The organism is Bacillus sp. JJ722 (assembly GCF_036963345.1).
Lineage (GTDB): Bacteria > Bacillota > Bacilli > Bacillales > DSM-1321 > Bacillus_AD.
Genome location: NZ_JBALMO010000042.1, coordinates 9,653 through 67,323, shown reverse-complemented (window position 1 = coordinate 67,323; position 57,671 = coordinate 9,653). Strand labels below are relative to the sequence as shown.

The 57,671-nt window shown below is 40.0% G+C and carries 62 protein-coding genes, 1 other RNA gene, 4 pseudogenes and 1 riboswitch (1 of these 68 cut by a window edge); of the genes and pseudogenes, 9 read left to right on the top strand and 58 right to left on the bottom strand.

Annotation, left to right across the window (positions count from 1 at the left end; genetic code table 11):
• From V7014_RS07250 to V7014_RS07165, 18 genes and pseudogenes are all read right to left on the bottom strand, one after another.
• A pseudogene (locus V7014_RS07250) lies at positions 1 to 820 on the bottom strand (vitamin B12-dependent ribonucleotide reductase); its annotated part reaches 197 nt to the left of the window's first position; the annotation flags it as partial.
• Positions 821 to 988: 168 nt separating this feature from the next.
• Positions 989 to 2,407, bottom strand: a pseudogene (locus V7014_RS07245) (ribonucleotide reductase N-terminal alpha domain-containing protein); the annotation flags it as partial.
• Entirely contained in the window at positions 2,408 to 2,581 is a 174-nt protein-coding gene (locus V7014_RS07240; RefSeq protein ID WP_335505667.1) for a hypothetical protein, read from the bottom strand.
• Entirely contained in the window at positions 2,578 to 3,087 is a 510-nt protein-coding gene (locus tag V7014_RS07235) for a hypothetical protein (RefSeq protein WP_335505666.1), read from the bottom strand. Before V7014_RS07235 ends, V7014_RS07240 begins: the two co-directional genes overlap by 4 nt.
• Positions 3,088 to 3,351, bottom strand: a complete 264-nt coding sequence (locus V7014_RS07230) for a hypothetical protein (protein WP_335505664.1) — start codon at positions 3,349 to 3,351, stop codon at positions 3,088 to 3,090. It abuts the gene before it with no gap.
• Positions 3,348 to 3,512 carry a hypothetical protein gene (locus V7014_RS07225; RefSeq protein ID WP_335505662.1) on the bottom strand — a complete coding sequence of 55 codons (165 nt, stop codon included), beginning with the start codon at positions 3,510 to 3,512 and terminating at the stop codon, positions 3,348 to 3,350. The genes V7014_RS07230 and V7014_RS07225 overlap by 4 nt, the downstream gene beginning before the upstream one ends.
• A complete protein-coding gene (locus tag V7014_RS07220) occupies positions 3,509 to 4,054 on the bottom strand; it encodes a hypothetical protein (RefSeq protein ID WP_335505660.1) in 546 nt (181 codons plus the stop codon). The genes V7014_RS07225 and V7014_RS07220 overlap by 4 nt, the downstream gene beginning before the upstream one ends.
• A complete protein-coding gene (locus V7014_RS07215; protein ID WP_335505658.1) occupies positions 4,051 to 4,242 on the bottom strand; it encodes a hypothetical protein in 192 nt (63 codons plus the stop codon). The genes V7014_RS07220 and V7014_RS07215 overlap by 4 nt, the downstream gene beginning before the upstream one ends.
• A complete protein-coding gene (locus V7014_RS07210) occupies positions 4,242 to 5,228 on the bottom strand; it encodes a hypothetical protein (RefSeq protein WP_335505656.1) in 987 nt (328 codons plus the stop codon). The genes V7014_RS07215 and V7014_RS07210 overlap by 1 nt, the downstream gene beginning before the upstream one ends.
• Entirely contained in the window at positions 5,228 to 5,506 is a 279-nt protein-coding gene (locus V7014_RS07205) for a hypothetical protein (protein ID WP_335505654.1), read from the bottom strand. The genes V7014_RS07210 and V7014_RS07205 overlap by 1 nt, the downstream gene beginning before the upstream one ends.
• The gene (locus V7014_RS07200; RefSeq protein ID WP_438824888.1) at positions 5,478 to 7,829 is read right to left on the bottom strand and encodes a DNA polymerase; all 2,352 of its coding nucleotides are present in this window, start codon (positions 7,827 to 7,829) and stop codon (positions 5,478 to 5,480) included. The genes V7014_RS07205 and V7014_RS07200 overlap by 29 nt, the downstream gene beginning before the upstream one ends.
• 207 nt (positions 7,830 to 8,036) lie before the next feature.
• Complete coding sequence (locus tag V7014_RS07195; RefSeq protein ID WP_335505650.1) at positions 8,037 to 9,761, bottom strand: hypothetical protein; 1,725 nt, start codon at positions 9,759 to 9,761, stop codon at positions 8,037 to 8,039.
• Between the two features lie 35 nt (positions 9,762 to 9,796).
• Entirely contained in the window at positions 9,797 to 10,165 is a 369-nt protein-coding gene (locus V7014_RS07190; RefSeq protein ID WP_335505649.1) for a hypothetical protein, read from the bottom strand.
• Complete coding sequence (locus tag V7014_RS07185) at positions 10,165 to 10,320, bottom strand: hypothetical protein (protein WP_335505647.1); 156 nt, start codon at positions 10,318 to 10,320, stop codon at positions 10,165 to 10,167. The genes V7014_RS07190 and V7014_RS07185 overlap by 1 nt, the downstream gene beginning before the upstream one ends.
• A 12-nt stretch (positions 10,321 to 10,332) precedes the next feature.
• Entirely contained in the window at positions 10,333 to 11,094 is a 762-nt protein-coding gene (locus tag V7014_RS07180) for a hypothetical protein (RefSeq protein ID WP_335505645.1), read from the bottom strand.
• A gap of 743 nt (positions 11,095 to 11,837) precedes the next feature.
• The gene (locus tag V7014_RS07175) at positions 11,838 to 12,374 is read right to left on the bottom strand and encodes a hypothetical protein (RefSeq protein WP_335505644.1); all 537 of its coding nucleotides are present in this window, start codon (positions 12,372 to 12,374) and stop codon (positions 11,838 to 11,840) included.
• A gap of 279 nt (positions 12,375 to 12,653) precedes the next feature.
• Positions 12,654 to 13,280 carry a sigma-70 family RNA polymerase sigma factor gene (locus tag V7014_RS07170; RefSeq protein ID WP_335505642.1) on the bottom strand — a complete coding sequence of 209 codons (627 nt, stop codon included), beginning with the start codon at positions 13,278 to 13,280 and terminating at the stop codon, positions 12,654 to 12,656.
• Positions 13,281 to 13,559: 279 nt separating this feature from the next.
• Positions 13,560 to 14,774, bottom strand: a complete 1,215-nt coding sequence (locus V7014_RS07165; RefSeq protein WP_335505640.1) for an AimR family lysis-lysogeny pheromone receptor — start codon at positions 14,772 to 14,774, stop codon at positions 13,560 to 13,562.
• Positions 14,775 to 14,903: 129 nt separating this feature from the next.
• Between V7014_RS07165 and V7014_RS07160 the strand changes: the two genes are divergently transcribed.
• Together V7014_RS07160 and V7014_RS07155 are read left to right on the top strand one after the other, a co-directional pair.
• Positions 14,904 to 15,104 (top strand): helix-turn-helix domain-containing protein, encoded by a 201-nt coding sequence (locus V7014_RS07160; protein ID WP_335505638.1) that lies wholly within the window; start codon positions 14,904 to 14,906, stop codon positions 15,102 to 15,104.
• A gap of 56 nt (positions 15,105 to 15,160) precedes the next feature.
• Positions 15,161 to 15,337: pseudogene (locus V7014_RS07155) on the top strand (helix-turn-helix domain-containing protein); the annotation flags it as partial.
• Positions 15,338 to 15,377: 40 nt separating this feature from the next.
• Here V7014_RS07155 and V7014_RS07150 read toward each other — a convergent pair.
• The 18 genes from V7014_RS07150 to V7014_RS07065 all read right to left on the bottom strand — a co-directional run bounded on the left by V7014_RS07150 (position 15,378) and on the right by V7014_RS07065 (position 26,042).
• Positions 15,378 to 16,352 carry a toprim domain-containing protein gene (locus tag V7014_RS07150; protein WP_335505734.1) on the bottom strand — a complete coding sequence of 325 codons (975 nt, stop codon included), beginning with the start codon at positions 16,350 to 16,352 and terminating at the stop codon, positions 15,378 to 15,380.
• A gap of 190 nt (positions 16,353 to 16,542) precedes the next feature.
• Positions 16,543 to 17,889, bottom strand: a complete 1,347-nt coding sequence (locus tag V7014_RS07145; RefSeq protein ID WP_335505636.1) for a DnaB-like helicase C-terminal domain-containing protein — start codon at positions 17,887 to 17,889, stop codon at positions 16,543 to 16,545.
• Positions 17,890 to 17,892: 3 nt separating this feature from the next.
• Positions 17,893 to 18,117: a hypothetical protein gene (locus V7014_RS07140; RefSeq protein WP_335505634.1), complete on the bottom strand. Its 225-nt coding sequence runs from the start codon at positions 18,115 to 18,117 to the stop codon at positions 17,893 to 17,895.
• A 47-nt stretch (positions 18,118 to 18,164) separates the two neighbouring features.
• The gene (locus V7014_RS07135; protein WP_335505632.1) at positions 18,165 to 18,347 is read right to left on the bottom strand and encodes a hypothetical protein; all 183 of its coding nucleotides are present in this window, start codon (positions 18,345 to 18,347) and stop codon (positions 18,165 to 18,167) included.
• On the bottom strand, positions 18,348 to 18,731 hold the full coding sequence (locus tag V7014_RS07130; RefSeq protein WP_335505630.1) for a YopX family protein: 384 nt from the start codon (positions 18,729 to 18,731) through the stop codon (positions 18,348 to 18,350). It abuts the gene before it with no gap.
• On the bottom strand, positions 18,732 to 19,481 hold the full coding sequence (locus V7014_RS07125) for a DNA replication protein (RefSeq protein ID WP_438824887.1): 750 nt from the start codon (positions 19,479 to 19,481) through the stop codon (positions 18,732 to 18,734).
• Positions 19,459 to 19,629, bottom strand: coding sequence for a hypothetical protein (locus tag V7014_RS07120; protein WP_335505628.1), 171 nt, complete (start codon positions 19,627 to 19,629; stop codon positions 19,459 to 19,461). Before V7014_RS07120 ends, V7014_RS07125 begins: the two co-directional genes overlap by 23 nt.
• 115 nt (positions 19,630 to 19,744) lie before the next feature.
• A complete protein-coding gene (locus tag V7014_RS07115) occupies positions 19,745 to 20,950 on the bottom strand; it encodes a hypothetical protein (protein ID WP_335505626.1) in 1,206 nt (401 codons plus the stop codon).
• A gap of 178 nt (positions 20,951 to 21,128) precedes the next feature.
• On the bottom strand, positions 21,129 to 21,533 hold the full coding sequence (locus tag V7014_RS07110; RefSeq protein WP_335505624.1) for a hypothetical protein: 405 nt from the start codon (positions 21,531 to 21,533) through the stop codon (positions 21,129 to 21,131).
• A gap of 74 nt (positions 21,534 to 21,607) precedes the next feature.
• Positions 21,608 to 21,952: a hypothetical protein gene (locus tag V7014_RS07105; protein ID WP_335505622.1), complete on the bottom strand. Its 345-nt coding sequence runs from the start codon at positions 21,950 to 21,952 to the stop codon at positions 21,608 to 21,610.
• On the bottom strand, positions 21,949 to 22,290 hold the full coding sequence (locus V7014_RS07100) for a hypothetical protein (RefSeq protein ID WP_335505621.1): 342 nt from the start codon (positions 22,288 to 22,290) through the stop codon (positions 21,949 to 21,951). The genes V7014_RS07105 and V7014_RS07100 overlap by 4 nt, the downstream gene beginning before the upstream one ends.
• Entirely contained in the window at positions 22,274 to 23,059 is a 786-nt protein-coding gene (locus V7014_RS07095) for a hypothetical protein (protein WP_335505619.1), read from the bottom strand. Before V7014_RS07095 ends, V7014_RS07100 begins: the two co-directional genes overlap by 17 nt.
• A 33-nt stretch (positions 23,060 to 23,092) precedes the next feature.
• On the bottom strand, positions 23,093 to 23,422 hold the full coding sequence (locus V7014_RS07090) for a hypothetical protein (protein ID WP_335505617.1): 330 nt from the start codon (positions 23,420 to 23,422) through the stop codon (positions 23,093 to 23,095).
• A gap of 80 nt (positions 23,423 to 23,502) precedes the next feature.
• Complete coding sequence (locus V7014_RS07085) at positions 23,503 to 23,883, bottom strand: DUF1642 domain-containing protein (protein WP_335505615.1); 381 nt, start codon at positions 23,881 to 23,883, stop codon at positions 23,503 to 23,505.
• Positions 23,883 to 24,242 (bottom strand): hypothetical protein, encoded by a 360-nt coding sequence (locus V7014_RS07080; protein WP_335505613.1) that lies wholly within the window; start codon positions 24,240 to 24,242, stop codon positions 23,883 to 23,885. The genes V7014_RS07085 and V7014_RS07080 overlap by 1 nt, the downstream gene beginning before the upstream one ends.
• 11 nt (positions 24,243 to 24,253) lie before the next feature.
• Positions 24,254 to 24,427: a hypothetical protein gene (locus V7014_RS07075; RefSeq protein ID WP_335505611.1), complete on the bottom strand. Its 174-nt coding sequence runs from the start codon at positions 24,425 to 24,427 to the stop codon at positions 24,254 to 24,256.
• Positions 24,428 to 24,627: 200 nt separating this feature from the next.
• A complete protein-coding gene (locus V7014_RS07070) occupies positions 24,628 to 24,930 on the bottom strand; it encodes a helix-turn-helix domain-containing protein (protein WP_335505609.1) in 303 nt (100 codons plus the stop codon).
• 89 nt (positions 24,931 to 25,019) lie between these two features.
• Entirely contained in the window at positions 25,020 to 26,042 is a 1,023-nt protein-coding gene (locus tag V7014_RS07065; RefSeq protein ID WP_335505607.1) for a helix-turn-helix domain-containing protein, read from the bottom strand.
• A gap of 218 nt (positions 26,043 to 26,260) precedes the next feature.
• Between V7014_RS07065 and V7014_RS07060 the strand changes: the two genes are divergently transcribed.
• From V7014_RS07060 to V7014_RS07045, 4 genes are all read left to right on the top strand, one after another.
• Complete coding sequence (locus V7014_RS07060; RefSeq protein WP_335505605.1) at positions 26,261 to 27,403, top strand: tyrosine-type recombinase/integrase; 1,143 nt, start codon at positions 26,261 to 26,263, stop codon at positions 27,401 to 27,403.
• A 22-nt stretch (positions 27,404 to 27,425) separates the two neighbouring features.
• A riboswitch (purine riboswitch) is annotated at positions 27,426 to 27,523 on the bottom strand.
• Positions 27,524 to 28,155: 632 nt separating this feature from the next.
• Entirely contained in the window at positions 28,156 to 28,305 is a 150-nt protein-coding gene (locus V7014_RS07055; RefSeq protein ID WP_335505603.1) for a cytochrome c oxidase subunit 2A, read from the top strand.
• Positions 28,306 to 28,326: 21 nt separating this feature from the next.
• A complete protein-coding gene (locus V7014_RS07050; RefSeq protein WP_335505601.1) occupies positions 28,327 to 28,803 on the top strand; it encodes a cytochrome c oxidase subunit II in 477 nt (158 codons plus the stop codon).
• Positions 28,803 to 30,455, top strand: a complete 1,653-nt coding sequence (locus tag V7014_RS07045) for a b(o/a)3-type cytochrome-c oxidase subunit 1 (RefSeq protein ID WP_335505599.1) — start codon at positions 28,803 to 28,805, stop codon at positions 30,453 to 30,455. Before V7014_RS07050 ends, V7014_RS07045 begins: the two co-directional genes overlap by 1 nt.
• 336 nt (positions 30,456 to 30,791) lie before the next feature.
• Here V7014_RS07045 and V7014_RS07040 read toward each other — a convergent pair whose 3' ends face one another.
• The 10 genes and pseudogenes from V7014_RS07040 to V7014_RS27205 form a co-directional block, all read right to left on the bottom strand.
• A complete protein-coding gene (locus V7014_RS07040) occupies positions 30,792 to 32,315 on the bottom strand; it encodes a carboxypeptidase M32 (RefSeq protein WP_335505597.1) in 1,524 nt (507 codons plus the stop codon).
• A gap of 150 nt (positions 32,316 to 32,465) precedes the next feature.
• Positions 32,466 to 33,557: a Ger(x)C family spore germination protein gene (locus V7014_RS07035; protein ID WP_335505595.1), complete on the bottom strand. Its 1,092-nt coding sequence runs from the start codon at positions 33,555 to 33,557 to the stop codon at positions 32,466 to 32,468.
• 125 nt (positions 33,558 to 33,682) lie between these two features.
• A complete protein-coding gene (locus tag V7014_RS07030; protein WP_335505593.1) occupies positions 33,683 to 35,095 on the bottom strand; it encodes a spore germination protein in 1,413 nt (470 codons plus the stop codon).
• 326 nt (positions 35,096 to 35,421) lie between these two features.
• Entirely contained in the window at positions 35,422 to 37,377 is a 1,956-nt protein-coding gene (locus tag V7014_RS07025) for an ATP-dependent DNA helicase (protein ID WP_438824886.1), read from the bottom strand.
• Positions 37,378 to 37,429: 52 nt separating this feature from the next.
• Positions 37,430 to 37,603, bottom strand: coding sequence for a hypothetical protein (locus tag V7014_RS07020; RefSeq protein ID WP_335505591.1), 174 nt, complete (start codon positions 37,601 to 37,603; stop codon positions 37,430 to 37,432).
• Positions 37,604 to 37,681: 78 nt separating this feature from the next.
• Entirely contained in the window at positions 37,682 to 38,824 is a 1,143-nt protein-coding gene (locus tag V7014_RS07015) for a THUMP domain-containing class I SAM-dependent RNA methyltransferase (protein WP_335505589.1), read from the bottom strand.
• Positions 38,825 to 39,011: 187 nt separating this feature from the next.
• Positions 39,012 to 39,400: RNase P RNA component class B (gene rnpB, locus V7014_RS07010), an RNA gene on the bottom strand.
• 113 nt (positions 39,401 to 39,513) lie between these two features.
• Positions 39,514 to 39,825, bottom strand: coding sequence for a cell division regulator GpsB (gpsB, locus tag V7014_RS07005; RefSeq protein ID WP_335505587.1), 312 nt, complete (start codon positions 39,823 to 39,825; stop codon positions 39,514 to 39,516).
• 137 nt (positions 39,826 to 39,962) lie between these two features.
• A pseudogene (locus V7014_RS07000) lies at positions 39,963 to 40,515 on the bottom strand (DUF1273 domain-containing protein).
• Positions 40,516 to 40,614: 99 nt separating this feature from the next.
• A complete protein-coding gene (locus V7014_RS27205) occupies positions 40,615 to 41,103 on the bottom strand; it encodes a CotD family spore coat protein (protein WP_438824885.1) in 489 nt (162 codons plus the stop codon).
• 601 nt (positions 41,104 to 41,704) lie between these two features.
• Between V7014_RS27205 and V7014_RS06990 the strand changes: the two genes are divergently transcribed.
• Positions 41,705 to 42,190: an Hsp20/alpha crystallin family protein gene (locus tag V7014_RS06990; RefSeq protein ID WP_335505583.1), complete on the top strand. Its 486-nt coding sequence runs from the start codon at positions 41,705 to 41,707 to the stop codon at positions 42,188 to 42,190.
• Positions 42,191 to 42,297: 107 nt separating this feature from the next.
• Here V7014_RS06990 and V7014_RS06985 read toward each other — a convergent pair whose 3' ends face one another.
• The 4 genes from V7014_RS06985 to V7014_RS06970 form a co-directional block, all read right to left on the bottom strand.
• On the bottom strand, positions 42,298 to 42,858 hold the full coding sequence (locus tag V7014_RS06985; protein WP_335505581.1) for a YppG family protein: 561 nt from the start codon (positions 42,856 to 42,858) through the stop codon (positions 42,298 to 42,300).
• A gap of 118 nt (positions 42,859 to 42,976) precedes the next feature.
• Complete coding sequence (locus tag V7014_RS06980; RefSeq protein ID WP_335505579.1) at positions 42,977 to 43,333, bottom strand: DUF1798 family protein; 357 nt, start codon at positions 43,331 to 43,333, stop codon at positions 42,977 to 42,979.
• 93 nt (positions 43,334 to 43,426) lie between these two features.
• The gene (locus V7014_RS06975; RefSeq protein ID WP_335505577.1) at positions 43,427 to 43,684 is read right to left on the bottom strand and encodes a hypothetical protein; all 258 of its coding nucleotides are present in this window, start codon (positions 43,682 to 43,684) and stop codon (positions 43,427 to 43,429) included.
• A gap of 402 nt (positions 43,685 to 44,086) precedes the next feature.
• Positions 44,087 to 45,070: a DUF2515 family protein gene (locus V7014_RS06970; RefSeq protein WP_335505576.1), complete on the bottom strand. Its 984-nt coding sequence runs from the start codon at positions 45,068 to 45,070 to the stop codon at positions 44,087 to 44,089.
• Between the two features lie 132 nt (positions 45,071 to 45,202).
• On the opposite strand from V7014_RS06970, the gene recU reads away from it, so the two are divergent.
• On the top strand, positions 45,203 to 45,817 hold the full coding sequence (gene recU / locus V7014_RS06965; RefSeq protein ID WP_335505574.1) for a Holliday junction resolvase RecU: 615 nt from the start codon (positions 45,203 to 45,205) through the stop codon (positions 45,815 to 45,817).
• A 32-nt stretch (positions 45,818 to 45,849) separates the two neighbouring features.
• The gene (locus V7014_RS06960; protein WP_335505571.1) at positions 45,850 to 48,633 is read left to right on the top strand and encodes a transglycosylase domain-containing protein; all 2,784 of its coding nucleotides are present in this window, start codon (positions 45,850 to 45,852) and stop codon (positions 48,631 to 48,633) included.
• Positions 48,634 to 48,723: 90 nt separating this feature from the next.
• On the opposite strand, the gene V7014_RS06955 is transcribed toward V7014_RS06960, so the two are convergent.
• The 8 genes from V7014_RS06955 to dinG form a co-directional block, all read right to left on the bottom strand.
• Positions 48,724 to 49,275: a YpoC family protein gene (locus V7014_RS06955; RefSeq protein ID WP_335505569.1), complete on the bottom strand. Its 552-nt coding sequence runs from the start codon at positions 49,273 to 49,275 to the stop codon at positions 48,724 to 48,726.
• On the bottom strand, positions 49,272 to 49,937 hold the full coding sequence (gene nth / locus V7014_RS06950) for an endonuclease III (RefSeq protein ID WP_335505567.1): 666 nt from the start codon (positions 49,935 to 49,937) through the stop codon (positions 49,272 to 49,274). Before nth ends, V7014_RS06955 begins: the two co-directional genes overlap by 4 nt.
• 180 nt (positions 49,938 to 50,117) lie before the next feature.
• Positions 50,118 to 50,813, bottom strand: a complete 696-nt coding sequence (locus V7014_RS06945; protein ID WP_335505564.1) for a DnaD domain-containing protein — start codon at positions 50,811 to 50,813, stop codon at positions 50,118 to 50,120.
• 418 nt (positions 50,814 to 51,231) lie between these two features.
• Positions 51,232 to 52,524: an asparagine--tRNA ligase gene (gene asnS, locus V7014_RS06940; RefSeq protein WP_335505562.1), complete on the bottom strand. Its 1,293-nt coding sequence runs from the start codon at positions 52,522 to 52,524 to the stop codon at positions 51,232 to 51,234.
• Positions 52,525 to 52,712: 188 nt separating this feature from the next.
• Entirely contained in the window at positions 52,713 to 53,897 is a 1,185-nt protein-coding gene (locus V7014_RS06935; RefSeq protein WP_335505560.1) for a pyridoxal phosphate-dependent aminotransferase, read from the bottom strand.
• 17 nt (positions 53,898 to 53,914) lie between these two features.
• The gene (locus V7014_RS06930) at positions 53,915 to 54,400 is read right to left on the bottom strand and encodes a cell wall elongation regulator TseB-like domain-containing protein (RefSeq protein WP_335505558.1); all 486 of its coding nucleotides are present in this window, start codon (positions 54,398 to 54,400) and stop codon (positions 53,915 to 53,917) included.
• A gap of 14 nt (positions 54,401 to 54,414) precedes the next feature.
• Positions 54,415 to 54,585: a YpmA family protein gene (locus tag V7014_RS06925; protein ID WP_335505556.1), complete on the bottom strand. Its 171-nt coding sequence runs from the start codon at positions 54,583 to 54,585 to the stop codon at positions 54,415 to 54,417.
• A 203-nt stretch (positions 54,586 to 54,788) separates the two neighbouring features.
• On the bottom strand, positions 54,789 to 57,584 hold the full coding sequence (gene dinG, locus V7014_RS06920) for an ATP-dependent DNA helicase DinG (protein ID WP_335505554.1): 2,796 nt from the start codon (positions 57,582 to 57,584) through the stop codon (positions 54,789 to 54,791).
• Between the last annotated feature and the right edge of the window lie 87 nt (positions 57,585 to 57,671).

Genomic DNA, 57,671 nt, shown 5'->3' with positions numbered 1-57,671 from the left:
TACCGCCCTTTGCTCCACCCTTATACAAACGCTCGTATAGCGCTTCAACCTGCTCGACTGTAAATCCCTTCGGCGCGTTAACCGTCTTACTAATCGAGCTGTCAATCCAACGTTGTATTACGCACTGTACGTCCGCGTGCTGTTCCGGCGTTAATTCCATCGAGCTGACGAAATGAGGTGGTAAATTATCAATGTCCACGCCAAGCTCATCGACAATCGACGCATTAACTTCGATCATTTTGCCGAGACGTCCGCTTCGGTAATACTTGAAGGCGAAATACGGCTCTAAGCCCGTCGATACTCCGACCAATGTGCCGGTGCTTCCTGTAGGTGCGACCGTTAGTAAGTGTGAGTTACGAATTCCATGTTTCAAGATGTCCTTTCGAATATCCGTTGGCATATTTAGCATAAATCCACTATGAATAAATTTGTGTGCGTCATTTCCGTCCTTTAGAAAAGGAAAACTTCCTTTCTCTTTCGCTAGTTCGATAGATTGGCGATACGCTTCTGTCGCGATAGTTTCGAATACCTTATCGATTAGTTCGTTGCCTTCCGCCGAGCCGTAAATCTTTTCGCAATAGATTAGTAGATCGTGCAGCCCCATTACGCCGAGCCCTAGCCTACGCTCGCCTTTCGCTTGTCGTGTATTCTCTTCGAGGAAATAAGGCGTTGCATCAATTACGTTGTCCATCATGCGGACGCCTATCTGCACAGTTCGTTTTAAGCGCTCGAAGTCTACTACTTTCGCCTGCGTATCGACCATGTTCGCGAGATTAATAGCTGCGAGATTGCAGACGCTGTATGGTGCGAGTGGTTGCTCCGTTTACTCGCTCTCGTATTTCTACGAGGATTGGACTGTCGCATCTCTTTCGAGCCGAATCGCTCAGTCTCTCACGCTGGCATTACCCTTGCGCCCTGTTGCCTTCGCCTTTACGCGTTAAGGTTCCAAGTCAATTAGATTCGGTTTTTAACGTGAGGCAAGCCATTTACCACACGGATTAGTAGCGACGACTTGCTGACCGTAAGCCTTAGCGTTCGTCATATCGTTAGCGTTGTCGATAAAGAAGATGCCGGGCTCGGCGCTATATGTCGCGCAAATATTAATCAATTTCCACAGTTCTTTCGCCTTAATCGTACGGTATGTTTTAACCGCGAAACCCAACTTTTCCCATTCGCGAACATCGCCTTTTTCGTGCCAATGATCGTCGTATAGCGCCATGTCATATTCGCTATAATTTTCGACGTCAGGGAAACGTAGCGCATAGTCCGCATCAGCTTCAACAGCTTCCATGAAATCTTTCGTTATCGCGACAGAGATGTTAGCGCCGGAAAGAAATTCGGGATTGTGTACGGAATACGTGCCGCCGTCTTTCAGCTTTTGTTTCGCGTACTCATAAGATTTGATGTCTCGGCTTGTTACCGTATTACCTAATGTACCAACTTCATAATCGTAAAAACTGATTATATCCTCGAATACGGCGCTCTCATCCTCGCTCAACGGCGTAAATTTCAGCTTGGCTTGCGCAAGGCTTCGAATCTGCTCATCGTTAGTTGTCGCGATAAGATGGCGTAAGATATTCGGATTCTGCATTTTCGAAATGATGAACTCGATAATGTCCGGATGCCAATCGGCGAGCATAATCATCTGTGCTCCCCTGCGCGAACCCCCCTGAGAAACTAGGTGCGTAAGTTCCGATAAATCATGCAACCACGAGATAGAGCCACTCGACTTACCGTTTACTCCGCGCGCTAGTGCGTGCCTTGGTCGGAGCGTTGAACCGTTCGTCCCTACGCCTCCTCCTCGCGACATAATTTCCATAACTTTATTGCGATGCTCTCCTATACCGCCGCGCGAATCGTGCGGAAATGGCATTACGTAACAATTGTAGAAAGTCACGTTTGTTTCCGAACCTGCTCCGTAAAGTACCCGTCCTGCTGGAACGAAATCCATTGACGCAAGAGCTTCGTAAAACTCATCGAATACTTGACGTCGCTTGCCTTCGTCTGCTTCAACAGCTGCGAGCCCTTTCGCATTACGTAGCGCAATTTGTTCGTAGAAAATTTCGAGGGGCTTGTCGATAAGGTCTAGTGCGACATAATTTATTGAGCCATCGTCATTCCGTAGTATCTCGCCCTCTTCGTCGTAGAGCGATACTATTCCGTCCTCCTCAAACGTTCCGATATAACATACTTCGCGCTTAGGAAACTGCGGATCGGGTTTTACCGTCGCGATTACTAAATCGTCAGCTTCTAACGTTCTCTTTTCCGTGTCCTTGAACGCGTAACGGTCGAGCATGACTAAACGAGCCACGCCCTCCATTCGCTTATTCATATCCGCAGTAATCGGAAATACTTGCGGAAATTGCGCAATGTCTTCGTTTAACCGCTCTATATTAATTTGCGTCATTCAATCGTCTCCTTTCGCTATCTTACGCAAATATCGAATATCGTTCAAAATGGCGAGCCGTTCCGCCTGTAGTTCCTTTTCGCGCTGCTGATACTTGATAATGTCGCGCTCAACCTCGAGCAAATCCCGTTGGCGGTCGGCTAGTAGCTTGCGCGCTGTGTCGGCGGGCGTCATTCTAAATCAACCGTATATTCTGTCGTAACTGTATTTTTAGGCACGTAGAACTCGTACGATTCTTCGCCGGAATACTCTCCGTACATAAATCTCGCGAAGGCAGAATCATAGCGATGTTTATACTCTTTAACGTACGGTTGCGCAATTTCCAACTCTTGCATCCGCGAATCCTCGACCGGCGCTTTCTCTATACTTTTAAATCCCTTTTTATCTTCCGTAACAAAATAATAGTATTGTTCTTCGTCAACGGTACCGAAACCCAACGAGAAATTTCCGCCAATATCTGAATTATCTTTTATCGCGTATATTGAAGTTTTTGTTGGGTCGGCCTGTGATGTGTCCGCTACTAATGCTGGTAAAAATACGAAAAAGGTAGAAAATGTTGCGATCATAATACTTATAGCAAAACAGGCTAGAAACTCCGAAAATGTCTCTGCGTATATTTCCTTTATCCAGTAAATCAGAGCCAAAACAAAAACTATTCCTGCAACGATAAACGTACCCATCTACTTCGCCTCCTTCTTAACGTCTACACGCGTCTTAAAGAACCCGCCAATGATTCCGATAGTTCCCGTAATCTGTGGCAGTGAGCCTTCCGCGAAACGATCCGTTCCAAACAGCAAATTAAGTCCGTCCGTTACGTAACTTCCCGCGACCAATTCGAGCACCCATCCGATGAACATTCCGGAAAGTAAGCCGACAAGTGGGTACGCGAACAATAGTGCGATAAAGCCCGTTAATATGCCGATGCCTGCGAATAATTGTTTCATTTAACCACCTCCTTAATCGTCACGAATTTATTATTAAATCGTTCGTAACCAACTCCGTAATACTCTTCGTAAGTCTGCGGAGAATTTCCGTTATAGTGGGACACAAATACCGTCTTATTTTCGCGTGCTTCCGTTCTGCGTTCTTTTCTCGATTTCATCATTCCGATTCCTCCTTAATAATTCCCGCGTTAATTAAATACGCCAGTCCCACCGCACAAGCGTCGCTTTCGTCATCGACCGTAAAATCGCCCTCGTAGCCCGTCCACTTTCGCACGGCTTCCGCCACTTCGTCCTTGTCCGCGATACCCTTGCCGACAACCAACAACTTCACTTGCGACTGTGGCACGCCCAACAACGTTTTCTTGCGTCCGTTCTTTTGCGTGTACGTAAACTTGTCGAACTTGAAGCCGAACTTTTCGACCGCACGCTCGCAACCACTCCACGCAGCCATGACCGGATAATTTTGCGCGCTGGACTGTCCGTGGAAATCTTCGCGAGTTATTATATCGAAGCCCTTTTTCGCGTGCTTGGCGATGAACAGCGTCGCCCACGATTCGATGATTTCGGCGCGTAAGCCGTGAGTTTGCGTTTTGGCGTCGGTAGTTACGTATGACATATCGAGGATGGACGGTTTGCCGCGTGCAACTTCGATGATTGCGACGCCCGGCTGTGTCATGCTCGTGTCGAATGCTAGGATTCTCATATTAGTAAACCTCGAAGTCTTTCAGATAGCCTATCGCGCTCTCCTTTCAACTCTAATATTAACGGCTCAAGTCTTGTCGAATGTATACGCGTATCAAAATCGTCATATAAACGTTCAGACGCAATAGTTAATGCTTCTATCTGCTTGTTTAAAAAGTCTACTTTATCCGCTGCCTCCAATGCGTTCATCAAACCGCCTCCTCCGTCATCTTTTCGCGAACCTCTCTTATAAACTCGTAAGCTTCGAAATAGCCATCCTTTTTCCATTGTGGCAAGCCCGACCGCATCGCTTGTTGTGCTGTACGTTTGACTTGCGCAAACTCATCGTCAGACAGGCTTTCGGCGCACGCCGTCTTGAAACCGTTGAATGTCCAACGCGACAAATCGAGCGACGGCGGCTCATTTGCGTTAATCGCCTTTGTTATTTCCGCAAAATTGTCGAGCAATTCCTCACGATCAGCGTCCGTTATTTCGAAGCCGAACGCGCGAATGTCCGGTGTCGCTTCGTATTCCTCGTCCGTCATGACCCACGCCTTTTTCGCCGCGTTAACGTAAAGAATAATGTAGTAATCGACGTCGTACATAATCGAGTAGGCTACGCATTGTTTGCGATGACCTTCCTCCGCTTCCTTGAACGAGTAAAGCGACGTCTTAGCCGGCGTGCTCTGCTTCGATTTGATTTCGAGCCCGACGCGTAAGATTTCGCCGTCAGCCGTTATATATTCCAATATGCCGTCGCAAGTCCCGTACAAGTAAAACCGCTGCCCGTTGTGCATAATTTCGTGATTCTTTTTCGCGAAGTCTTCGAAAACAGGCGTGCCGTCATCGTTTCGCTCGAATCGGAAAGGGCAGCCGTCCAAGTTGCGTTCCATTGCGAGCACGGTTCGTTGGATAACGTCGCCAATCGCCGTCCCTATTTCCTGCCAGCGCCCTTGATGCGGTTGCTTAGCGAATACGTCCTTCTTGGCGCGCTTAGCTTTCATGTATAGTTCGCGAGGACAGGCTTTCGAGCTACTCGGCGAAAAGTACGGGCGCTTGGGCCATACTTGCGGAGGGTTCGCGTACCATTTGTGTATCATCGTGTCAAGTTCGTTGTCCCAACATTCGGGCTGCGAGTACCATCGGTCGAGTTCTTGCGTGAATTGTTGCGCTATTGCTTCGATGTTTACCGTCATTAAATCGCCACCCAACTTGTAACAGTAATTTCGCGTTTCTCTACTTCGTCAATATCCGCGTCACCGTAATCGTTATAGTGCCAATCAGTAAATGGCGATCCTGAGCGAGTTACATACGAGCGATAATGCTTCTTTCCGTCTGTAAAAATTAATCCAGCGCTTTGGTATTTTCCATCCTGCTCAAAATCGCCCTCTTCGACCGTAGTTAATTTAACACCTTCAACTTCGATTTCCTCTTCAAAATACAATTCAATTACTTGTTTTTGAGTTAACTTCATTCCGCTTCCTCCCCTGCCAGTTCGCCTCTACGAATCTGACTCTTTTTTCATAGTCGCCCACCCTCTCAATGACAGTCGGACCTTCGATAAATTCGTCTACCGACATCCCGTCGCCCCATCTTCTCATTACTTCGATGTCCGTACCGTTAGGAACTACGACGCCCCAACGATATGAATTGACCATAATATCGCGAATGTCTTTGGCTTCTTCTCGCGTAAAGTCCTCAGGCACTTCGAAGAGTAATTCGTCATGAACCGATCCCCACAACGACCAGCCTTCCTTTTTCGCGCAATATTCCGCTGCTTTAATCATGGTGACTTTCGTCTGTATTGACGACGAACCTTGTACGCGAGCATTCGTCGCCTGCCTTAGCGCACGGTTTATCTTCGAATTATGCTTACGCGATTCCTCGTACTTCGGATCGTTCCATTTTCCGTAAGGTATCTGCTTTCGCTTTAGTTTCGCGTCAGGCAAACGACGCTTTCTCGCCTGCTTATCCGCCCATACGTAGCCGGACTTCTGAACGAATTGCTCATTTTGCGCTAACCATGCGGACAACTTCGGCATACTTCCGAAAATATCTTTCTTGAACTGAGTTGCTTCCGGCTTCTTAACGCCGAGCATTTCTGCCAACGAAAAGTCAGACATTCCGTATAGTGTCGCCAACCATACGACCTTCATTTGCTTACGTTCCTTCGTATCGCTACCGTCCGGATTCTTGTGAACATCGTCGTATGGACGTTTATAGAAGGTCGCCGCCATTGACGCATACGGATCACGACCCATTAGAAAAGCTTCGATTAGAACGGGCTCTTCGGACAGATACGCAACACATCGAATCTCCTGCGCCTTAAAATCCGCACCAACTAGGACTTTACCCGGCGGCGCTACGAACATTGGTCGAGCTTCCTGCGGTTGATTTTGCGCGTTAAAGCCTTGACCGCTCGTATCTTCCTCGTCCTTGCCGGAGCTAAATCGCCCAGTAACGGTGCCCATCGGATTAAATCGCGAATGCCATCGTTTGGTTGTCGGATTTTGCTTCGTCGGTAGCGCGTCAATATAGGTACCGCTTAGTTTCGTTATGTTTTTATATTCCAAGTATTTCGCGATAACCTCGTGCTCGCCCTTGAGGGGCTTAAGCGTCCGTTTGTCCATACTAGCCAAGCTAACACCAATTGCCTGCGAAAGTGCGGGCTTCATTTGTTGCGGAGAATTGAGATTGATAGGTTCGTCGGAATCCTGAAACGGAGCCAATGTCGTAACAACATCCGCCTTCAACTCCTCCGCGCGTCTGTTCAACTTCTCTCCATACTCTTTTGCGAAATCCAAATCAAGTATATAGCCGTTTGCTTCCATATCTACAATTACGCTGAGCAACGGGACTTCGACCGTTTGGAAGTATTCGAAAATCGTCGGCATCTTCTGCATATGGCGTAGCTGAAACTGGTATAATTGCCAAGTCAAATCCGTATCTTTGGACGCGTATACAAGCGCAATATCGAGTGGAATCTCCTTAAATTGCGCATTCTTTCCGAAAAGCTCGTCGAACGTGTCCGACTCAACTCCTAGATACTTTGGCGCAAGAGTTTTCAGTTTATAGTTGCCCGCCTTCTCGCCTTCCCTTTTCTCCGCCTCATTTTCGTTTAATAAATGCATCGCAATTTGGGTATCCCATGCCGTTCCGATTAGGTCTACGCCATGCCTTCTGAACATCGCAATATCGAATATCGCGTTATGAAAAACCTTGCCGATGCTTTCGTCAATTAATATCGGACGGAGCCCTTCAAGCGCATATTCTCGCGATAATTGCTCACCAACTTCGTGCGCTACCGGTATATAGACGTGCTTATCCGCGTTAGGAAGAGTAAGCGAGACGCCCACGATTACATCGCTATAGACGTCTACGCCTGTAGTTTCCGTATCGACTGCGATAATAGGTTCGTTAGCTAGTTGCGCTAATAGTTCGCCGAATTGCCGTTCGGTCGTTATTAGCTCGTAGTTGTCAGGCGTATTCGCGACAAGCTCCGCCAGCTTTTCCTCGCGTTGCTGTTCCGCTAGCTCACGCCACAAACGCATTGCTTCCGCCTTGCTAAACCCTTTCGCGGCAGACTCGGGGGCTCTGCCTATCAGCCCCGAATCCATTGCCACTTTAACTTCGCGCAGCCGCGCTTGATCCGACTCGCTATTCTTCATCGCCAAGATGCGCGTCCAAGCGTCCGCCATCGTTTCCGTCGCCTTTGTCTTGCGCTCGGCCGCCTTTTTTAAGCGTTCGTCGTTCGCTGGCTTTGGCGCCAAGTTTAGTCGTAATTCCAAGCCACTCACTCCTTTCGTGCCTTTCCTCGCTACAAATCCACGCGCTGTACGTTAAGCTTGCGATACTCTTCCGCCGACACTTCGCTCGCTTGCGCCCACCAATCGTAATAGCAACTCAGCCCGCAGAAGTGTTGGTCGCGATGCTCGTCGTAAAGGGCGGACTTGCCTTCGTGCAGCTCGGCTTGACAGGTGGAGTTAGCGCAGATTGCCGAAACTTTACTTGTCAAAGCGCGCCTCGACTGGCGTGATTAGTTCTACGTCACTTGTATGGTCTCTTACAATCCCGTTTGCCTTTACGCCAAATTCTCGTTTAATAGGAAAATGTTCTCCGCTAACCAATTCTCCGACAGTCCCCACTTCGTGACCGCCGTAGCTAGCATTCACGCGCACAATATCGCCCTTCTTGAACTCGTTAGGCTTGCGTCCAATTTTCGCCCATTTCGCTTCGAGTTCGGCTTCTTCTGCGCTGATTTTTTCGATATTCTTCGCCGCGATATAACCGCTTCCGCCGATTGTGATACGGTCAACACCAAAATCGAAAACGCTAGAAGCAGCGTTCGGCTTAATCTTATTTATCTTTACGATATGACCGACCCTGTGCTCGTGATTTTCGTAAATAACGAGCGCATAATCGCCAACCTCGAACGATGCTTTGTGTGCTTCCGCTTTAGCTTGCGCCACTTCTACGTCGGTTGCGCGAACTAAGTCACTTTCTACGAATCCCCTATTTTTGCTTGTTAGCACATCTTCCGCTTCATATTTTTGTCTTAGGTCGCTAACCTTTTTGACTTTTACTATAGTACCGATTTTCATTCTGTGGCTATTATATTCACGCGAATAGTTATCACCGACTACCTTCGCATAATCTCCGACTTTTAACGGCTCCGGAGCTGGATTCGCTTCCTCTTCGCACAGGGTATAAACTTCGAAACTATCGTCGTTAGTATCATATCCGTCACCATCTTCGTCAATAATTTGAGGATCGCCGTAGCTGTCAAATTCCATAATTTTGTAGTATTTGTCCGCGATAATATAGTCGCCTTTGGATTTCGCAAATATAACGAAATCGCCAACCTTGCCCGCGTCAATAGCAATTCTGCGATACGCTGGCTTCGCTTCGCTGACCGGCGCGTAAACTTTGACGCTTTGTTCCGTGCGTCCTACATCTTCGCGATACACTAGTATATTATCGTAATCGTTATCTTCGAAATATAAATTTTCACCAACTGGTCCGTACGTTTTGCCGTTTGTGACATAAGGACGATTACTTTCCGTAAACACAACGACGTCGCCCGCCTGTGCTTTGCGCGAAACTAGCGTGTACTTGGCGCCTTTGTGCGTGATTGTTTCCGTCGGCTCTACAATCAGCTCAACTTCGATATCTCGAATTGGACGATCGTTTTCCTCAACGAAAAATCTCACATCATGGTCAGGGTCGACTGACTTAATCGTTAACGTGTCGCCATTAGCATATTTACCTCGTGTTCCATAAGCGCGGACAACTTTTACTTTATCGCCTTCCTTCGGACGTCTTACTCTGTCGTAAGGAGTAGATTTGAGTTCTCCGGTAACAGGCGTGCTCACCTTTTCCGCGATTGCTTCGACCTTTGCTTCGAGTTCATCAACACGTGATTCTAGTGACGGATTAGCTGGCGTGCTGACTTTGCGGAATAACACCATAGACTTTGCACTGCTTGACGCGTCACAAACTTCGCCCGCAATGAAAATTAATGTGCTATCTTTGTGGAATAGAGGATGCTCTTCTTGATTTACGCGATAAAAAGCTCCGACCTTCTGGCTTCCCCAAGCCTTAACTACTTGGGCAATATCATTTTTCTGCGCCTTCCCACCAACCTTCGCATATTCCGCGCCATCATACGAAACCTTCGTAATTTCGCCGTTTACCATATCGATTGTTTTAACACCGTTTAATTTAGCCATTAACTCATCGCTCCATTTCGATTAATTTATTAAATTTAAGCCGTTAACTCAATCCATCGCTTGCTTGCGCTTGCTTCCGTTGCCCAATACTCGCCTTTTCCTTCACACTCGAACATAAACGCCCTATTTCCGTCCACTGCTACAATGAAATCACATTCGCTGGGACTATAAGGTTGACCGTTACCTTTTCGCGCAAACACTACAAGCGCATCGTTGCGATCAGGTCGGATATGAAGCGTCTTAACTTGTATGCGATATATTTCGCTATTAGCAGGGTCTCGCGCTAGTAGGTCGTAAACCTCTTTTACAATCGGAAACGAAACTTCGTAGTTAAGTCCTTCCATTAGCGCTTTAGCAGCCGTAAGTTCAGATACGGCGCCAGTTATCTGCGTATAATGACCCATTATTTCGCCTCCAATCCAGCGTTTAGAATGAATACCACCGAATTTAGCATCGCCAAACCAATAAGGACGCTAGACGGCTCGTAGTCTGTTAGTATGAATAGCGCGAGTAATATCGCCCATACAGCGCTAGTTGCGAAATATACTACCTTCTTCATCAAAACACCTCCTTAAAAGTTTTTCGTCGGGTCGTCCGCCTGTTCGCCCTCACTCGCGCCAATGCTCAGCCCAATCAGCGAAATATCGAAGCCAGCCGCGACCAAGTTTTCGATTTGCTGCTTTTCGTCAGCTTCGAACAACAAGCCGTCGTACAGTTTCATATCGAACTCCTTGCCGTCAAACTTCGCAAAGTTTTCGCGTTCCTTGGCATCTAAGTCCTCGTCCATATCGATGATTGGCGATAAGCTGACAACCGTCGATGTTCCGCTACCTTCTTTCGAGAGTTCAAACGCCAGCCTGCCGAGCTTCTTCTCCTGCTTCTTAATAACCGCGTGCACGCCCTGCGCCTGCTTCTTCGAAAGGTCGACGATGATCGGCTCGCCCGTCGTTAAGTCGATAAACCCTAGCGCAAATCTTTCCTTTGCGCGATATTTCGATGCTTCCGTCTTGTAGTCCTCGGCTTGCGCGACATTGCCCGCATCTTCCGCTTTCTTTTTCAAGTCCGCGTAATAGTTGCTTGCCAAATCCCATGGCGTAAAGTTTGACTCTGCGAACCCTTTCGCATTACGTACGCTTGGATTCTGCGCGACAAACGAATTGACTTTCTTAAAAATGCCGTAGCTGTAAAATCGGATTAAGTCCGCTACGCCTAGTACGCGCACCTTGTACGTTGTGCCCGTTTTGAACGAAGCGAATTCCGTATTGTTGCCGCCTCCCTCGTTCGTCTGGTTTAGCGCGTCAAGTGCGTCTGCTCCCGCTGCGTATTGTGCCATTTACACATCGCTCCTTTTCGTTTCTTTAGTTCGTGCGTCGGAATATTTCCCCACGCCCGCTAGCGATTACCAAGCCTATGTTAGTCCGCGACCTCTTTCGAGTACAGACGATATAAACTTCGCTTGATAACCGCTAGCCGACGCAGGTCGACGCTAACGTTGCGCAATCCCTTCGCTTTCACTGTCCGCAAATTGGTAGCAGTCAGTTAATCGCGAAAGGGCGTTAGTCGCCGCCGATTGTCAGCTTTTCTAAAACCGGTCTTCCAAACCCTTCGCTCAGTCCGGTTGTTTGTGGCACGTTGCGGTCGCGCCGACAGCGTTTTTGGCGGTACGGGATTAACCGCAAAGTCTTCCGTACGGGTTTTTATTTTAGGCAACGGGCAGGCATTTCGCTCAGACACCGTTTGTGAACACGCCCGTCGTAAAACTCGAAATAGCTAGCCGAAACGTTGACAGCGTTTAATTCAGCGTATCAACGCGACACGTCTTGGTTGCGTACTGCACACCTACCTAACGACTGCCTTCGAGTTCTCCGGCGGACGGGCGAATTGTCCCGCTACCTTTTCGCCATCTTATCGCGCAAAAGTCCGTAGGAAACCGAGGCTAGCGCGAGCAGTCCGAACGATACTACAATCCATCCGCAAATTGTTGATAGCGTCATTGTTGCTCCGCCCCTTTCACTTGCCCGTAGAACGCGACATACTGTGCGATGATTTTGCGGCGCTTGATTTCCGCCAAGTCTACTACTTTTGACATTCGGCAGCACCTCCGCAAGTTTCCGCGATTAAGTAGCCTGTTGATTGCATTTTCATCGCATTATAGTCATCTTTCTTTCGCTCTATTTCGCGTCGATATGATTGCAACTCGTCATTATACGTGTCTAGCTTTTCTATAAGCTTCTTTTTAACAACGGGCGACTTCGCTTTCAGTAGATTAAGTTGGACCGTAGCCCTCTCCAAGTCTATCTCCGCGATTTTCAAGGCTGATTCTTTCTCTAATTTCGCTAACTCTCGTCCAGATTTCGCAAGTTCCTTACGAACTAAATCCGAAATTTTATTGCCGAAAGGCAAATCGACCGCTTTTATAATTGTAATAATCTCGTCATCTTGAACGATAATTCGCTTACCTTTATGGTCATATACTTCTTGCTTACCATGTGTACCTATTAATCTCGCGTTAACCATAAGCTGATTAAACCACGATTCAGCTTGTTCGGAATAAATTCCGAACCTTAATAATGCGCGATCAACTGCATGAGGTCTTGGTTTGTAGTGCTTCATCCGAGTCGCACCGCCTTAATCGGATAATGTTGCGCTGGCGCTCCGTTTTCCAGACGAATCGGATCGTGTGTAATACGTGCAAGTTTTCGTTCCAATGACGTTTGAACTCCGTAATTTGTGGAAAGTATATTTCGCATGATAAACAACTCCTCTAAACTTGATATTTTGTCGAAATTTGCGTATTATATTGAAGTACTATTATAGTAATCAATACGCAACTTGCGTATACTATAAGTAGGGACGTAAGACTCAATGCTTAAGAGCCTTACGCGCCCTAAATTAAAGCGCAACTAAATAGTCGTGATAATCACCGTACTGTTTAGTATTAAATTTCGCTCCCAGGCGATTTAATGCGCGCGTAACTTTCGAATGGTGATACCCTAGTTCCTTTGCGATTGCCGTCGCGGTAGGTTTCGGATGTGAAAGGAACGCTTCAACGATTCGTTTTGTTGTAGAATCCGCACCGTTCAGAAGAGAGTCGATCAATGCCAGTTGATCGGCTTTTTTCTTTGCGATGATTGTTGCTTCGAGATTAAAGTCGGAAGCTATTTCGAACTGTGAGGTGCCAGCCTCGTCGTCCGTTTTTGCCTCGTAAACTTCTAATTGTTTTCGTCTCGATATTTTCCGAAGTAAAGACTTATATCGATTCGTAAGCTTAACTTGTAGTAATTTTACGAAGTCGCCGCCGTCCTTTTCTACGTCATCTAGCGTGTTTAGAAGCATTTCGTCGAATAGTTCGAATATGTCGTGCAATCCTGCCATACTTGTCGTTGTGCCCCAACGCATTAGGCGCGATTTGAATTGCTGCAATGTAGCCTTGTACATTTTTTCGAAATTCCATTCTGACTTATCTTCTAAAAACAAATCTACGAGTTTATTAATATTTTCTTTTTCAACCAAATTCACTTGTTATCTCCTCCTATACTTTGTATGTCGCACGAGTTTTTATTTTCGCGCACATATTTAAAAAATTTATTTTTCATATGGTAAATATATCATATAGGCATGGAAATATTATGAAAGTAAACGTATTCTTCATTTGTACTTTTTGTTTACTTTTATAAACATAAAAAAAGCGACCCAGTAATTGAGTCGCGAACCCTAAAACGTATTTAAAATCAACCGCCAGGCTTTATGCCATAAGTGATAGTATTGCCTCCCTGTTTTGTATCCTCTGCCTTAACATCAGGCACAAATGCCGTTCCAGTTAATAAAGCTACTGTCAAAGTCGTCAAGATAATTTTCTTCATCCACAACATCTCCCTTTTTCGAAATTTTTAATTTTAATAGCCGTTGCACCACAAAAGAATTCTCTCCGCGTTTCGCAAGTTCATTGACCGCTAGACTTGAGAAGAGTAAGTTAAAACTATTCAAAAAATTCTCAAAACAATCATATATGGCTTCTACCGATCCGTTGTCTATAGCGCTAAATAGTTGCGCAAAATCCTCATCCCCTCCCTGTAGCAGTTCTTCCTCTACTTTTTTAAGGGTCGCGACTTTCCTATATCCTTCGTATGTTAGTAAGTTTGGGTTGGCATCAGGATCCAACTTTATGTTTAAATATAGTTTCGCGAAATCCAAATTTAGCCTAGCTTCTCTCTCTATTTCGGCATCGACCGTTTTGGCTATGTCGTAGCTTTCTTGAAGATGCATTAAGCATTCCTGACTATCTTCGAGTAAGTACGTCATCCCTATTATGTATGTCGCATCAGAAATAGTTTTCGCGCAAATATTCGTATTTTTTACTAAAGACGCGTATTTTCGAGCTTCTTTTAGATTGTTTAGGTGAAGGTGTACAGGCATCATTACCTCAAAATATCTGTAATAAAGACAATCTCTGAGAAACGATTCCTTTTTATCTAAAATATAAATATTCTGGTAAATGTTGTTAGATTCCTCTAACATATGTAAAAACTCTTTTTTAAAGTAAAGACTGTAGCATTTTAAAATATTTACTAAAACCTTTAAGGGCTTGTCCTTTAGACTTTTAAAGTTATTGACTTCGTTGTATATATCTTTTCCTGAAATTTCGTTTTTCATATATTTTAGAATCAAGGTGTAAACCTTAACATATTCACCAATAATTCCCGTTTCTTTTGAATTTTTTGCTATAATATTACTGAGGAGTGAAATATTTCTAGTTATTGCTGCATATTCAAATGAGTGCTTAATATTAGTTACTGATATTAAACTTAAGCACCATTGAGAGATTTTTTCATGAGGGTTGTTAGGTGCAATAATATGTGCGATCTTTAATAATATTTTAAAGGACAATGAACCTCTTTCTTTGCAGTTATTCAAATCTTGTCTATTGCACCCCACTAATTTCGCGACAGATGAATAAGTATAAAGTTCGCTATCTTCAATATATTGGTAGATTTCGTTAAAAACTATTTCCATAATGTCACCTCATAGTAAATTTTTACTACATTTTTTTCATAAAATTGGTATAATTAAAGTGTATAACTTATGTGTAGTTTTGTAAACATCTAAGTGTACATTTCTACACTTTTACAAGGAGAGAAAATTATGATCGATTTTTCGCCACTTCATGAAACGTTAAAAAGAAAGGATATGAAAATATCCGATTTAAGAGGTATAATTGGTAGTTCAAAAACAGTCACAAGAATTAATCAAAATAAATCTGTTAGACTAGATACCGTAGATAAACTTTGTGTATATTTAGATGTCCCTATTCAAGATGTTGTTAGAATAACTAAGGAAAGATGATTTAATAGGAGGCGGTCAACACGCTAAAAGTCGGGAGGTGCCTACTTCACGACTTACTTTCGGAACAGCATATGACGTTATCTGAACTATCAATTAAAGTCGGAATGTCTAAGCAGCAACTATCCGACTACGCCAATAACAGATTTAAGATGTCGCTAGTAAACGCTAAACGCATCGCACTCGCTCTAAACTGTCACATAGACGATCTGTACGAATGGCTTCCGAATAAGTAAAGTAGGCGAAAACAAAAAGGTAAGTAACGTTTTTCACGACTTACCTCCGACTAAGAGTACGTAGATTCACGTACTCCGAATTACAAATCGCCTCGTGTAAGGTCTGCCTCCCGCCTCTCACCAACGCTTCATTCGCGTCTTTAACCGCCGCTGGTACATACGCCTGCCTAACGCGCACGTACCCGACCATAGCCCGCTCAACCTCCGCCCTTAACTTCTCGCCCGCCGCATCGTTATCCGTCGCGATAATTAGCTCCTCGATCGGACTCCGCACCAACAAATCCCTTTTCGCGCTATTGAACGCAACGCCGCCGTTCGCCACCGCCGCATAGCCTGCAACCCGCCAGCTCATCGCATCTATTTCCGCCTCGCACAGCACGACCGTCCGCGCCCGCTCCCGATAGATCGCGTCCAGCCCCCAGAGCAAGTCCCGCAAACTAGCGCCGCCCCGTTCGTACCAAAATTGCTTACCTCGCTTTGACCGATACTTTATCGCGAGCAACTTACCGTCAGCCCCACGCCACGGAATTACAATATGGTTGCCGCCATCGAGAACGCCCATTTGCCGCTGAACGTCCGCTGTAATTCCGCGTTGCAGTAAATATTCGGAGGGCTCGGTGCTATACTTCGCCAGTATCGAATCTTTCAGCGCCTGCCTTTTTCGCGAAAGCTTTAGCTTAGGTGCGCGCAACTTGAGGACGCCGCCGGTACTAATTACGCCATATGTCGCGAGTAAATAATCTTCAGCTTCTTCGTAGCTTTCATTGCGCAGATATGCCAGTAACTGCGCGAAATTGCCTTTCGACCAAGCTTCATCATAGGCGCCACTATCATGCCAGACGCCCGCATTATGGTCGTCGGTTGCTTCGAGCCGAACGAAAAAGCTCGGCGTGCGGTCGTCGCGAAAGGGGCTTGCTGCGAGCAACTTGTCGGAAGTCCAGCGCGCTCGGTGCCAATCGAAGTCGCGCAGCTCCGCTTCAACATCGACATCTATCGTTTGGTCGCGAATTGTCATAACGCCCACTGGAACACCTCCCTCACTCGCAAATTTCAACTTCCAGAATGTAACCTCGGGTCGTTAGTGTGTCTAGAAACCTCTCCGCACTCTTTTTGCAACTAAACGCTTTAGTAATTTTCGAAGTACCATACTGGACACTTACTTCTTTGAATACTAAGTACACCTTATCGTACATACGCCCGCCTCCTTAAAAGTTAAATTGCTTCGCAACAGCTTCTCCACTTCCCATCTCGCGAACAATGCCGACTTGCGGCACATATAGTATTTCCGCTGACTGCCCTTCGCCGCCGTCGCGCCCTTTATTCAGTCCGATAAGCCCGCGCTTCTGCTTATAATCCGTGTCTACCGCGATAAGCAAATACGCATCCTGCAATAGTTGTTTTGTTTTCGCGACATCTTTACGTTGAGGCAATTCTAGTTCACGTTCGCCCTCTTCATCCTCCGACGTATTAGTTTCATCCGCCTGCGTAATCGCGAAAATAACCGTTTGTGTACGCCCCGCCAACTTACGAAGTTTCTGCGAAGTATTTGCCGCATCGCCGCCAGTCGTTTTTGACGTATTCTTTTCGTAATCGATATAGTAAAATGGATCGACCACAACTACGTCTGCCTTTGTCGTGAGAATATCGGCTTCGAGCGCCTTTAGGCTTCGGTTGTTAAAATCGTCATCATCTACGCCACGGACGATAATATTGCCGGCAATCGTTTCGTTAAGCTCTTGCACAAACGCGCGAAAGGATCTTTCGAACTCTTCCGATAGTTTTCCGTAACGTAGCTCGGTCGAATCGAAGCCCGCCGCCATATCTATGCCTTCCATGTTCGCGACTGTAATACCTTGGCGCGCCGATAGACTTACGTAGATTCGTACTAGTACCTCGAACCATCCCATCTCCATCGCCCATATGAGAACGTTTGCGCCTTGGCACGCAGCTTCGAGCGCTTCTTCTAGCGTAAAGACTGACTTACCGCGACCAGACTTTCCGTAGACTGTATAAACGTTTGAAGATACGTAGCCGCCGACCGCCTTATTAATGAACGGAAACTTCGACTTCCATATGCGGAAAGATTCGCCGGACTTACGGCGCTCATATTCGTCCAGGAACTTTTCACCTTCCGCCTTAACATCCGTCCCCACACGAGAACGAGTGTTCGTACTTATTTTAATCTTTTCTAGCTCCGAAATCAAGTCGAGGGTTAACATATTTCCGTCATCAGATTCGTTAAATTTTCTTGTAAATTCTCCCGTAATGTGCTTCATCAATTCTACTTTCGCCGAATAGCTCTTTACTTTTCGCGCCAGGAACTCGTAGCTGTCCGCGACCTGTGGCATATACGTAAAGCCTTCGCACTCTGCCGTCACTGTTGCGTAGCTTGGCGCCTGCCCCCGATTCTGTTCCGCGTAATCGACGATAAATTTATACGTCTCGCGTTCACCGTCGGTCGTGAAATGGTTTTCGTCGATGCTGAATCGCTTAAAGGCAGCCGGATCGTTGGCGTCAATTACCTTCGATAGTAGTAGTTGTCCGTATTCCATGCGCTAGACCTCCTCCGCCAATCTCTTCAATTCCGCCTCAACTTTCGTTATCTGTTCGCGATAAGTAGCATCGCCTGTTTTATCGAACATCTTACGATTCCAGTTCGCAATATCTAGCAAGTTGTCGATTTTAGCTTCGCGCTCACGTCGCTCCTTGTCGCGTTTGATGCGTAGCTCGTTCGCTGTCGGTTGCTTTGGCGCGCTTCCTCCGAAGAACATTTCGAACATTTACTTCGCCTCCCTTTTTGTGTCTCATGTAATTTTCGTTAGGTTTTTTATATAAGACGTATCACAGAATCAATAATTCTCAACATTGTTTCTCTGTCTTTCTCAGGAATATCCAAGTTCAAGAAAATATGACTATGCAGCTTTGTAATAGCTTCATTTTGCTTTTTCGCAACAGATTTTAACCAATCCATTTCATCTTTTACTTGTACATTATGGTTGATTTTGCCCACCTATATCACCTCCACCAATAGTTCAGGATTTTCGTAGATGCTGCCTATGACTTCAATCTCATAAGCGAACATATGAAGTCCATCACCAAAATCAGTTGCTGCCCATCCAGCAAATGCATCATGCCAATATACTTTTCTAATTTCTCCATCAGGCCTTCTAACTAAATCCCCTTCATAAATCTCCTTACCGTTCTTATCTTTCAAGCCTGTGTATTGTACTGGAATTAAGTCTTCTCTTTTTTCGAATTCGTAAAAAGATTCACCGTCATACATTCCGACAACTTTTATTTGAGTGATTGAGCCATCAATTTCTAAAACGCAATCATCTCCTGTGTGCCACTCGGACTTTTCTTTGCCCCAAAGCCTAACTTTAATCTCTCTCATCTATCGTCGCCCCCTTTTCGATTGTCCAACGAAACTTAATTCCGCACATTGATCGCGCATCCTATCGTACAGCCTAGCGTCAAACACGCTCTCCATTTCAGCTAACGGCAAATTCGAAGTATATATCGTAGCCAAACCGTTCGCGCACCGGTGGTTAATTATCGCGTGCAAATCACCACGAAATGCCTCGGTTGCCGTCCGCACGCCTATATCATCGAGCACCGCGAAAGGAGCCGTCCTAGCCAGCGATTCCCTGCGATAATACTCCCGGCTGGCGCGCTCGCCTATGTCGCGTGGTATATTGCTGCGATTAAATTCGTTAAATAACGTCTGCCAGTTATTTACGTCCAAAAAGTAAGCCGGCATCTGCAACGGTTGCTGTCCGCGCTTCAACGCGCCTACGTAATGTTGCGCGATATATTCGTTTAGCAATGCCGCCGCAGTTGTCGTTTTGCCCGTGCCAGGCGACTCGCTATAAAGGTAAAGCGATTTGATTCGTTCGCCCCCTTCGTCAAACTGTCGCGAAAATGTCTTAATATAAGCGTCGACCATCTTGTAAACTTCCGCCTGTCCTTCGCGCGCTGGCGAATTGGCTACGCTAACTAGCCGATAGTCTGCCGGCAAGCCTGCCGCCTTGATACGTCCGCCGACGCCTATGAAATACTCGCACACTTGCGTACAGGACGTCGTGCCTGCGAAGTTGCATCGCGAAGCTAGTATGCAGTTTTTAGCGTGATTGTTGTTCGTCAATCTCCCATCGCCCCTTTCGTTCAGCTTCCGTCGTGCCACAGCACCTAAACATCGCCGCGTGCTCGCCCAACATTTTAGCCGCAAGCTCGGCGGGCGTATAGCGTTTGCCCGCGTTGCTGCTTGCGCGAATTGCTTCTAGTAACCTCATTTACGTTGTCTCCTTCCGTACCACCACATACTTACGCGCATTACTATGAAAGCGAAGGCCATGCCGAATAGCATTCCGAAAAGTAGCGTCAAAGTAAGAATCTGTCCTTCGGTCATCATTTAGTCACCTTTTCGCGTGAATCGTCGATGATAGGTAGTTTGATTGGGTCGTTTTTCAAAACCGCGTGTGCTGTACCGCCTACTGATGATTTATCTATTTCATCGTAAACTATTGTCAAATTGTCTTTGGTTTCTTTAACTGAATCAACGCGATAATTAATTTTACGATACCATCCGTCACTCTTCGGAAAAGTTATAACATCCCCTACGCGAACCTCCGTCGGATCCGGCGCGTTAAGATATTCGCTCGGCAACGGTAAGCCTAACGCTCGTCTAAGTGCGATTGCCTTTCCGATATGCGCGTTAAAGCAGTCGTTTGGCGCACACTTGGCGATGGATTTTGCGCGAATCTTTCCGCTATCACATCCTTTCAACAATGCGACAACTGTTCGCTTTTCAGGATTAACGATAAAGTCAGCGTCACACAACCACGGCATTGTCAAATTAGGGTCGGGTACTTTATAGTAGAACCCTGCGAAAGTGTTTGCTTTCAAGCCGTCAATGTCACGCTTTGCCTTCTCGACAATTTCATCGCGTTGCTGTTGTGGTGACAGAACTTTCGGCGCTGTTACATCCGATTTACCTACGCCAGCAAACTCCTTCAATAACTGAAAATCTACGTTCATACTTAACGAGCCAGCTTCGCATTTATATCCGCAACTTTCCAATTGCTCAACGATTTCCTTTAACGATTTCACTTTACTCATTTCCTCGCCTCCGTTTTCGTTAATTACTTCGTATTCTCTATCGTAAATTACAGCTTCAACCCCGTATATGTTCGCGCGAATACCGCCTTTATCGTAAAGCTTACTAACCACTCCCTCATCGCCGTTTTTATATTTACTACCCGAAAGAATCGCCTTCGTAATCAAAATACGCTCGCCCACTTTTGCAGGTCTTTTCTCTGTCTTGTATCTACGTTCGATTATTTCAAGTCCTCGCTCAGCGATTAGTAGGCGTTCACCACTAGCCGATTCAACCACATAAACAAGGTTATTAAATCTTCCGTGTTTCCCTCTCGCTAACACCTTTACTATTTCTCCTCTTAGACGACTACTAAGTTCATCTTTGTATTCACCGATAGCATCGCAATAACCAGCAGCCCTTGCGAATTCTGTGTACGTAGAATATGTCGCTCCCGGATGAATTAATTTCGCCGTAATCCCTTTTCCTACTAAATTTTCAACGTTAATCTTCGTCATCATTTCTCTCCCCTTTTCAATCGTTTTATTTCGACAAGCGCGTCGGCGTGCCTTCGCTTTACTTCGTCTAGTTTGTCACGCAACCTGTTCGTTGTGTCGATACGTTCCAAATGCGCCTTCTCTATCGCGAGTAATTGCCGATACCTTTCCGCGCTAATTGTGACTTGCGCGCCACCCTCTACAACCATTCCGCAATCTCCTCGATGTCCTGCGTTGGCACGGCTTGCGCCCGATTAGCTCGCGCCACTTCCGCCTGAGCCTTCGCAAAGTTACGATCCATGTACGAATACATGAACGTCCATGTCGGATAAGGAAACTCGGCTTTCGGCGTGTACTCGCGCCAACATAGCTCGATGAACTTTCGCAGCACCGCGTTGCCATACGTGCCTTGCGCTTGCTTGAGCATTCCACGTTCGCGCGCCCATCGCTGGTTTTTCGCTCCTTTTCCACCCGGCTGATATTCGACGCCGTACTTTTCGCGAGTTGTGTCCGTGATAAATGCGGTAAATGAAGCCACGTTCCAGCGCTCGATTGGTAGGTTACGCCAGTCTGACGATTTGATTTTCGTGCTGATTTTAGCCATCGAGATTCACTCCTTCAAGCGCACGGATTGCCCATGATTTAACGCTAACTACTACGTGCTCAGCGTCATATGCGTTAGACATATCTACGTTCGCAATCAACTAGTTTAATAGCGTTTCGTAACCGCTCAACCTCCGCCAACAGCTTCGGCACATCGCCGCGAGCATGGGCGATGAACTCTGCGTTTGCATTCTCTTCGTTAAAGGATAGTGCTACTTCTTCGTCTCCAACGGATGTTGTACCTTCGTTACATTTCGCGATATACCAGCCGTCATTATGATTCGCCTGTACTCCGCCATTATTTGTTGCACCTAACTTAGTAAATACGTCCGTACCGTTACAGACTTCCCACGGACCTTTCGTAGCCTTCTCCGCTCGCTTGCGGATCGCTTCGAGTTCTGCTTGCGTTAATTTACTCATTCGCACTCACCGTCCCATTCGTTGAATTTCGCGACTCCTTGCGCTTTTCGCTTTTCGTGCAATAGTTTTGCTGCGTTCTTAGATTCATAAGCGTAAACTGTGTTCTTAGCAATACGTACGAAATCGTAGTCCCACTTTTCTAGGTCGTAATAACCTCCTTCGAACATTCCACCAAATATGTGTTTAAATTTTTCGCGTCCAAACCAGCCTTTCGTGCGGACGTATACCTCACTGCGAGTAAATCCGAACTCATCTTCGTATACATTGACTAAATATTCGTTCCCGTTCGAGCTAACTACCGGAAACTTTTCGAGATACAATTCAGCCATCCGCGCCAACCTCCTGTACGAAGCATCCGCATCCGCCGATGTCAGTCATATCAATACTTTCCTTCGCTTCGATATCCTCTCTTAACTGGCGAAGTGTATAAGGGAAAGTAACTTTATTTTTGGTCTTCTTCATCATTGCGATGTCTTTACCAAGGAACTTCCTCATTTCCTCTTCTTTGGATTCGTAATAGGCGAACCTCTCTGGCATCTGTTTCAGTAGGTTAGCGAAATGTCCTTGTCCTGCTCGGCAACAGAATCCTCCGCAGTTGTTATGAGCAAACCCCATCTTATAAATTCTTGGTGTATCAAAGCCTAATGATTCTAATTCTTGGAGCATCTCCTCTTTGGTGACATATGGTTCTTCGCACATCGGAAACTCTACTTGGTACGGATGCCAATTCTTCCGAGGTGCTTTAGTACGATGTCCTTCTGTCCAGTCGATACCGAGATACAAAATGCATTCTTCTGGTTTGAAGTTTTCCTTAATCCACCTATCAGCAACGTCTTGTTTTAATTTATGAGAGCAAGGTGCTATCCTACTGTTACCAAGAAACCTTACATCTTTGTAGACTTCAAATGGTGTTCTACCATCTGCAATCTTTACATACTGGACACCCAATTCCTTAACGGTTTCATCTATGAATCTATATAAATCTTCATCTTCTATTAAAGTGTCAGTGAATAAGAGAATCACGTTCTCTTTTCCGTATTTTGTAATAACTCTCTTAGCTGTCGCCCAGCTACCAATTCCACCACTATAAAAGACAATATGCTTCATTAAATTCCTCCCATATTAATTTAATTAACGCTTCTAGCCTCGCCCCTTACAATTACCCTCGACGCCCAATCGCGCCTCTATTTCCTCGCGAAAAGAACGTATTTCCGCAAGCAATTCCGCCAATGTTCCAGCGTTGCTGTCCCGCACCTGTTGCTCGCCTATCGCCTTAATCGCTTGTGGCACGTTCGCATGGTAGCTTGCGTCGCGCCATTCTTCGCGAAGCTTGGCGACTTCGCCCGCCGCCTTGCGTTTAGCCCAGCCGGGCGCTTTCGTAGGGTCGACGTTGTGCTTGCGTTGGACAATTACGTTTAGGCTGTCGCTGACGATTTTGTAGTCCGAGTTAATTTCGATATTTAATGGCATGATCTTACCGCTCCTTTTCCGTTGATTTAGACGCGATAAGTGCGCCTGAGTATAATTGATCTAGCGCTAGGTTTGCGCCGTTATTTCGCGTTGATTCCTTCGATTTTTATGCCGAGGGTGTTGAGCGTACATTTGATACCGAGGTATTTACCTGACTCAAACTCACGCTGTAGCGCCCTACCTAAACCGTCCGCGCGAGATGCGTTAATAAGACACTCTTCGTAAAACTCGCGCAACCTATCTTCGGGATTTTGTTCGACTTCATATCCGTTGATTAATGCGGACATTAGGTCGTCTGACGATCCACCACCATTTTCGAAAGCCCATCGTTTTATCGTCAAATAAGTTTCGGTAAACACTGCACCGTGTGCTTGACGTATAATTTCGAAATTACTACACCCACCTTCGCGCAAACGTTCGATAGCTTCCGCAACCTCTTTCGGTAAAATAACTTTTGACATTACGCGTTCACTCCTTCGATTTTAATGTCGAGTAGATTAAGCGTTTCTTTTATTGCGTCAACAGCTCCGGTGTTATATTTCCAATCTCCGTAATACCTCGGGTCTTCCTTTTTCGCGATAAGAAACTTATAATAATAGGACACTTTCTCTTCCGGAGTCTTTTCGATTTCGTAGCCGTTGATTAGGGCGGAAGCCAGCGTAATCATGTCGAGTGTATTTAGTGGTTCCAATCCGCCTAACCAATCGCTAGGCATTGCATGAACGGACAATAATCGCTCCTTATTTCCGCACCAATTATCCAGTGCCGATTCGAGTGCCTGCGCCACGTCGGCGGGCAGAGTTACTTTTTGATTCGTCATATTTATTCCTCCTAGTCTTCGCAAAGGATCGTTAAGACCTTGCGTAAGTCAGATTTTTCAACTTCGAAAAGAGCGCCGTTATGATTAATTTCGATATAACCATTGCGCCAAATATTCTGAAACGTTACAGTGTCGTTACAGTAGTCAGTGTGGGCGCTAGTCTTAACTTCGATTTTTATATCCATTACTTATTCCTCCTTTTATCGCGATAAATAGATATTCGCTAGATATATTATTAATAAGATAGTTCGCGCCAAGTGAGTTTACGAACGAAGGCGCAAATGTTTTTGGTTCTTCTTACGTATGGTTCTCGTTAATACTGGTTCTTCTTAGTGTCAAAGGTCACGGTGTCAGTATTTACGGAGTCAATAAATGTTTACACGGACTACTCCTTGTTAAAGATGGCGAGCTGACTTACGGGCAATACTGTATATCTAGTATTCTCCCAACGTCCATGTTCGTCACGATCCTTAACGGCATGGATTACCGGCTGACCCTGCCACCTGAAAGCGAGAAGGTCTGCGATATACTTATTAGCTGTCTGCCTACTAACGCCAAGCCCTCGCGCAATCTGCGCCTGTGTAGGGTAACACTCGCCTTTCTCGTTCATAAACGAAGCTATAATGCAAAGTGTCGACCAATTTTTCGCACCAAGCTCCGCAATAAGACCATCCCGCGCTGCACTCACGTACATCTTAACGAATATGCGCGTTTCGGATTTGCCTGAAGTTACGGAGAACTCCGATTGTGTTTCGACTGATAGAAGTTTATTTTCTGTCACGTTACTAAATCGCCTCCTTTTTCGCGAGATTCTAACGTAGTGTACGTCGATGTGTAACTAGGTAACGGAAATTGTATACCAGTTGCTTCGCGCCATATTTCGATTGAGTGCCGCTGATCCGCTTTGATTTCGTCAACAGTTCGTGGGTTTTCGTGACACCAATAGACGAATTGGCGGTATTCTTGCGGAGTAAGGGCGTTTGCCGACGCTAGTTTCTTCACGGTTAAATCGAATTGCATCCTCTCGAAGCAAGAAACCTGCCCGTCGTTACTGCACCACTCAAACGGGTTACTGCCCTTCTTCGATGAGTTTTTTGATCTACTTAATAGAATTAAGTTAGCGAAGTACGTACCTCCGTGACCTGTTGTTATGGGTATAAAGTGATCAATGCTCAAATTTTCGAAATTTCTAGTTATGGCACATCGACTTAAATGCTCTTCCCTTAATCTCTCCCAAGCTTTCTTATCAAAATCATATGGCAAAGGCATGTGAAGCTCTCTTCTTTTTGTATTAATCATAAACATGTATTCAGGATTGTTTCCCTGCCAGTCTTTGCAGTAACCTAATTGACACGAAGGGCACTCACTTCTTAATCCCCAAACACGATCATCCCTTTCATACCAATTATTTAAATGCTCTATATTTTTACACTGGGGACATTTCATTAAAACATTACACATAACTTCAGAAAATCCCTTAATGATAAAATAATTTTTTAGTGAAATATAGGTCTCTCTTACATACTTTCCTACATCAATCCACATGCCGTATTCTTCTCTATCAATCAAAATTTCTCCATCAAATGCTCCATATAATATACTTTCTAATTTATCTTCCATTAAAAGAGAATCAAGCTTACTGCTACTTACTTTCGAGATACCACCTTCATCGAAAGGCACATAAATTTCTATTTTCCCCCTATCGCGAAGTCGTGTGATAGTCGTGTGGTGTACGCCTAATATAGTTGCGACCTTATACATAGAATTTCCTTCATCTAACAGATTTTGTATTATCGACATTGTCTCCCTACTCACTGCCATGTTTACATCCTCACCTCTCTTTACTTGACACGGCTATAATACCGTTTTCATTTCCTTACTCTATATGTCGCACGAAGAACCGTAACCGCGCATTATTTAGCGATAAATAATTATTTGAAGTAATTTACATTGTACTCATATACATATTTTAGGTTATATTAAACTAGTAGTTACTATTAATAGGGAGGTTTTAAGTTTTGGCGAAAGGTAGTATTAGGAGACGAGGCACACGGTATCAAATAACCGTAGACGTAGGAATTGACGAATTTACAGGCAAACGGAAACGCCATTACGAGTCGTTTGACAGCGAAAAAGAGGCGATGATCGCACTCGAAGATATAAAGCGAAAGGTGGACGCAGGCACCTACTTAAAAGAGACTGACGACACTTTCGAAGAGTTTATGCGTAACTGGTTTTCATCGAATAAACGAATGTTACGTCAAAACACGTTATATACGTACGAACGATATTTAAATATTCTTTATCCGTATTTGCCTGTAATAAACGCGAAGGAAGTTACGAAGGCTCATGCGGAAAGTATTTTGGAAAAGTTATCGGAGAAATATAAGTCTAGTACAGTCGCTGTATTTAGACGTCTAATGTCGACAGCGTTTAACTATTATATTCGAAAAGAAGTTGTCGCCAAAAATCCATTCCACGGTATAAGAGTTAAACGAGAAACGCGTAACTACACGATATGGAAACCGGAACAGGTGGCGACATTTTTGGAGCATATGAGAACTAGGGGAGCGAATAGACACGGCAACAGAGCGTACTACATGGCGTTTCAAATTGCATTGCGAACAGGCATGCGTAAGTCGGAAATACTTGGGCTTCGTTGGCAGAACGTCAGCCTTGACGACGGGATGATATTTGTTCGCGAAACGTTACATCAAACCAATAGTAACGGAGAAAAATTCGTAGCTCCTACAAAATCAAAAGCAGGCATGCGAAGTGTCGCGATAGATAAAACGCTTGTCGAGGAGCTACGAAATTATCGCGAATACCAATTAGATCAGGCACGCGAAAAAGACGCTGAACAATTAATTCAAGCGCCTAACGATTATGTAATTACTACGGTTGATTTTAATACTATGCATCCGCGAAACTTAACGTCAATATTATTTAAAGCAATAAAAGAAACCGGACTCCCCCGCTTAAGATTCCACGATTTGCGCCACACTCATGCGAGTCTTCTACTTGCGAATGGCATTAGCGCGAAAGTTATACAAGAACGATTAGGTCACGCACGAATAGAGACAACGATTAATACGTACTCGCATCTATTTCCTAGTATGCAGGTTGAAGCTGCTAGAAAAATCGATGAGCTATTCGAATGAGCAATCGTCGGCAGTTCCGTAGGCAGACCGCAAGGCATTGCGTGTAAAGCTAACGGTAACTTGGTAGAAACTCGCGAGCCATATCCTCGCTATTATATGAGATACTTCTTTATTATTGATAATCGATATTATATCGACACAATACGACTTTGTAAAGGGCTTATATCCGAATTATTGAGTATAAATCTTTCTTTTTTGTTCGTATATTAGCAGTCATTGGCATTTTACGTTAGCAAAAAAGTAGGCATAATGCGGATTTGTACGCAAGTATGCTCGATTTTGGCATCATTGTCATCAGTTAAAATTCTACTATTCGCTTAATTCTAATATTCTTTTTAATTCCATCCTCAAAAACGAACACGCGCCAGCCCGTCACAACATACGTTCATAAATTTGTAAATAAAACCATTATATAACTGCTTATATTTACTAAATATGAAATATTTTTGTAACGGAATGTTCAAACTCCTAATTTCTAATTACTTAATATATCGATATAACATATTTATAAGCGCTATCACATATAAATCAACCCTTTTTAGACAGTTATATTCTTCACACTTCTTTCACATTTTTTTCTAAATAAAACCATGGAAATTACTTAAAAAATCAATTTACTAACATTTATATAGTGAGAAAGTGAGCATTGAACAATTTGTGAAATTGGAATTTTATTCTAGAAATATCGAAATTGTTTTGTATGATGAAATTGTACTCATCTAATTTCTATTTTTTAGAAAGGAGTGAAATATATGGAACAAACTCAATTAAAGAAAAAGAATCAACCTCATTCAGAAGAGCATTCATCATTAAAAGGGGCTCTTGCTTCTGTTTTTATAGTTGGCTTTATCATTATTATTACATGGGTCGGTGTATATTTTTTATTTTTAGATCGGCTATAGAATTGAAGGAGGCAAGATGCCATGAACATGCATAAATATGAAAAAATATGGCTCATTTTCGGTGTCACTGCACTATTAGTTTTCCTTTCTGTCTTAGGCGTCAGCGCTTTCTATATGGGAAATCAACCACCTAGTTGCTTAGTAACAATTGACCCTGAGAAAGTTGATACAACGAAACCTTTTAACAAACCTGGTTTGAATAAGGTAGAAGGAAAAGATTGGGATTATGAATTAGTCTTTGTAGCATCAGCATTTTCATATAATCCTACTAAAGTAGAAATACCAAAAGGTGCTAAAGTAAAAGTAATCGCTACAACAAAGGATGTCATCCACGGATTCGAAGTGGCTGGAACAAACATTAACATGATGCTAGAGCCTGGCTATGTTAGTGAACATATTGCAACATTTAACAAAACAGGGGAGTTTTTAGTACTTTGTAATGAGTATTGTGGTACAGGTCACCACATGATGAATTCAAGAATCGAGGTGGTTGAGTGATGGCAAGCGCTTCAACTTTTAAAGTAGATGTCCGTGATGCAAAGCTTGCAATGGCCCATTTTTATGTAGCATTTACTGCTCTAGCTCTAGGTGGTTTAGCCGGATTATTACAAGTTTTAGTACGTACTGGTAAAGTCCAGCTACCTTTCGGTATTGAATATTACCAAGTATTAACTGTTCACGGTGTTCTTCTTGGACTTATTCTTACAACCTTCTTCATTCTTGGTTTCCAATTTGCATCTGTTAGTCGTACAACTGGGGCATTATCAAATGGAGCACGTAGATTCGGCTGGGTAGGATTTTTGTTAATGACAATCGGTACAGCAATGGCTGCTACAATGGTTTTATTAAATGAAGCAACCGTCCTCTTTACATTCTATGCACCGCTTCAAGCCCATCCAATTTTTTATATAGGATTAACACTTGTAGTTGTAGGAAGTTGGTTCGCTTGTGGATCGATGATTTCAAACTACATTAGATATAGAAAGCAAAATCCAGGAAAAATTAGCCCGTTACTCACTTTTATGGTTGTGGTAAACTCTGTGCTTTGGATTGTCGCAACACTTGGTGTTGCAACAACCGTATTATTCCAGATGCTACCATGGTCATTAGGACTCGTAGATACTATTGATGTATTAATTAGTCGTACATTATTCTGGTATTTTGGGCATCCGCTTGTTTATTTCTGGCTATTGCCTGCATATATGTGCTGGTATGTTGTTATTCCTAAAATTCTTGGAACAAAAATTTTCTCTGATTCATTAGCTCGTATGTCATTTATCTTATTCTTAATTTTTTCCGTACCAGTTGGTTTCCATCATCAATTGACAGAGCCTGGTATTGATCCAGCATGGAAATTCTTACAAGTAATACTAACATTTCTAGTAGTTATTCCATCCTTAATGACTGCATTCTCCATGTTTGGAACATTTGAAACATATGGACGCTCTCAAGGTTCTAGAGGCTTATTTGGTTGGATTAAAAAATTACCTTGGGGCGATGCTCGCTTTGTAGTTCCATTTATCGGTATGGTCGCATTCATCCCTGCCGGTGCAGGTGGGATGGTCAACGCATCAAATCAGTTAAACCAAGTTGTTCATAATACAATTTGGGTCACAGGGCATTTTCACTTAACATTAGCTACTTCAGTCGTACTCACTTTCTTTGGGATTTCTTATTGGCTTATCCCTCACTTAACAGGTCGTGTCCTAACGAAAAAGATGAACAAATTAGCCATCGTTCAAGCGATCATTTGGGCAGTAGGAATGGGCTTTATGTCTGGTGCGATGCACGCTGCTGGTCTTCTTGGAGCACCAAGACGTTCTTCTTATTCGACTTATGGAGATTCTTCGCAAGCACTTGATTGGATTCCATATCAAGTCGTTCAAGCGATTGGTGGTACTATTCTTTCCATCGGAATTATTTTAGTACTTATTATATTTATCAATTTAGCATTCTTTGCACCTAAAGGAGAGCAAGAATTCCCCGTTGGCGAATCTGATGAAAACGCGTCTTCTACTCCAGTTGCCTTCGAAAACTGGAAGCTATGGATTGGTATTACATTTGTTATAATTTTATTTGCTTACACAATACCTTTTGTCGACATGATTCAAAATGCACCAGTGGGCTCTAAAGGATATAAATTTTGGTAGATAAGAAAAGCGCAAGCGCCCGTTTATCGACGACCAGCATAAGACGAGCTGGCTAGAAGGTTGGCTTTTTACCTTCTGGACGGTTTGGCTTATGACTCGAGTCGATGGCGTTCTGAACTAGACAACACGAAGAACTGCTAAGCGATTCGATTGTCCAGCTTCAACGGCCGTTTCAGCATTTCTTGGTTAACTTATCGTAGGGAGATTGGCGAAATCCACTAGGAGCTGGGCGATGGAGCTAGACACCGCGCAAAATTAGCTACTTTCTTCTCACATAAAAAAGGAACTTCATTCAATTGGAAGTTCCTTTTTTTCAATCAAGCTCCTATTAATAACTTAAGACTCTAATTTATAGATATCATGATATTTGTTTTTTAAATAGTCAATTAAGTATTGGACATTCAATCCTTCACCCGTAATATCATGTACTAGTTGTAGCGGATCTTTCAATTTTCCATACTGATGAATCTTTTCATTTAGCCATGATTTGATTAGTGTAATATCACCATTTTCTAGAATCTCATCAAAATTCGGTATGTCTTGAAGCATCGTATGTTTAAACTGTGAAGCATACATATAACCTAATGCATAAGAAGGGAAATAACCAAAGCTTCCTCCAGCCCAGTGTACATCTTGGAGAACACCCTCGCCATCATTGCTTGGTTCAATTCCTAAGTATTCTTTATACTTTTCATTCCAAATTTGCGGCAATTGTGCAACCTCTATTTCATTATTAAATAGCGCTTTCTCTATTTCGTAACGAACCATAATATGAAGTGGATATGTTAACTCATCCGCTTCAATTCGAATAAGAGATGGTTTAGAGGCATTTATGGCACGATAGTAATCTTCTAACGAAACATCTTTAAACTGAGATGGTGAGAATTGCTGTAATTTAGGGTAATTATGCTTCCAAAAGCCATAATTTTTACCGATTAAACTTTCAAAGAATAACGACTGTGATTCATGTATACCCATTGATGTACCTGATGCAAGGATTGTTCCATCTAAATCTTTTGAAATGTTCTGTTCGTAAATGGCATGTCCACATTCATGAATGGTTCCAAAAATGGCTTGTTGAAAATCATTTTCTTGATATTTCGTTGTAATTCGAACGTCTCCAGAGTTCATTGTAATCTCAAATGGATGAACTGTTTCATCTAAACGGCCCGCTTCGAAATCATATTGCAATTCCTTTAAAATTTCTAAACTAAAGTTCTTCTGGTCTTCTTTAGAAAAGAATTCAAATAAGAAATCTACATTTGGTTTATGGTCGCTCGCTGCAATTTTCTGAACAAGAGGAACAATTTCATTTCGTAATTTACCAAACACCTCATCCAAAATTTCAACTGTCATACCCGGTTCGTATAAATTTAATAAGGTATCATACTTATTCTTTTCATATCCCCAATATTCAATAAATTTACGGTTGTATTCTACAATCTTTTCTAAATATGGTTGAAATAACGCAAAATCAGCTTTTTCCTTCGCTTCTTCCCATACATTTTCCGCTTTTGTCACTAATATATTGTATTGAGTATATTCATCTTGAGGAATTTTCTTGTTACGGTTATATTCCTTTTCACATTCTTGTACTAATTTCTTTACTTTAGGTGATAACTTTGCAAATTCCTCAGGTTTTGAGAGTTCTTCTATGTAAGCTTGCATTTCATTGCTAGTTGATAAAATAAATACTTCCTCTGATAACATGCCAATAACTTCTGAACGTTGTCCTACACCTTTTTTCGGAGCTCCAGTACGTAAATCCCAGTAAATTACGTTTAGCGCTTCTTCATAGGCTACTATTTTCTTGACAAGCTTTAAGAATTGATTTTCTGTTGTCATAACTTCTTTCGTCATCTTCATTCCTCCTCTATTATTTTCATTCTATCATATTGAATTGCTAATCAGAAATCAGCAAATTTACTTTTACAACGTTATATTTCACAAAAAATAGCTACCCATAATTCAGATAGCTAATAAATTATTGTACTTTCTTTAATGTGTTTTTTAACGTAAAGCTCCTGTATCAGGTATTTGCATTTCTAGATTGAAAGTGATTTTAGCAGAACTAAATATTTTATCCCAGTTTTTTTTATTTTCTTTCCAAAATTCAGGATGCTGAATGCGTACCATTTCTCCTAATGTAGATATATTTGTTTTATACTCTTTTTGCATTTTATTAATAAGCTTCTCAACATCTTTTTTAACTTCCTTCTCTGCCAACTTCTCAATGGAATTAATGTATTTTTTATCCCCTTTCTTTTTTGGATCCCATCCTTCTGAAAATCTTCCAGTGTATTTTTCATCAATATGTATTGATAATTGCCCTTTATTTATAGTGGTTTCAACATTTCTTGACAATTCCTTCAAAATCTCCACACCAAGAGTCTGTTTATTTTTACGAATTTCAATAATGCCACCTTTGACTTCACCATCAATCCAGTTTAATGCTTGTATTTCTGACGTATTAATGTTGTCAATTACTTTACCCTTTTTCATTACAGCTGCTCCATCAAGTACTAATCTGTTTTCTTTCAAATTAACTAGTTGGATAGCAAAATTCCTATCAGATTCTAGATGGTTAAAAACCGTACCTAAAGTGACGGAAGGTAAAAGCTTGTCGGTTCGAAAATTATTCTTTTGTAATTCAAACAAATCATTTGACGGAACTGAACTGCCTTTTGAATAATCCAATATTTGAATGGTCGGCAATTTCGTAATAAAAATTAGACAGCTTCTTCTTGTATCATTATCGCGCAAAAACTGACTCAAGAATACAATGATTTGATCCTTCTTTACTACCTCTTCGTTAAGAAGGACAATTCTTTGATGATTAGAATTAACTGGCTTAATTGACAATGCCACATCTCTTAACGCGTTGTGTACGGTCTTCGAAGTAACAGTTGTATTCAAGTATGTTAGTGATAAATTCTCTGTTTTTGATGGTATTAATGTTTGAGCTGTGAATTCTATTTCATTTTTCTTTTTACTCAAATCTATACCAACACCAGTTAAAACAGATATTTCTTCAATATTTCGGCTATCCCAACAACCTGAAAGAAATATGGTTGAAACGATACAAAGCATAATTCTTTTCATATCTTTTCCTTTCTCCTTATGATTCAAAATCCCTTTTACTTCAAAAGAATTTAAAAACTTAATTGTTGGGAATACGTTGTTTTGTATGCCCTGTATTGAAAAAGATTGGAACGATTAAAAAAGATTTAATTTCTACGAGGAAATCTTATAAGTGCATCTTTCCATGTCTTCTTCTCTATAAACATGGATGGTTCAAAATAGGACTCATTAAAGCTTTTCAATTTAGCTAAATGAATAGTTAAAATGATGAAGTATAGAGTTGTACCGAATACACCAAATACTGACGCAAACAACATAGCACCAAATCTTAAAAACCGAATAGAAAAAACTGAATTATATTGTGGAAGTGTAAAAGAAGTAATAGTTGTAAGAGCTACGATAATTACCATTATTGAACTTACAATATTTGCTTCAACAGCTGCCTGACCAATAACTACCCCTCCTACCAATCCAACTATTTGACCGATTGGACTCGGTAATCTAATCCCAGTTTCACGCAATAATTCAATTGTAATTTCCATTATGAGTGCTTCAAAAATAGGTGGAAAAGGAATGTTTTCTCTAGTCCCCATAATGGTAATAGCCAATTCTGTTGGTAATAATCCTGGATTAAATGAGACGAGAGATATATAGGTAGCTGTTAAGAAAATCGTCATAAACATTGCGAAATAACGGAGAAATCGAATAAATGTACCAGATATCCATCGATTGTAATAATCGTCTGCCGCTTCCATTAAAGTAATCAATGATGTCGGTGCAATAATCGCGAAAGGTGATCCATCTAATAGTAAAACTACTTTTCCACTAGTTAACGATGCCAGTACCCGGTCAACTCTTTCAGTATTTTGGGTTTGAGGAAAGACAGAATATATTTGATCCTGAATAAGATCTTCAACCATCCCTGAATCTTGAAAATCCTTTGTTAGAATTTTATTTATTCTTTTATTGACTTCTTGTATCAATGATTCTTGAGCGACATCTTTAATATATAGAATGGCTAATCTTTTTTTTTCAATTGTCCCCGTATTTTTAAACTTAACGATTAGATTTGGATGATTAGATAGTTGGCGAATTAATCCAATATTATCTTCTAGCGATTCTATAAAACCAATTTTAGGCCCACGAATAACCTGTTCTGTTGTTGGTTCGGAAAAGGTTCTTAATTTCTTTTCTGCTAATTTTAAAACATAAGCTCTTGCAAAACCATCCACCAATAAAATAAGATTCCCTCTAAATAGTTGATTAATAATTTCTGAATAACTATATACATTTTGATCAGAATATGGACTAATTTTAGATATTATTATTTCTTCTAAAGAGTGCTCTTCTTTAGTGCCGTCGCTTGCAGAAACTAAATTGAGAATAATATTACTAAAGGCCTGAAAATTTACTCTCTCCTGCAAATAAACAGCAAAGCAAGAACAATTGAACTTTGGAATTTGAATCTCTTTAAAAATTACATCTTCTTGATCAGCTAATTTATGTTTCAGATAGGCAATTGATTGATGCACATCTCTCTTCAAATCATAATTTGGCATACTGACTCCTCAAGTTTAAATAATTATTATTCTTAGTGTCCACTCTTCTCTTTCCAAATATGTATGTACAAAAAAAGATGTTGTCCATTAAGGTAATGGAGCTTTAGATTTTTACATTTATGTGAAAGTCATTGTTCCCATTTATAGAGAAACACATGCGTTTCATCTCTTTCAAAAGCGCCAATTATAGGCATTTTCAACATATTCAGCAAGCATAACAAATTTCTCGCAACCTATAACGAAGGGCTAAAAAGCGTAAAAAGGCGTCTTAAAAGTGATTTATAATCACTTTTAAGACAGCCTCTTTCCCATTATTCTTTATGAACTTAAGCCTTAACTACAGGAGTTACTGGTAATACATCTTGAATTGCTTCAACCACTTTAGCGTCCAATTGCTTGTCTATAAAAATTTGAACTTGACCGCTATCATTACTTGTACGAATAAGACGACCAATACCTTGGCGTAAACGTAATATCATATATGGTAAATCTACCTCTGAAAAAGGATTTTTCACCGCTTGTCTTTTCGCTTGGAATACAGGATCATTTGGAGGGAATGGTAAACCATAAATAATAACATTATTTAATGATTGTCCCGGAATATCTAATCCTTCCCACATATGATATGAACAAAGTACCGATGTTTCATCACTTTGGAATCTTTTCACCGTTTTACTCATTTCCTCGTCACCTTCAAAATACACTGGGAAATCAAGTTCTGCTTGCTCCATATGCGTACGGAATGCTTTCATTTCCTCTATTGACGGAAAAAGTACTAATGTGCTTCCGTTGTTCTTCTTAAAACTAGTAACCACGGCATCATTCTTTTGTCGTAATTCTTCCTCAGCATATGCAGACAAACTAATCTTCATTACTTCATCGTAATCGAAAGGAGATGCTACGGTAAAGCTAGTATAGTTTTCAATTCCTAAACTATTTGCTATATAATCAAAAGAACCGTTTTCAGAAAGCGTTGCAGAAGAAAAGATATATGGCATTTCTTTTGCGAATACTTCTTTTGATAATATATCACTAACTAGTCGCGGCATTATGACTAAACAACAGTTCGTATCATCTTTCTCTAGCCATACGACTGCATTATTCCCTTTAGAGAACAATGATAGAGAGTATGAAATTTGCTCTAAATATTCTTCACTACCTTTTAAGCTATATTCATCTATTGTATGCAACTCCGCCTCAAATACTAGCGCTTCTAAAATATTTTCAACCTGCTCACGAAGCTTCATTGCCTTGCTTTGAATACTTGCAACAGATTGTAATTCGTATCTGTGTGATCCTGGAATATGCTTGCTATTCTCATGTAATGCATCGAAGAATGTTTCGTTGTAATAGATAGTATCTTCAATCGTTTCAAGTGTTTCTTCACGCATATCGTTTGCCAACAGTGACGTTAATACATCACTAATCATATTCTCGGCAATTTTATATGTTAAGCCTTTTTGAGCTGAAAACTCTAACAGATGACCTTCATCAAATACCACTGCACTGTACTCTGGTAATAGTGGCAGTTGTCCTTCTCGTTTACGAGATTCTTTCGTCCAAATATGCTCCATAAAGAAATCATGTGAGCAAACAATAAGATCGATAGCTTTACGATATTGATCTCTTGATAATGTTTGGCCACATCGATGGCGTTTCTCACAAGAGAAGCAATTTTGCAATGAATCCCAACCAACTTTATCCCATTCTTCATCTGTTAAATAAGAGTATTCTTTACGATCTCCATAAGCTTCAAACTTTGTTAACGACGAATGATCATGCACAAAATCTGGTAAATCCTCATGAAGTTGATCGATATTCTCACTATCTTCTTTCATATAAGCTTGATCGAGTTTGTTTAAGCATACATATTGATCTCTTGATTTTGCCAAGCGCACATCAATATCTAAACCTAGTGCTTCGGAGATTTTAGCAATATCGCCTTCTTCCTTAACTAGTTGCTCAATCAATGTTTCATCCGCACATGAAATGATAGCTGGCTGGTTGCGATAACGTGCATAGCAAATAGCATAAAGTAAATAAACAATCGTCTTTCCCGTTCCAACACCCGCTTCTGCAAAGATTGTTTGTTTTTCTTTAAATGCTTTTTCTAATTGATAGGCCATGAAGATTTGTTCATCACGCTCTTCAAAACCTTTCTCTGGTAAAATGTCATAAAAAACGTCACCGATCCACTCGGATAATTTATCATAAAATCCTTCATCTTTTGATATCGTAAACGGAAGTGTTTTCAGCATAAATCTTTCCTTTCCTGCTCTCATATATACATTCACAAAAGAAAAATTGGCATGTACTTGCCAATTTCACTTTTTGTTATTCATACGATTTTTTCTGGAGATAGTATGACAATGCATATGATAAATTCGTATGCGCTTGTGTCAACTGCTCCATTCCTTTATTGTTCAGCTGCTCTTCTTGTTCTAACTGTTCATAAGAATGTAATAACGCCTTTTGAATTAATTGAAATTCACTCAACATATTATCCATACATAACTCCCCTTGCTTAACAATATAAATACATCCTATGCAAAACTAGGAAAAATTATGTAGTTAACTTTAAGTTGTTTAGCGCTTTGGTCTTTTTCCCCAATATTGATAGAAATCTGTGCGGATAAATCCGTTAAACAGTTTACGTTTCTTCGTAGCTGGCTTTCCATATAGTTTTTCAAAGCCTTCATATGAAGTTAGCATGTAGACAGACCAAGTTTCATATTGACTAAAAACACGCCCCATATCTCGATACATCTTCTCTATAGTTGGCTGATCTGAAAGTCGTTCACCATATGGGGGATTACCTACGATTACTCCACTTTGCTCGTACTTCTCGTTAATTGTCACATCACTTACTTGCATTTGTTTAAATTGAATCAATTCACCAAATCCGGCTTCTAGCGCATTTTTCTTAGCGATTTCAATCATTTTATGATCAATATCGTATCCTGAAATATTAAGTGGTTGATCATAATTCGCTTTCGCTTCAGCTTCTTCTCTCACTTTATCCCAGACGGAAGTTGGAATCCAAGGCCATTGTTCTGAAACAAACTCTCGATTGAAGCCAGGTGCAATGTTTTGTCCAATCATTGCCGCTTCAATTGGAATTGTTCCAGAGCCACAGAAAGGATCGATAAATGGACGGTCAGGACTCCATTTCGTCAATAGTACAAGTGCTGCGGCCATTGTTTCTTTAAGGGGTGCCCCACCTTGTCCAACACGATACCCTCTCTTATGAAGACCAACTCCAGATGTATCTAACGTAAGTGTTGCTACATCTTTCAATAAAGAGATTTCCAGCTTAAATAAAGGTCCATCTTCCTTAAATCTTGCTACTCTTTTATATGCTACTTTTAATCGCTCTACAATTGCTTTTTTGACAATGGCTTGACAATCTGACACACTGAAAAGTTTAGATTTCACCGATTTCCCTGAAACAGGGAATTCTCCATCCTCTGTAATATACTTTTCCCAAGGTAGTGCCTTTGTTTTCTGGAATAACTCCTCAAAGCTAAACGCTTTAAAACTACCTATTTCAATCTTGATACGATCAGCCGTTCTAAGCCACATATTAGCACGAGCAATAGCAGTTTCGTCTCCTTTAAAAACTACCTTTCCGTTATCGACTTTACATTCATATCCTAAATCTCTTACTTCTTGTGCTACAAGAGCCTCTAGACCCATTGCCGCTGTTGCAATTATTGTATATTTTGCCATTACATCACCTTTAACTTATTTTAACAGTACGTTTCTTTTTAAGTAGAAACTTACTTTATTATTATTCCATTAGTCATTATCATCATTTCACTTTATATTATGCACTATCCATTATAACAACAAAGACTCTCCTCTTAAAGGAGAGTCTACTAATTGAAAATGTAAATTTACATTATTTTTGATAACGTTCTGTAAGCCATGTTTTGTTCCTTCGTACTTCAAACGATAATCACTTATCTCGTACTAAAGGTGGCAATCATCTATCTACAGGATTAACCTGTCCTTTACCTCGTTCATTTCCAAGGTTTAAGGTGCCCCTACCTAAATTTGGGTTTCTCGCTCGTGGGGTTTACCCGTTCCACCCTCTTCATTTCTGAAAAGGCTTCGTCACTGTGGCACTTTTATAGGGTTGTACCATATCCTTAAATAGGACTTAGGTAGTTTCCCGGCCGTCAACCATCAAGGCTGCCCTAGCTTATTTTTTCACTAGGCACGAACACTACAAGCATCTCAGCTTGTGCGAGCATGGACTTTCCTCTACAATTCAATGAAGAATTGCAGCGATTACCCGAACGTCATCAAAAGATAACATCACTTATTATATTGTGTCTTTAACATTTTTTCAATGGTCTTTTACAATTTTTTATTTTTCTACACAAAAACTTGTTGGTAACCACACCAAATAAAAGTTATTCGTAAAGTTTATTACCAAATACGTGCTTTTCTAGATTAGAAAGTCTTTTTAGAATATCAAAGTTTGTCGTTCCCGGAGCAGCTTGCTGGTAAGTAGCTGTAGGCCGACTTTGATTATCTTCAGACTTCTTGCGCAACTTTAAATTTTCTTGTCTTAGTTCTTCAATTTCTTGATGAAATGTTTCATAATCACGAATCACTAAGTCTAGGAATTGATCCACGTCTTCTGGTCTATAACCACGCATTCCTGTTTTAAATTCTTTTTCTAATATATCTTTTGCTGTCAATTTAATTTTATCAGATAGCATCAGGATTCACCTCAATACATACGCCATTCATTAGCTTTTCTATTATTTTTTCAAAAGAAGTAAACTTTGTCAATTTATCTTACGAAATTATATAAAATAATTCAATATTATTTGGTAAATCATGTATTAATTTCTTATTAATTATTCCATTGATGTCGCTTCTATATATTGTTGAAGCTCATAAAAATCCATCTGTATGATGTGATAATCATGCGTTTCTTGATAGTGTTTAGCTTCTTTATAAAAGTACTTGATACTTCCTTCTTGTTCTTCATCATATACGATAAGCAACCCATCAGATTTATCAAATAAAAATCGATCCCTATTCTTAAATTGCATCGGACTTATATATTTTTGCTTTGAAATGCTTTCAACAAAATCTGCTTGGGATAGTATGTAATGATAATACTCTTGATTTTTTTCATTCCAATTGCTTTCTTGTTCCAAAAAAGGAGTTGTTACAGCTAGATGTAAATCTGGATATTCTTTTTGAATATTTAACACGGCTTCTCCAGCCCAAAGTTCAACGCCGAGTTGCCCAGTAATAATAACCCATTCAAGTCCTTCATCAACAAGTTGAATGAGCCTCTTTTCAATAGCTTTCTTTATTAAATTGGCTTCATTTGAATTATTATTAAATATACCCAATTCAAAGCTTTTATATCCTGTAACAAATAACACTTTTAACATACTTGCTCCTTTTTCAATAATAATATAGATATTAGCAATTGTCCAAAAGTGTAACATAAAGTAGTAATGAAAGAAAGGGCTGATAATCAGCCCTTTATTCTAACAGCAGAATGGTCTTGGAGGTGGACAACAAACCGGTTGAACAGGAGGCATGCCTCCACAAATTACTTGTTGATTGCAGCATTGATTAACTACAGATTGTGTTTGTGGGAAATAATGTTGATGTTGATACACATGTTCATTTACTGTTGTTGTATGAGTCGGATGCACATGCGGTACAATGTGCTTGATAATATTCTTATTCACAATATTATTAGTTGGACTTACAACCGGAGGCATTACTTGTGTTGGGCCGATATTAGCAGGATTCACTTGCGTTGGACCTCCGCCCCATCCACCCATTCCTGGACCCATAGTAGCTGGACTTACTTGTGTTGGGAATCCTCCAGCGCCCCCCCATCCACCGGGGCCCATCATTGCTGGGCTTACTTGTGTTGGATAGCCACCCATGCCGCCTCCACAACTTTTTCCATACATCGCAGGGCTAACATTAGGTGCAGCGCTCATACCATGATATTTTTTTTCCATCATAGTGTCCCCTTTCTTCATAGTTTTTTACTTACATTAACAGACTATGAAATCAAAAAGACACATGTACTAGTCAAAAGACCTATTTATTATAAAAAAGCATAGAAGCGATCCTTTAATATTGTAAACATCACTATAGTTAAACAAACAACTATAAAAAACAAAACTAAAATCATTTTTTGCACGCTCTTTACCTCGCTTACATTCAGATAAATCGTTTCTTACATTTGTACATTCTACATGTTCTTGTTAGACGCAACAATATATATTTTCTTATCAATTTCTTAATTTTTTCTTAAGGAAATCAAAACCAGATTTCCTACCGAGAGCTGTCGTATGCTTGTCGAGGCTGAACGAGACGTTTCAGCATTTCTTAGATAACTTATCTGAGAGAGGATGGCGTGGTTCACTGAGAACTGGGTACTGGAACTAGACACCGCACAAAATGATTCTTTCTGAACTTGATTAGAAAAACCATCACTGGCACTTTTCACAAACATACTCTCATCACTACAATTGGGAACGTTATGTGTTTGTCCTACATATAATAGTAAGTAGCAAGAAATCCAACTTACCACTTGGAATGAAAGGAGAGACAATGATGTCTGCTGGTAAAAAAATAAACCACCTACCTTCTAAACGTAGAAAAAATGATTCTTTCTCAAATTTCATATCAAGTATTGATCAACTTTTTAGTGGAAAACCTATGGGCGGCGTTCTGCAATCAATGGACAGTTTCTTTTCAAATTCCACAATGAACAGAAGCTTTCCTATTGAAATGACAGAAAATCATGATGCTTATATTGTGAAGGCAAAGCTAGCCGGAGTTAAACAGCAACAAATAAATATTGAAGCGTTTAATCAATCATTAGTCATTACAATTCGCAATCATGAAAACTACACACAAAAAGATCTTGAAGGCAAAGCCTTTAGTCAAAAGCAATCATTTCAAACAGTATCGAGAAGTGTTACATTTGTTAAACCTATAGATGATCAAGGAATTATTGCTCAACATAACGACGGATTACTTGAAGTAATCGTTCCTAAAATTAAAGGAAAAGAAGTAAAATTTATCAATGCTAAATAAAGCCTCTGAAGTAAGCATATCCCATGCTTACTTTTTTCATTATGAAAAATTCCAGCAAAAGAGAGTATCTAATGATAGATACCCTCTTTTGTCATAAAATGATTGAGTTATGGCGTTGCTTTGAAGAAACCGCCAAGACCTTTAAACATATTTTGCACCTGGCTCACGGTTCCCATCATTTGCCCAGCAGTGTTCATCATTTTATTTATATCCATAGAACCATCCTGCGTTTTAAATTGATTCATGACTGATTGAAATCCAGATGGCTGTTGTTTTTGCATAAAGGCTTGCTTCGGATATGGATTAGGATATTGAGTCGCCATTTGCTGTTGCATCTTAGGTGAATGTAATGGGTTTGCAAATGGAGAAGATTTAACTCCTGACATTGGAGGACGTCCTGTAGGTTGTTGATAGCCTAATTGCGACTGAGGCATTGGTATATGCCCCATTCCCTGTCCATACGGCTGCATATTCATATTCTCCTGCATTGGATGAGTATACATTTGTGATGACACTGGATACATATCTTGTGACGGATGCATTCCTCCTTGATAGTAGGGCATAGATGGTTGAAAGTTAGCTGGTCCATACATATTATAAGGGTCTCCCATTTGCGAATATTGCATATCGTATCGATTATCATAATACAAATTTGGCACTGGTCTCATTATCGGAAAGGGTCCCATCATGTCAGCTCCATTCTATACATCATATTATTCATAGTAATATATGCTCAAGCTAACCATGTTGTGATACTAGCCGAAACGTAAATTATGAAATCCGATACTATCCTAATTGCCTTTCAATCGTCTTCAAGAGAAATTTCGTTGATTGAAAGTAGCTTTTGAAACGATTATAACTCGTTCTATGTTGGAATGCTTGAACACTTAGCGTACAAATATTTTCTACAACTTGATCTAATTGCTTCTCTCCTTGAATATATGTCTCATTATGATTTATTACTTCTTTTATTGATGAGTACCACTTTTGAGCACGATTACGGACATCATTTGCAAATGGCTCTATATCTTTATAAAAATCAGGCTCATCTTTCGTAAGGCGAGCATTTTCATAAATCAAATTTATTTCATCTAAAATATTATTAAGATCTTTTGTATATAATCGTGCTTCTTCTCTAGTCATTTATATCATCTCCATCAATCATGCTTGATTACAAATATACGTGATATATGCGATAAACTCAAAAAAAATAGCGTCATATGGACGCAATACAAGTTAATAACTAAATTCAGGTTTAATTGTCATCATTGAATTATTTGATTCACTTTCCTTATTTACAAATTTATTGTAGTCTCTTTCAACTTCTCGATAATTGCTTATAACTTGAGCTACATTCTTGCGTTGCTTGAGGATCGCTTCTTCTTTCTCTAACTCAACCGACATCACTACTTTTTCTTCCAATACATCTAACTGTAAATTTATAAACTGAATCATAGCTTCTAGTTCAAATGGGGTTACTAATTCCTTTTTCATCGACTTCTCCTCTTTCTATAATTTGATTTGTTAATACTAATTCTATGTACTAGTATCATTACCTTCTCTATAGACAAAACTAGAAGAATATCGGCAAAAAAAGTAAGAGTAAAAGTTGATTCGACAAAAAACTTTGCATTATTTCGCATTGCCATGGAAGACTACCGATAGGAGGTGTTCACTATGAGTAAAAATAATTCGAAAGCACAAGAAGAAAAGAAGAAAAATAATACAGCTTCCAAAGCAGGCCAAGGAAATCCAAAGCTAACTGGTCCCGATCGTCCAGCTACTTAAATGCCTACTGAATTAATATATTTAGCTACATTTAACTTGGCTAAATCATTTCAAAACAAAACAAAAAAGATCTAAATCCTATGTGGTTTTAGATCTTTTTATTACTCATTACTTAAAATGTTTTAAATTACAGAGCGAAGATAATATTCTAAATTGCTTTTGCTTATTTTCATACCACCTTGTCACATTCACATTCATAGGTTTATGTACTTTCTTAGTCCACGACTTCTTAACCTTTCGCAAACGTTCCCAATCACCTTTTTCAATGTTACTTAAATCAATAAGTGGATAGACCATTCGTAAATATGGAGTTTCTCGTTGCTTTCGATAAGGAAAGTATCTTTCGTAATCTTCTCTTGAACCCGTATGTTCAGTATTAATAGCGAAATGATAAAAGCTTGGAAATAATTCATTTGCAAATAATATTTTTGCTAATACCTTACCAAGATGAATACGATGATCAACCTTTCTAAAGTGATGAACGGACGCACCATACAATTCTCCACGAACAGTAGGAAATAAAACCGTGCTAAAGTGTAATAAATCTTGAAGTAAAAAAACATTTGAACGGAAAACTTTATTTTGAAAAAACTCCCCTTCTAAAATCGGCTTTTGTATGACATTTTGTTCATTTATAATAAAGGCTGTCATCAAACGATCTTCATTTCTTTCTTTCCAAAACGAATTCCATTCTTTACACATAAAATAGGAAGTTGAAAAATATTTATTTAAGTGAAACAAAGGTTTATTTGTTTTCGTCGAATAATGATAGAGTAGCATTTGTGGAAATGCATCTTGAAAAATCAAGAAATTAGTGGCTTCATAAGCAAAAAATAACTCTTTTCTAAAATGAGGCGATAATGTTTTTGGTAAGACGGTACCTTCTAGTTCACACATATTCCAGCCGGCATTCCTAGAAACCATACTTGCCAGAAAAGCCCATCTTATTTCGGGATACATCTTAAAAAACTTTAAGTATGCATCCGTTCTTGAGATGTTATCTTTGTTACATTTTGTTGTATAGTCCATAATAATTGAAATCAGATCTTGTTGATGTGTTATATTACTTTCTAATAGAGAAAATGTGAGCATGCTAACAACCTCTTTCTATCTAAAAAACAAAAAGTGTATAATCATACTATTAGGTTGAGTGATTCCAATAATTTTATACTACATTTCATTTCCATTTCTGTTATCATAGATGAGGGGTCAGGGGGTAAAAGAATGGTCTTTCATTATCCGAATGGTAAAAAGTTCGTAGCTGTAAATCAAAGTCAAAATAATAAAGTAACAGCTAAACAACAGATTAATTACAGTAATCGCGGTATGACTTTAGAAGAAGATCTGAATGAAACGAACGAATATTATCTTGCTCATAATATTGCCGTTATCCATAAGAAGCCTACACCCGTACAAATTGTGGATGTTCATTATCCGAAAAGAAGTGCGGCTGTTATTAAAGAAGCGTACTTTAAACAAGCTTCCACGACCGATTATAATGGCGTTTATCGTGGAAAGTATTTGGACTTTGAGGCGAAAGAAACGAAGAATAAGACTTCCTTTCCCTTACAAAACTTCCATGAACATCAAATACGTCATATGGAACAAGTGCTAAAACAACAAGGTTTAGCATTCATAATTATGAACTTCTCCTCCACTGGTGAAATCTTCATCATGGAAGCTATACATTTAATCCAGTTTTGGAATCGAATGGTGAATGGTGGGAGAAAATCAATAACAAAAAAAGAAGTAGAACTTACTTCATATAAAACTTCGATTGGCTTTCAACCTAGAATTGACTACTTAAAAGTAGTTGATCAACTGATAGAGAAAGCGTAAAGGGTTGTAAAGAAAGGAAGGTTAGCTTTAAAATGTCTGATAATTTTCAAAGCAGAGAAGAAAGACGAAGAAGTCAACAACAACAAAATAAAAAAAGTAGAAATAGCAAAAAAACATCAAAGAAATCAACAAGCATATGGAAACGAATCTTGCTTGTTTTCTCCATAATAATTGGAATAGGCATTATTACTGGAGGAGCAACGTTTGCTTACTTTGTAAGTTCTGCCCCAGAACTAGATGAAGCACTATTGAAAGACCCTGTTTCTTCAAAGATTTATTCTGTAGATGACGACGGTAACAAAAAACTAATACAAGAAGTAGGTAAAGAAAACCGGGATTATGTGAAATTTGAAGAAATCCCACAAGTAGTAGTAGATGCCGTACTTGCTACAGAAGATTCTCGTTTTTACAGTCATCATGGAGTTGACGTGCTACGTTTAGGTAGCGCGGTTATTGCCAACTTTACAGATGGTTTTGGTTCACAAGGGGCAAGTACAATAACTCAACAACTTGTCAAAAAATCATTTTTAACAGATGAAAAAACATTAAAACGTAAAGCTCAAGAACTTTGGTTATCATTTCAAGTTGAAAGAAAGTATTCGAAAGAAGAAATCTTCGAAATGTACATCAATAAAATTTTCTATGGTGCCACTGCAAATGGTATAGCAACCGCAGCGGACACGTATTTCGGTAAGGAGTTAAAAGAACTTACACTTGATGAAGCAGCAACACTTGCTGGTCTTCCGCAAAGCCCAAGTAGATACAATCCGTTTAACTACCCAGAGCGTGCAGAGGATCGACGTAATGTCGTACTTTCACTTATGAACAAACACGGTTACATTAGTGAGAGTGAAATGAAAGAAGCACAAAGTATACCAATTGAGAAAAGACTATTACCTGAAGATAAGCGTAAACAGGAAGACACAGATCCATACGATGCATTCGTTGATCAAGTAATTAAAGAAGTAGAAGAGAAAACAGACTATAATATTTTCACTGACGGTCTTCAAGTTTACACAACAATGGATTTTGAAGCGCAAAATCATGTTTATGACATGTTAAACTCACCAAATAGTGAAATTAACTTCCCTAGCGAGAATCTACAAGCTGGTGTAACATTGCTTGATACACAATCGGGTGAAATTAAAGCGATCGGTGGCGGAAGAAACAAAGATGTGAAGCGTGGATTTAACTATGCTACACAGCTAGAAAGACAACCAGGTTCAACCATTAAACCAATCTTAGATTATGGTCCAGCGATTGAATATGAGAATTGGTCTACGTATGAACAAGTTGTGGATGAGCCTTACACGTATAGTAACGGCACAAAAATCAACAACTATAACAACCGCTACCAAGGACAAATGTCTGCTCGTGAAGCGTTAGCAAAATCATTAAATATTCCAGCTCTTAAAGCTTTCCAAGCAGCCGGGAAAGAAAATTCAAGAGAATTTGGTGAAAAACTCGGATTAGATTTTGGAGATGAATTCGAAGAGGCTTATAGTATTGGTGGTATGAAAACTGGTTTCTCTCCTATGGAAATGGCTGGTGCATACAGTGCATTTGGTAATGAAGGTATTTACAATGAACCACATGCCGTTACAAAAATTGTATTAGGCGATAAAACAACAGAAATTGACTTAAAACCTGAACCAGTTGTAGCTATGAAGGACTCTACTGCATTCATGGTTTCGGATATGTTGAAAACAGCTGTTACATCAGGTACAGGTACATTAGCTAACGTTCCTGGTCTACCTGTAGCAGGTAAAACAGGTACTACGAACTTTACCGATGATGAAAAAGAAAAATATAACCACCCTAATAACGGGGTTCCTGATTCATGGTTTGTTGGTTATACAACCAAATACACGGCAGCAGTTTGGGCAGGATATGATAAGCGTAGTGATTATTTAGGTACACAATCACAAAAGATTCCGCAACGCATATTCAAAAGCCTAATGAGTGAAGTGTCTGAAGATGTCAATACAAAAGACTTCAAGAAACCTAACAGCGTAGTAAAAGCTGCTGTTGAAAAAGGCTCTAATCCAGCCAAGAAACCAAGTAAGTTCACACCTGAATCGAATATCGTATATGAATATTTCGTAAAAGGTACTGAACCAACACAGGTTTCAAAAACATATCGTCAGCAACAAGGTCCAACTAATTTCAACGTGACATATGATCCTGAAACTAAAAATCTATCGTTGACTTGGAATTATAATGCTGCTGAAGATGAAGAGCAAAAGCCAATATTCGAGTTAAAAGGAAGCATTGATGGTGCTGAAACAACCTTTACAACAACGAGTGATATGGCATTTACCATTGCTAATCCAACACCAGGAAGCATCTATAAATTCTCATTAATTGCTGTTGTGGACGATCAAAAAAGTAAACCTGTAACAGCAACCTATAAAATTCCTAAAGAGGAAGAAGATGAGGATGAACAAGAGCCGGGTGAAATAGAAAATCCGGATGATGAGAACGATGATAATGAACAAGAAAATCCTGATAATGGTGGTACAGTAACTCCACCAGGAGATAATAATCAAAACCCTGGAACTAACCCAGATAATGGGAATGGAAATAATAATGGCAATAACGGAAATGGTAATGGAGAAAGTGGCGGAAATGGTAACAATCCAGATACCGAAACCGGAGGAAATGGTAATGGTAGTGGAGGAAACGACGGAAATAATGAGCAAACTCCTCCGCCAGACGGAAATGGAGGAAGTACTAACCAGAGCAATGTTATTCAAAACATCATGTTCTTCCGACCATTCTCAAGTAATTTCTTTTCTGATTTAAACTTTTTCTAAATAGCCTATAAAAAAGCGTTGGTGGAATTCTTACATTCCACCAACGCTTTTCATTTAAATAACCATGTACTAAAAAACGTCTCTGAGCATTTAGCTTTGAGACGTTTTTTTTCGCAACAGATTTTGCTTTTTTATTGTAATACGTGCATACAACTTTTCTAGTTCAATCATAATTTGCTCTAGAGCTTTAAATGATTGGTATAAGCTTGGTCGTGATAAGATAAAGGTCATTCTCTCTGTAAAATTGACCGGCACATTTGGAAGCTGGTTAACTTTATTCTGCCAATCATTCAAAACGATTGGATGTTCGTTTGCATAATACAGAGTAGCCAAAGTATATTTAATACCTTCTTTCATATATGGAGCAGCTTCTTTAACAGCCCTCCTTGCATAAAGATCGGCTAATATCGATTGTTTTTCCTTCCAAGATTGCATAATCGCTGGTATAACCACTTCGCTGTGCTTCCAAGGGTGAAAACCATCTATACTATTAAAGAATAATGCTTCATACCCCCCATCATTTAATGCGTTAATCTCCCATTCTTGGTACATTTCAGCATCAATAGATAGTTTTCGCTCATCAGCATAGAAGAAATCATCTTGTAATTGTTTTGGTATAGAAACCTCAACCATTTTCGTCATACTGTTTCCACTTCTTTCTTGCCTTTCAGACGCTTTTTACCTTCACGACATAGATCATTTAACGGGCACACTTCACATTGTGGATTTTGCGCTTTACAATGATAGCGACCGAAGAAAATCATTGTATGATGAGATGAACTCCATTCATCTTTTGGGATCTTTTTCATAAGTGTTTCTTCTACCTGTTGTAATGAATCTTTCCAACGACATATTCCTAAACGTTTACTTACACGTTCCACATGTGTATCAACAGCTATTGCAGGTTCACCAAATGCTACAGAAACAACCACATTCGCTGTTTTTCTTCCCACACCTGGCAACTTTGTTAGTTCATCACGATCAGTTGGAACAACACCGTTATAATCGTTTATGAGCATTTCAGATAGCTTTTGAATATTCTTTGCTTTATTTCTAAATAATCCGATTGAACGAATATCCTGTTGTAATTCTTCAAGCGACACACTTAAATAGTCTTCAGGTGTTTTATATTTTTGAAATAATGTTGCAGTCACTTTATTTACTAATGCATCCGTGCATTGGGCAGACAATGCTACCGCAATCACTAATTCAAAAGGATTATCATGTATAAGCTCACAATGAGCATTTGGAAACATATCCTGCATTGTATCAAGACAACGCCTTATTTGTGTTTTGTTAAGCATTTAGACGTCACTCTCCTTTGTTCCGTTCAAACTAACGCTAAGACTTCCATTTCAAAGCAAATATACAAAAAGTCATTAGAAATGGAACGCAAGTAAGAACTCAATTGGTTCAACTAATGATTGGTAGCGGAAAAACACACCACCAATCAAAGTTCACCTTCTCTCCCTGTTTTACTTCTTTTAGTTTTCCAACCAATTATAGAACGGTACTTCTTTAACGGATGGTTGCGCCTTTTTTGTGCGATGTTGTTGTGAGCGGAACTTTTCGCCATACACTTTCGCTTTCTCTACCGTATTAATTCCGTTCTTCTTCCATTCAAATAGTATTCGATCAATATAACGAAAATTTAATTTGCCAGAAATAACCGCTTCTCTTAAAGCTGCCTGAATCACTTTACTATCATGGTGATCATCATCAATCCACATACCGAGAGTTTCACACTCAAATGGAGATAGCGGTCTGCCAAATTCTTGTTCGAATATAGAGTACAAGCTTCTTTCTTCTTCTTCCTTATTAATCACAGTTTGCATATTTTGTTTCATTAAAAAATGTTCAATCACCTTTTTCTGTAACGGTAATAACGAATATGATTCACTATGTACCGCTTCATCAGATAATTGTTCATTTATTTCTAAGAAGCCTCTTTGAATTAGTCGTCTTAAAATATTCATACATTCTATAGATGAAATTGACATCCGATCACTAATTTCATTAGGTGTAGGAAAGTCATTTCCTTCTTTTTGAAAATGCTGTAAATGCATTAATAAGATTAACTCTTGTTCATTTAGGCCCATCTCTACGTAATGTACGAAAAGAAAAGAAGGAATCGTTACATTTCCTTCTTGGAGCCATGTTAATAATTGGTCTTTTATCATTACGTAACACCTCTTTGAATAGTATATCATGAAAAACAAGAAAAACCGACACCGGCCCTTTTTTAATGATGGTTCACTCTTCTGTTTTTACTACCAATTAAAAAGGAAATATGCGGCAAGCATAAGATATTTTTGGTTTTCAAAACAAATTGGCTTATGACCAAGCCTAGCAGGTGTAAGGCTAGACAAAGAAAAAACGACACCTGCCCTTTCTAATGATGATTCACTTTTTTGTTTTTATTACCAATTAAAAAGGAGATATTCAGCAGGCATAGCCAAGGTAGGTGTACGGTTAGATAAAGAAAAACCAACACCTTTCTCTTTCACATCTTTACTCATACATAGTGAAAGACCTTCATTTAATGAAGGTCTTCATGTGTTAGTATGGTTTTTAATCCTCTAAAAGAAAGCTTCTATATTAAGGATATAAACGGTTTAACAAACGTGGGAATGGAATTGTTTCACGAACATGTTCTACTCCACTAATCCATGCTACCGTTCTTTCTAAACCAAGTCCGAAGCCCGAATGCGGTACAGAACCATATTGACGTAATTCTAAATACCACTTGTATGCTTCTTCATCCAAGTTATGTTTTTCAATATTTTCTTTCAACAAATCATAATCATGAATACGCTCTGATCCACCGATAATTTCTCCATAGCCTTCAGGAGCAATTAAGTCAGCACATAGTACAACATCATCACGATTAGGATCTGGTTGCATGTAGAATGGTTTTAATGACTTAGGATAGTGTGTGATGAATACAGGCTTATCATAATGCTCTGCGATAGCCGTTTCGTGTGGTGCACCAAAGTCATCACCCCATGAAATATCATCAAATCCGTTTTCATTTAAGAATTTTATTGCATCATCATAAGAAATACGTGGGAATGGTGCTTTAATATTCTCTAGCTTTGTCACATCTCGATCTAATGTTTTTAACTCTACAGTACAGTTCTTAAGTACAGCTTCGATAATATATTGAACATATTGCTCTTGCACTTCTAAATTCTCTTCGAATTCAACAAATGCCATCTCTGGTTCAATCATCCAGAATTCAATTAAGTGACGTCTTGTTTTTGATTTCTCAGCACGGAAAGTTGGTCCAAACGAGAACACTCGTCCTAAAGCCATAGCAGCTGCTTCCATGTATAACTGTCCACTTTGAGAAAGATAAGCATCTTCATCGAAATACTTTGTTGCGAATAATTCAGATGTTCCTTCTGGTGCACTACCTGTAAGGATTGGTGGATCTACTTTCGAAAAGCCTTGCTCGTTGAAAAATTCATATGTTGCACGAATGATTTCGTTACGTATCTTCATAACAGCGTGTTGACGTTTAGAACGTAACCATAAATGACGATGATCCATTAGAAATTCAGTTCCGTGCGCTTTTGGAGTAATCGGATAATCTGTAGATTCATGAATAATTTCAACGCCAGTAATAAGCAATTCAAAACCTAATGCTGAACGCTCATCCTTTTGCACTTTACCAGTTACAAATAAAGACGATTCTTGAGTAATACCTCTTGCTTTCGAGAAAAGTTCCTCTCCTGCTTCTTCTTTCACGACAATTCCTTGCATAAAGCCAGTACCATCACGAAGTTGAAGAAACGCCATTTTACCACTTGAGCGTTTGTTCGCTAACCAACAACCAATTGTTACTTCTTGATCAACATATTTATATACTTGTGAAATAGTTGTTTTCAAAATAATATTCCCTCCAAGTTTAACGAAAAACAATAAATTTAACTATTACATTATACCTTTCAAAACATGTTACATCAACGTCTGTCACAGATAATCCTTGATACATTAAATTATTCATAATATTAAAACAATTTTATTTTCTGTAATAGTAAAAGCTAAGCACTATGCTTAGCTTTTACTTTAATGTCTTATTGCATTTTTGATTTAACAAATTTAGAAATACGTGCTACTGCTGCTTCAAGTAAATCTAATGATGTTGCATAAGATAAACGAATATTATCAGGAGCTCCGAATCCTGAACCTGGAATTACTGCCACAAGTGCTTCTTCAAGCAATGCTTTCACAAAATCATCTACATGATCAAAACCTGAAAGCTCTGCTGCTTCCTTAACATTCGGGAATAAGTAGAATGCACCTTGTGGTTTAATACATTTTACGCCAGGAATTGCAACTAGTTGATCATAAATAATATTTAATCTTTCTTCGAACGCTTGTCTCATTTCCTCAACAGGCTCTTGAGAGCCTTCGTATGCTGCGATCGCACCGTATTGAGCTGTTGTTGTTGGATTTGATGTACTATGACTAGCCAAGTTAGTCATTGCTTTAATAACCACTTCATTACCAACAGCATAGCCAATTCTCCAACCTGTCATACTATGTGACTTAGAAACCCCATTAATGATGATTGTATTTTCTTTTAATTCAGGTGAAATTTGAGCGATTGAAACATGCTCAGCATTTCCATATAGTAATTTCTCATAAATTTCATCAGAAACAATTAAAATATTATGTTTCAAACAAACTTTACCAAGCGCTTCTAACTCTTCACGACTATAAACCATGCCAGTTGGGTTACTTGGTGAATTAATAATTACTGCTTTTGTTTTACTTGTAATTGCTTGTTCCAACGATTCTGGTGTAATTTTATAAGAATTCTCTTCCTTACCTTCTAAGTATACTGGCACTCCATCAGCCAATTTTACTTGCTCTGGATAACTTACCCAATAAGGAATAGGAATGATTACTTCATCCCCTTCGTCAAGAATCGCTTGGAACAGCGTGTATAAAGCATGCTTAGCACCTGATCCAACAATGATTTCTGAAGCCTTATAATCAAGGTTTTGATCTCTTTTCAACTTTGAAATAATCGCTTCTTTCAACTTAGGTAACCCTGATGCAGGTGTATATTTCGTTTGTCCTTCATTCATTGAAGCTGTAGCTTGAGCAATAATATGCTGTGGCGTATTAAAGTCAGGCTCCCCTGCTCCAAGTCCAATAATATCAAGACCTTGAGCTTTCAATTCTTTCGCTTTAGCTGTAATTGCTAAAGTAGTTGATGGTGTAAGAGCTTGTACACGCTTTGCTAGTTTCATGTTAAATATCCCCCTAGTTAAATACCTTTAATTGTTGTTTTTGTTTTGTCTCCTGTTTCAAAATCATAGTAATAATAGTGTAAATTATCCTCTGAATCTTTAAAGGTTACTTCCCATAATGGAACTTTATTCTCCATACCAAGCTCTACAGAAATAATTTCCTCAGGATTATAATTTTGTTGAACCTTGTCTATAATTTCTTTCTCAGAAACACCATCGGAATATTTCTTTTTGACAATGGTGGAGTTTTTATCCAACTTCTCTGGAATCCAAAGAACTTGGTTGATCCCTTTGTCATCTTTCCCAATAACAACCGAGTATACTTCCTTGCCGTGATATAAATAAAAATCACTGACACTTTTCAAACCGCCTTCACTTGTAGCGATGGCAACTGCTCGCTCTTCAGCGGTTTTTTTATCATCCATGCCCACTAACACACTCGCGATGACATAGCCAATTATAAGGAGTACTAAGATACTCACGATTACTACCCATTTCTTCAATAAAACCACTCACTTTATGTTCGATAAATCGTAATGATTGCTTGGTCTTGATCTTCCCTATCAAGAGCAAGACCAAACATTAACTGATCGTACTTTAAATTTCTATTTAATGCATCTACAATTTTATATAAATCAGGCGTATATTGCACTTTTACAGTTGAAACTACTTCTGGTTTATTTTCCATCCCATTTGCCTCCTGGTAACAGAAGAATTAATATATTAAAACTATCGTAAGAAGTATCGTCTTCTTACAATGACTCCTTCAATATTATAACAGCTTTTTTGTTTGAAAAATAAATTTTCAGCAAAAAAATATCATGGTATTCAAGTTATCCGTAAATTCATTTCCTTTAATGTCTTATTTAATACTTACATTATTTATACTACTTATTGTAGCCAAGTCTTAATAGAACGCTGGATAGAATTAAGCTCTACTTCTTCTGTTAAAACGTCAGGTATTGAACGAAGGAAATCCTCACCATAATGTGTTGAAGTAATTCGTCGATCACACACAATAAATACACCTTTATCTTCATTCGTTCGGATTAGCCTACCAAAACCTTGACGAAATCTCATGATGGCTTCAGGTAAAGAATAATCATTAAACGGATTGCCACCTCGGTCCTTTATTTGCTTGCAACGTGCTTCTACCAATGGTTCAGTTGGTGGTGAAAACGGCAATCGGACCACAAGTAAGCATTCTAGAGTATCACCAGGTAAATCTAATCCGTCCCAGAAACTAGCCGTTCCTAACAAAATCGATTTATCATAGTTTTGGAAATGCTTAATTAGCCGCGACTTACTATTGCTTGATATCCCTTGGGATAAGACATTGAAATCTTGAAGCACCTCACTTTGTTTGAGGAAATCATGCGTCATTTTCAACATGTCTTGTGATGTAAATAAAACCAACATTCTTCCCTTCGATGCTACAGCTGCTTTTTCAATATAAGACGCAATATTATTTGCGTATACTTCATTGCTCACTTTATTCACTTCTGGAATATCCATTGGAACAAGTAACTTTACTTTTTCCTTGTAATTAAACGGTGATGGAAATGAATAAATCATCATCTCATCATCAAACAATCCAAGTTTTTGCTTCATATAATCGAAAGAACCTTTTACCGACAATGTTGAAGATGTTAACACAACACTTTTCTGCTGAGAAAAGTAGCGGAACCACATTTCACTACCACCTGAAATCGGTTGTGAGTACAAATAAACGTACTGACTAGGACTGTTCTTGCTCCACTCCACCCAATACAATACAGAATCTTTATTGTGGATGAAATATTCTCCAAGTCGGTCTGCACTTTCTTTAAGAAATGCTACAACACTTTCAATCTCTGCTAAATGGAACAATTGTGTTTTCCCAGGTGCCCCATTTTGCATTATTGTCGCGACATCGTTATGAAGTAAGCTGCCAATCTCCTTGAAATGTTCACTTAACCTTTCAGCCAACATAATCAAAGGTTTAGCTTCATTTTTACGATTAAAAATCATCTGTAAAGTAAGCGTGCTTTTCGTAATTGAACCTTTTGCAATGTCTTCGCATAATCGAGATAATAAATGAAAGAATTGCTCTAGTTCATATATAGCTTCTTGTAATAAACGGTCGATTCGTTTATTTTTGAAATTTGGTTTACCATTCACTTCACTCAACATGTTATTCAGCTTATGCACTAATTGCTTCTGATCATTGATTCCAAGCTTATTCAACATCATTTTTATCGTGATATAATCTAGTGATGTTCCCAAATGTTTAGAAGCTGCATTCTCTAATTGATGAGCTTCATCAATAATTAATATACCATCGCTCATATTCGACGTTTTCTTGGAGAAAAAATCACTCATTAAATAAGCATGGTTTGTTATGACAATATCAGCATCTTCCGCTAACGCTCTTGCTCGTTCATAAAAGTCATACTTTTCCCATGACAATTGATGGTCATTCGCGAAATTCTTTGCATTTTGGAGTCTTTCCCAGAATAACTCTCCACCACTAGTTAAATTCAACTCATCTTTATCACCAGTTTCTGTTTCTAACAACCATACGAGAATTTGCATTTTAGTTAACGCACTATCATAGTGATCATCACGAGTTCGTAAAGCTCGGTCAAACTTGGCTAAGCTAATATAATTTGAACGACCTTTAATGACTGCGGTTCGAATAGAGAAAGGTAGCATGGCACGGAGATTTGCTAATTCCTTATAAAGCAGTTGATTTTGCAGTTCAATTGTATAGGTGCTAATCATTACCGATTGCTTGTTTTGAATTGCATAATAAGCGGAAGGTACTAAATAGCCTAATGTCTTTCCAAGACCAGTTCCTGCTTCAATCATCGCCATTTGCTGAGTAGATAAGGCTTGATATACAGCGTCCATCATAGCAAGCTGATTATCCCTAACTTCCAAGTTTGAGAAAGCTTTTTGTAACATATTGATTTTCTCTTCATTAGTTGTAGGATATCCAACAGTATTATTGCTATTAGACTCGTTGACACTCTCCATTTTCCTCATTGCAATACCTTTATGTATAAATAAATAAGGATGGTGAACTGGACTAACCGACATTCTTTCTTGCAAAATACGTGATAATAGCTCCGAAATTTCACTTTTTAATGAATAAGATAATCTATATAACTGTTTTAATGTAACAAGTGGCATTTGCATTAACTCATTTATATACAATAATAGCAACTCTGCCGTTGCATACGCATCACTATCCGCCTGATGCGGACGATCATGATTAAATCCTTCTTCTTTAGATAAATGTGATAATTTATAACTTGTGGCAGTTGGACGCATTATTTTTGCTAGTTCAACAGTATCAATTGTTGAGCCAAAAAATCCACCATATCCACAAATGGTTAATTCATCTTGAAGAAATGATAAATCAAACAGTACATTATGGGCAACGAAGCACGAATCTTGGAGATACTCCATTATTTTCGGGGCTACTTCGGAGAAAAGCGGCGCCTCACATACTAATTGATCATTAATACCTGTTAATTCTTCTATAAATGGTGTTATCGGTTGCTCGGGGTTTAAGAACGTAGAAAACTCATCAACAATGCGGTTACCTTCAATGACAACACAAGCAAATTGAATAATTTTATCTCCTTTTTTCACCGAGTTTCCTGTTGTTTCTAAATCCACCACTACATAACGATGAGTCATTACTGTACACCTCAAAATCAAATACTTAAGAAAAGCGCAAGCGCCCGTTTAGCTTCGTATGGACTGGAGCCCTTCGACTGAGATAAA

Bases quoted from the DNA above. Each gene is read 5' to 3' on its own strand.
- V7014_RS07240 (WP_335505667.1), bottom strand. From the start codon at position 2,581: ATGACGCCCGCCGACACAGCGCGCAAGCTACTAGCCGACCGCCAACGG.
- V7014_RS07235 (WP_335505666.1), bottom strand. From the start codon at position 3,087: ATGGGTACGTTTATCGTTGCAGGAATAGTTTTTGTTTTGGCTCTGATT.
- V7014_RS07230 (WP_335505664.1), bottom strand. From the start codon at position 3,351: ATGAAACAATTATTCGCAGGCATCGGCATATTAACGGGCTTTATCGCA.
- V7014_RS07225 (WP_335505662.1), bottom strand. From the start codon at position 3,512: ATGATGAAATCGAGAAAAGAACGCAGAACGGAAGCACGCGAAAATAAG.
- V7014_RS07220 (WP_335505660.1), bottom strand. From the start codon at position 4,054: ATGAGAATCCTAGCATTCGACACGAGCATGACACAGCCGGGCGTCGCA.
- V7014_RS07215 (WP_335505658.1), bottom strand. From the start codon at position 4,242: ATGAACGCATTGGAGGCAGCGGATAAAGTAGACTTTTTAAACAAGCAG.
- V7014_RS07210 (WP_335505656.1), bottom strand. From the start codon at position 5,228: ATGACGGTAAACATCGAAGCAATAGCGCAACAATTCACGCAAGAACTC.
- V7014_RS07205 (WP_335505654.1), bottom strand. From the start codon at position 5,506: ATGAAGTTAACTCAAAAACAAGTAATTGAATTGTATTTTGAAGAGGAA.
- V7014_RS07195 (WP_335505650.1), bottom strand. From the start codon at position 9,761: ATGGCTAAATTAAACGGTGTTAAAACAATCGATATGGTAAACGGCGAA.
- V7014_RS07190 (WP_335505649.1), bottom strand. From the start codon at position 10,165: ATGGGTCATTATACGCAGATAACTGGCGCCGTATCTGAACTTACGGCT.
- V7014_RS07185 (WP_335505647.1), bottom strand. From the start codon at position 10,320: ATGAAGAAGGTAGTATATTTCGCAACTAGCGCTGTATGGGCGATATTA.
- V7014_RS07180 (WP_335505645.1), bottom strand. From the start codon at position 11,094: ATGGCACAATACGCAGCGGGAGCAGACGCACTTGACGCGCTAAACCAG.
- V7014_RS07175 (WP_335505644.1), bottom strand. From the start codon at position 12,374: ATGAAGCACTACAAACCAAGACCTCATGCAGTTGATCGCGCATTATTA.
- V7014_RS07165 (WP_335505640.1), bottom strand. From the start codon at position 14,774: ATGGAAATAGTTTTTAACGAAATCTACCAATATATTGAAGATAGCGAA.
- V7014_RS07160 (WP_335505638.1), top strand. From the start codon at position 14,904: ATGATCGATTTTTCGCCACTTCATGAAACGTTAAAAAGAAAGGATATG.
- V7014_RS07150 (WP_335505734.1), bottom strand. From the start codon at position 16,352: ATGACAATTCGCGACCAAACGATAGATGTCGATGTTGAAGCGGAGCTG.
- V7014_RS07145 (WP_335505636.1), bottom strand. From the start codon at position 17,889: ATGGAATACGGACAACTACTACTATCGAAGGTAATTGACGCCAACGAT.
- V7014_RS07140 (WP_335505634.1), bottom strand. From the start codon at position 18,117: ATGTTCGAAATGTTCTTCGGAGGAAGCGCGCCAAAGCAACCGACAGCG.
- V7014_RS07130 (WP_335505630.1), bottom strand. From the start codon at position 18,731: ATGAGAGAGATTAAAGTTAGGCTTTGGGGCAAAGAAAAGTCCGAGTGG.
- V7014_RS07120 (WP_335505628.1), bottom strand. From the start codon at position 19,629: ATGAGGTTACTAGAAGCAATTCGCGCAAGCAGCAACGCGGGCAAACGC.
- V7014_RS07115 (WP_335505626.1), bottom strand. From the start codon at position 20,950: ATGACGAAGATTAACGTTGAAAATTTAGTAGGAAAAGGGATTACGGCG.
- V7014_RS07110 (WP_335505624.1), bottom strand. From the start codon at position 21,533: ATGGCTAAAATCAGCACGAAAATCAAATCGTCAGACTGGCGTAACCTA.
- V7014_RS07105 (WP_335505622.1), bottom strand. From the start codon at position 21,952: ATGAGTAAATTAACGCAAGCAGAACTCGAAGCGATCCGCAAGCGAGCG.
- V7014_RS07095 (WP_335505619.1), bottom strand. From the start codon at position 23,059: ATGAAGCATATTGTCTTTTATAGTGGTGGAATTGGTAGCTGGGCGACA.
- V7014_RS07090 (WP_335505617.1), bottom strand. From the start codon at position 23,422: ATGCCATTAAATATCGAAATTAACTCGGACTACAAAATCGTCAGCGAC.
- V7014_RS07085 (WP_335505615.1), bottom strand. From the start codon at position 23,883: ATGTCAAAAGTTATTTTACCGAAAGAGGTTGCGGAAGCTATCGAACGT.
- V7014_RS07080 (WP_335505613.1), bottom strand. From the start codon at position 24,242: ATGACGAATCAAAAAGTAACTCTGCCCGCCGACGTGGCGCAGGCACTC.
- V7014_RS07075 (WP_335505611.1), bottom strand. From the start codon at position 24,427: ATGGATATAAAAATCGAAGTTAAGACTAGCGCCCACACTGACTACTGT.
- V7014_RS07065 (WP_335505607.1), bottom strand. From the start codon at position 26,042: ATGTCGATAATACAAAATCTGTTAGATGAAGGAAATTCTATGTATAAG.
- V7014_RS07055 (WP_335505603.1), top strand. From the start codon at position 28,156: ATGGAACAAACTCAATTAAAGAAAAAGAATCAACCTCATTCAGAAGAG.
- V7014_RS07050 (WP_335505601.1), top strand. From the start codon at position 28,327: ATGAACATGCATAAATATGAAAAAATATGGCTCATTTTCGGTGTCACT.
- V7014_RS07045 (WP_335505599.1), top strand. From the start codon at position 28,803: ATGGCAAGCGCTTCAACTTTTAAAGTAGATGTCCGTGATGCAAAGCTT.
- V7014_RS07040 (WP_335505597.1), bottom strand. From the start codon at position 32,315: ATGACGAAAGAAGTTATGACAACAGAAAATCAATTCTTAAAGCTTGTC.
- V7014_RS07035 (WP_335505595.1), bottom strand. From the start codon at position 33,557: ATGAAAAGAATTATGCTTTGTATCGTTTCAACCATATTTCTTTCAGGT.
- V7014_RS07030 (WP_335505593.1), bottom strand. From the start codon at position 35,095: ATGCCAAATTATGATTTGAAGAGAGATGTGCATCAATCAATTGCCTAT.
- V7014_RS07025 (WP_438824886.1), bottom strand. From the start codon at position 37,377: ATGAGAGCAGGAAAGGAAAGATTTATGCTGAAAACACTTCCGTTTACG.
- V7014_RS07020 (WP_335505591.1), bottom strand. From the start codon at position 37,603: ATGGATAATATGTTGAGTGAATTTCAATTAATTCAAAAGGCGTTATTA.
- V7014_RS07015 (WP_335505589.1), bottom strand. From the start codon at position 38,824: ATGGCAAAATATACAATAATTGCAACAGCGGCAATGGGTCTAGAGGCT.
- gpsB (WP_335505587.1), bottom strand. From the start codon at position 39,825: ATGCTATCTGATAAAATTAAATTGACAGCAAAAGATATATTAGAAAAA.
- V7014_RS27205 (WP_438824885.1), bottom strand. From the start codon at position 41,103: ATGGAAAAAAAATATCATGGTATGAGCGCTGCACCTAATGTTAGCCCT.
- V7014_RS06990 (WP_335505583.1), top strand. From the start codon at position 41,705: ATGTCTGCTGGTAAAAAAATAAACCACCTACCTTCTAAACGTAGAAAA.
- V7014_RS06985 (WP_335505581.1), bottom strand. From the start codon at position 42,858: ATGAGACCAGTGCCAAATTTGTATTATGATAATCGATACGATATGCAA.
- V7014_RS06980 (WP_335505579.1), bottom strand. From the start codon at position 43,333: ATGACTAGAGAAGAAGCACGATTATATACAAAAGATCTTAATAATATT.
- V7014_RS06975 (WP_335505577.1), bottom strand. From the start codon at position 43,684: ATGAAAAAGGAATTAGTAACCCCATTTGAACTAGAAGCTATGATTCAG.
- V7014_RS06970 (WP_335505576.1), bottom strand. From the start codon at position 45,070: ATGCTCACATTTTCTCTATTAGAAAGTAATATAACACATCAACAAGAT.
- recU (WP_335505574.1), top strand. From the start codon at position 45,203: ATGGTCTTTCATTATCCGAATGGTAAAAAGTTCGTAGCTGTAAATCAA.
- V7014_RS06960 (WP_335505571.1), top strand. From the start codon at position 45,850: ATGTCTGATAATTTTCAAAGCAGAGAAGAAAGACGAAGAAGTCAACAA.
- V7014_RS06955 (WP_335505569.1), bottom strand. From the start codon at position 49,275: ATGACGAAAATGGTTGAGGTTTCTATACCAAAACAATTACAAGATGAT.
- nth (WP_335505567.1), bottom strand. From the start codon at position 49,937: ATGCTTAACAAAACACAAATAAGGCGTTGTCTTGATACAATGCAGGAT.
- V7014_RS06945 (WP_335505564.1), bottom strand. From the start codon at position 50,813: ATGATAAAAGACCAATTATTAACATGGCTCCAAGAAGGAAATGTAACG.
- V7014_RS06935 (WP_335505560.1), bottom strand. From the start codon at position 53,897: ATGAAACTAGCAAAGCGTGTACAAGCTCTTACACCATCAACTACTTTA.
- V7014_RS06925 (WP_335505556.1), bottom strand. From the start codon at position 54,585: ATGGAAAATAAACCAGAAGTAGTTTCAACTGTAAAAGTGCAATATACG.
- dinG (WP_335505554.1), bottom strand. From the start codon at position 57,584: ATGACTCATCGTTATGTAGTGGTGGATTTAGAAACAACAGGAAACTCG.